This window comes from Pseudogemmobacter sonorensis (assembly GCF_042762395.1).
GTDB classification, from domain to species: domain Bacteria; phylum Pseudomonadota; class Alphaproteobacteria; order Rhodobacterales; family Rhodobacteraceae; genus Pseudogemmobacter; species Pseudogemmobacter sonorensis.
Genome location: NZ_JBEFZE010000008.1, coordinates 111,728 through 154,288 on the forward strand (window position 1 = coordinate 111,728; position 42,561 = coordinate 154,288).

General features: G+C 69.5%; 36 protein-coding genes, 1 tRNA gene and 1 pseudogene (1 of these 38 running past the window's edge). 24 read left to right on the forward strand and 14 right to left on the reverse strand.

What is annotated here, in order from left to right; genetic code table 11:
* The 8 genes from ABNX41_RS08685 to ABNX41_RS08720 all read left to right on the forward strand — a co-directional run.
* A protein-coding gene (locus ABNX41_RS08685; protein WP_438669325.1) for an urea ABC transporter substrate-binding protein crosses the window boundary here: on the forward strand, positions 1-385 show its final stretch. The gene continues 836 nt to the left of window position 1, outside the view; the window shows 385 of its 1,221 coding nt (coding positions 837-1,221); the start codon falls outside the window, past its left edge; its stop codon occupies positions 383-385.
* A 259-nt stretch (positions 386-644) separates the two neighbouring features.
* A complete protein-coding gene (locus tag ABNX41_RS08690) occupies positions 645-1,511 on the forward strand; it encodes a branched-chain amino acid ABC transporter permease (protein ID WP_438669326.1) in 867 nt (288 codons plus the stop codon).
* Positions 1,511-2,524 carry an ABC transporter permease subunit gene (locus ABNX41_RS08695; protein ID WP_438669327.1) on the forward strand — a complete coding sequence of 338 codons (1,014 nt, stop codon included), beginning with the start codon at positions 1,511-1,513 and terminating at the stop codon, positions 2,522-2,524. The genes ABNX41_RS08690 and ABNX41_RS08695 overlap by 1 nt, the downstream gene beginning before the upstream one ends.
* Positions 2,521-3,237, forward strand: a complete 717-nt coding sequence (locus ABNX41_RS08700; RefSeq protein ID WP_438669328.1) for an ATP-binding cassette domain-containing protein — start codon at positions 2,521-2,523, stop codon at positions 3,235-3,237. Before ABNX41_RS08695 ends, ABNX41_RS08700 begins: the two co-directional genes overlap by 4 nt.
* A complete protein-coding gene (locus ABNX41_RS08705) occupies positions 3,230-3,955 on the forward strand; it encodes an ABC transporter ATP-binding protein (RefSeq protein WP_438669329.1) in 726 nt (241 codons plus the stop codon). Before ABNX41_RS08700 ends, ABNX41_RS08705 begins: the two co-directional genes overlap by 8 nt.
* Before the next feature lie 23 nt (positions 3,956-3,978).
* Positions 3,979-4,278, forward strand: coding sequence for a putative quinol monooxygenase (locus ABNX41_RS08710; protein WP_438669330.1), 300 nt, complete (start codon positions 3,979-3,981; stop codon positions 4,276-4,278).
* A gap of 8 nt (positions 4,279-4,286) precedes the next feature.
* The gene (locus ABNX41_RS08715) at positions 4,287-5,786 is read left to right on the forward strand and encodes an aldehyde dehydrogenase family protein (protein ID WP_438669331.1); all 1,500 of its coding nucleotides are present in this window, start codon (positions 4,287-4,289) and stop codon (positions 5,784-5,786) included.
* Positions 5,783-7,036, forward strand: a complete 1,254-nt coding sequence (locus ABNX41_RS08720) for a Zn-dependent hydrolase (RefSeq protein WP_438669332.1) — start codon at positions 5,783-5,785, stop codon at positions 7,034-7,036. Before ABNX41_RS08715 ends, ABNX41_RS08720 begins: the two co-directional genes overlap by 4 nt.
* Before the next feature lie 17 nt (positions 7,037-7,053).
* Here ABNX41_RS08720 and ABNX41_RS08725 read toward each other — a convergent pair whose 3' ends face one another.
* Entirely contained in the window at positions 7,054-8,235 is a 1,182-nt protein-coding gene (locus ABNX41_RS08725; protein WP_438669333.1) for a substrate-binding domain-containing protein, read from the reverse strand.
* Positions 8,236-8,331: 96 nt separating this feature from the next.
* Between ABNX41_RS08725 and ABNX41_RS08730 the strand changes: the two genes are divergently transcribed.
* The 3 genes from ABNX41_RS08730 to ABNX41_RS08740 all read left to right on the forward strand — a co-directional run bounded on the left by ABNX41_RS08730 (position 8,332) and on the right by ABNX41_RS08740 (position 10,723).
* Positions 8,332-8,751, forward strand: a complete 420-nt coding sequence (locus ABNX41_RS08730; RefSeq protein WP_438669334.1) for a MarR family winged helix-turn-helix transcriptional regulator — start codon at positions 8,332-8,334, stop codon at positions 8,749-8,751.
* A 134-nt stretch (positions 8,752-8,885) separates the two neighbouring features.
* Positions 8,886-9,833 (forward strand): DNA cytosine methyltransferase, encoded by a 948-nt coding sequence (locus ABNX41_RS08735; RefSeq protein ID WP_438669335.1) that lies wholly within the window; start codon positions 8,886-8,888, stop codon positions 9,831-9,833.
* On the forward strand, positions 9,830-10,723 hold the full coding sequence (locus tag ABNX41_RS08740) for a NaeI family type II restriction endonuclease (RefSeq protein WP_438669336.1): 894 nt from the start codon (positions 9,830-9,832) through the stop codon (positions 10,721-10,723). Before ABNX41_RS08735 ends, ABNX41_RS08740 begins: the two co-directional genes overlap by 4 nt.
* A 57-nt stretch (positions 10,724-10,780) precedes the next feature.
* Here the strand turns inward: ABNX41_RS08740 and ABNX41_RS08745 are convergent.
* Positions 10,781-11,408 (reverse strand): annotated as a pseudogene (locus ABNX41_RS08745) (helix-turn-helix domain-containing protein).
* A 38-nt stretch (positions 11,409-11,446) separates the two neighbouring features.
* On the opposite strand from ABNX41_RS08745, the gene ABNX41_RS08750 reads away from it, so the two are divergent.
* From ABNX41_RS08750 to ABNX41_RS08775, 6 genes are all read left to right on the forward strand, one after another.
* Positions 11,447-11,950 carry a citrate/2-methylcitrate synthase gene (locus tag ABNX41_RS08750; RefSeq protein WP_438669365.1) on the forward strand — a complete coding sequence of 168 codons (504 nt, stop codon included), beginning with the start codon at positions 11,447-11,449 and terminating at the stop codon, positions 11,948-11,950.
* 1 nt (position 11,951) lies between these two features.
* Positions 11,952-12,914 carry a methylisocitrate lyase gene (gene prpB, locus ABNX41_RS08755; protein WP_438669337.1) on the forward strand — a complete coding sequence of 321 codons (963 nt, stop codon included), beginning with the start codon at positions 11,952-11,954 and terminating at the stop codon, positions 12,912-12,914.
* Positions 12,915-13,116: 202 nt separating this feature from the next.
* On the forward strand, positions 13,117-14,286 hold the full coding sequence (locus ABNX41_RS08760) for a class I SAM-dependent methyltransferase (RefSeq protein ID WP_438669338.1): 1,170 nt from the start codon (positions 13,117-13,119) through the stop codon (positions 14,284-14,286).
* A gap of 325 nt (positions 14,287-14,611) precedes the next feature.
* Positions 14,612-15,517: a cation diffusion facilitator family transporter gene (locus ABNX41_RS08765; protein ID WP_438669339.1), complete on the forward strand. Its 906-nt coding sequence runs from the start codon at positions 14,612-14,614 to the stop codon at positions 15,515-15,517.
* A gap of 133 nt (positions 15,518-15,650) precedes the next feature.
* Positions 15,651-16,397, forward strand: coding sequence for a TetR/AcrR family transcriptional regulator (locus tag ABNX41_RS08770; RefSeq protein WP_438669340.1), 747 nt, complete (start codon positions 15,651-15,653; stop codon positions 16,395-16,397).
* Between the two features lie 41 nt (positions 16,398-16,438).
* Positions 16,439-17,638, forward strand: coding sequence for a pyridoxal phosphate-dependent aminotransferase (locus ABNX41_RS08775; protein ID WP_438669366.1), 1,200 nt, complete (start codon positions 16,439-16,441; stop codon positions 17,636-17,638).
* A gap of 495 nt (positions 17,639-18,133) precedes the next feature.
* Here the strand turns inward: ABNX41_RS08775 and ABNX41_RS08780 are convergent, their stop codons facing one another.
* On the reverse strand, positions 18,134-18,685 hold the full coding sequence (locus ABNX41_RS08780) for an SH3 domain-containing protein (protein ID WP_438669367.1): 552 nt from the start codon (positions 18,683-18,685) through the stop codon (positions 18,134-18,136).
* 253 nt (positions 18,686-18,938) lie between these two features.
* Between ABNX41_RS08780 and ABNX41_RS08785 the strand changes: the two genes are divergently transcribed.
* Positions 18,939-19,925 carry a 2-hydroxyacid dehydrogenase gene (locus ABNX41_RS08785; RefSeq protein WP_438669341.1) on the forward strand — a complete coding sequence of 329 codons (987 nt, stop codon included), beginning with the start codon at positions 18,939-18,941 and terminating at the stop codon, positions 19,923-19,925.
* Between the two features lie 786 nt (positions 19,926-20,711).
* On the opposite strand, the gene ABNX41_RS08790 is transcribed toward ABNX41_RS08785, so the two are convergent.
* From ABNX41_RS08790 to ABNX41_RS08820, 7 genes are all read right to left on the reverse strand, one after another.
* Complete coding sequence (locus ABNX41_RS08790; RefSeq protein ID WP_438669342.1) at positions 20,712-21,602, reverse strand: endonuclease/exonuclease/phosphatase family protein; 891 nt, start codon at positions 21,600-21,602, stop codon at positions 20,712-20,714.
* Between the two features lie 1,092 nt (positions 21,603-22,694).
* Positions 22,695-23,855 (reverse strand): iron-containing alcohol dehydrogenase, encoded by a 1,161-nt coding sequence (locus ABNX41_RS08795; protein ID WP_438669343.1) that lies wholly within the window; start codon positions 23,853-23,855, stop codon positions 22,695-22,697.
* Position 23,856: 1 nt separating this feature from the next.
* Positions 23,857-25,239, reverse strand: coding sequence for an aldehyde dehydrogenase family protein (locus ABNX41_RS08800; protein ID WP_438669344.1), 1,383 nt, complete (start codon positions 25,237-25,239; stop codon positions 23,857-23,859).
* A gap of 249 nt (positions 25,240-25,488) precedes the next feature.
* Positions 25,489-26,856 (reverse strand): glutamine synthetase family protein, encoded by a 1,368-nt coding sequence (locus tag ABNX41_RS08805; protein WP_438669345.1) that lies wholly within the window; start codon positions 26,854-26,856, stop codon positions 25,489-25,491.
* A gap of 580 nt (positions 26,857-27,436) precedes the next feature.
* Complete coding sequence (locus ABNX41_RS08810) at positions 27,437-28,480, reverse strand: TRAP transporter substrate-binding protein (protein WP_438669346.1); 1,044 nt, start codon at positions 28,478-28,480, stop codon at positions 27,437-27,439.
* A gap of 59 nt (positions 28,481-28,539) precedes the next feature.
* The gene (locus tag ABNX41_RS08815) at positions 28,540-29,865 is read right to left on the reverse strand and encodes a TRAP transporter large permease (RefSeq protein ID WP_438669347.1); all 1,326 of its coding nucleotides are present in this window, start codon (positions 29,863-29,865) and stop codon (positions 28,540-28,542) included.
* Positions 29,862-30,395 (reverse strand): TRAP transporter small permease subunit, encoded by a 534-nt coding sequence (locus ABNX41_RS08820; RefSeq protein ID WP_438669348.1) that lies wholly within the window; start codon positions 30,393-30,395, stop codon positions 29,862-29,864. Before ABNX41_RS08820 ends, ABNX41_RS08815 begins: the two co-directional genes overlap by 4 nt.
* A 404-nt stretch (positions 30,396-30,799) precedes the next feature.
* On the opposite strand from ABNX41_RS08820, the gene ABNX41_RS08825 reads away from it, so the two are divergent.
* Positions 30,800-31,678: a MurR/RpiR family transcriptional regulator gene (locus tag ABNX41_RS08825; RefSeq protein ID WP_438669349.1), complete on the forward strand. Its 879-nt coding sequence runs from the start codon at positions 30,800-30,802 to the stop codon at positions 31,676-31,678.
* A gap of 46 nt (positions 31,679-31,724) precedes the next feature.
* Here the strand turns inward: ABNX41_RS08825 and ABNX41_RS08830 are convergent, their stop codons facing one another.
* The 3 genes from ABNX41_RS08830 to ABNX41_RS08840 all read right to left on the reverse strand — a co-directional run bounded on the left by ABNX41_RS08830 (position 31,725) and on the right by ABNX41_RS08840 (position 34,375).
* Complete coding sequence (locus tag ABNX41_RS08830; protein ID WP_438669350.1) at positions 31,725-32,222, reverse strand: hypothetical protein; 498 nt, start codon at positions 32,220-32,222, stop codon at positions 31,725-31,727.
* Positions 32,223-32,405: 183 nt separating this feature from the next.
* Positions 32,406-33,395, reverse strand: a complete 990-nt coding sequence (locus ABNX41_RS08835; RefSeq protein WP_438669351.1) for a DMT family transporter — start codon at positions 33,393-33,395, stop codon at positions 32,406-32,408.
* A gap of 47 nt (positions 33,396-33,442) precedes the next feature.
* Positions 33,443-34,375: a 2-hydroxyacid dehydrogenase gene (locus ABNX41_RS08840; RefSeq protein ID WP_438669352.1), complete on the reverse strand. Its 933-nt coding sequence runs from the start codon at positions 34,373-34,375 to the stop codon at positions 33,443-33,445.
* Between the two features lie 315 nt (positions 34,376-34,690).
* On the opposite strand from ABNX41_RS08840, the gene ABNX41_RS08845 reads away from it, so the two are divergent.
* Positions 34,691-36,088, forward strand: a complete 1,398-nt coding sequence (locus tag ABNX41_RS08845; protein WP_438669353.1) for an aspartate aminotransferase family protein — start codon at positions 34,691-34,693, stop codon at positions 36,086-36,088.
* 247 nt (positions 36,089-36,335) lie between these two features.
* Here ABNX41_RS08845 and ABNX41_RS08850 read toward each other — a convergent pair whose 3' ends face one another.
* The gene (locus ABNX41_RS08850; RefSeq protein WP_438669354.1) at positions 36,336-37,385 is read right to left on the reverse strand and encodes a Hint domain-containing protein; all 1,050 of its coding nucleotides are present in this window, start codon (positions 37,383-37,385) and stop codon (positions 36,336-36,338) included.
* 319 nt (positions 37,386-37,704) lie between these two features.
* Here ABNX41_RS08850 and ABNX41_RS08855 point away from each other — a divergent pair, with 319 nt between their 5' ends.
* The 4 genes from ABNX41_RS08855 (at position 37,705) to ABNX41_RS08870 (ending at position 42,441) form a co-directional block, all read left to right on the forward strand.
* Entirely contained in the window at positions 37,705-38,739 is a 1,035-nt protein-coding gene (locus ABNX41_RS08855; protein ID WP_438669355.1) for a cysteine synthase A, read from the forward strand.
* Positions 38,726-41,233 carry a DUF3772 domain-containing protein gene (locus ABNX41_RS08860; RefSeq protein WP_438669356.1) on the forward strand — a complete coding sequence of 836 codons (2,508 nt, stop codon included), beginning with the start codon at positions 38,726-38,728 and terminating at the stop codon, positions 41,231-41,233. The genes ABNX41_RS08855 and ABNX41_RS08860 overlap by 14 nt, the downstream gene beginning before the upstream one ends.
* Entirely contained in the window at positions 41,230-41,952 is a 723-nt protein-coding gene (locus tag ABNX41_RS08865) for an alanyl-tRNA editing protein (RefSeq protein ID WP_438669357.1), read from the forward strand. Before ABNX41_RS08860 ends, ABNX41_RS08865 begins: the two co-directional genes overlap by 4 nt.
* 399 nt (positions 41,953-42,351) lie before the next feature.
* A tRNA-Ser gene (locus ABNX41_RS08870) sits at positions 42,352-42,441 on the forward strand.
* The last annotated feature ends 120 nt before the right edge of the window (positions 42,442-42,561 follow it).

Below are 42,561 nucleotides of genomic sequence, written 5' to 3' on the forward strand. Positions count from 1 at the left end.
AGAGGTCGACAGCCCGGTCAACAAGGCCTTCGTCGAACGCTATCACGGCAAGTTCGGCCCCGACGCGCCCTATGTGACCGAACATGCCTCGGCGACCTACAATGCCGTGCACCACTGGGCCAATGCCGTGCGCGCGGCCGGAACGGTCGAGCGGGCGGCGGTGATCGAGGCGCTGGAATCCGGCATCGTCTTCGAGGGACCCGGCGGGCCCTCGGTGATCGACAGGGCGACGCATCACTGCGCCACCGATGTTCATATCGGCCGGGTGAAGGACCACGGGTTCGAGATCCTGCAGACCTTCGCCAGCCAGCAGCCCGCCGATACCGCCGCCGTCTGCGATCTGGTCGCGAACCCGGACGAGACCCGCCAGTTCGAGATCGAGTAACCCCCGCGAAAGGCAGGCCCCATGCCGTCGCCGCAGGAGATCCCTGCGGCGAAGCGGGGGAACGCCATCGCCCTGCGGCCTGGGCCAGCGCCACCGGCCTGCGCTACCGGCCGCGGGTCGGGCCCGCAGTCGGGGCCGCAGGGGGCGGTTTCCCGAGCGGCATCTTTTCGACCGGCGGCGCCTTCGCGCCCGGATCTTCTCGACCAGGGGCGCTTTCGCACCCCGGGGGGGGCGGGCGCCATCGCAACAAGGACCCTTCATGGACTATCTCATCGTCACGCTGCTTCAGCTTCTGACCACCATCGGAAATCTGGCGCTGATCAGCCTGGGGCTGGCGGTCATCTTCGGCATGATGCGGGTGATCAACCTGGCGCATGGCGAGTTCATCATGCTGGGCGGCTTCACCGCCGTCTTCGCCACCCAGGCCGGGGTGAACATCTGGATCTCGATGCTGGTGATCGCGCCGGTCGCGGTCGGGCTTCTGGGCCTGGTGATCGAGCGGCTGGTGATCCGCCACCTCTACGGCCGTATGATCGACACCATGCTGGCGACCTGGGGGCTGTCGCTGCTGCTGATCGGGCTGGCCACCACCTTCTTCGGCAATCGCGTGGTGGGGATCGCGGCGCCCACGGGCGGGCTGCGGATCGGCGAATATGCGATGGGCAGCTACGACCTCGTGCTGCTGGCCATCGCGGTCGCGCTTTACGCCGGGGCGGCGGTGTTCCTGATGCGGACCCGGGCCGGGCTGAAGGCGCGCGCCACCATGCAGAACCGCGAGATGGCGGCCGGCCTGGGGATCGAGCCCGCGCGGGTCTATGCCGTGACCTTCTCGGTGGGCGCCGCGCTCAGCGGGCTGGCGGGCGCGCTGCTGGCGCCGGTCTCGGGCGTGCTGCCGACCATGGGCGTCGCCTATGTCGCCAAGGCCTTCATCACCGTCATCACCGGCGGCGCGAGCCCGATCCTGGGCGCGGGCCTGGCCTCGGGGCTGCTTGGCACCATCAATGCGGCGATGAACATCCTCGCCTCGCCGGTGATCGGCGATATCGCGCTGCTCCTGGCGGCGACCATCTTCCTGCGCCTTCTGCCCACCGGGATCACCGGGCGCTTCTTCAAGGGGAAAGCCTGATGCGGCGACCGGAACCGAACAGCCTTGCGGTGCAACTGGGCCTTGCGGCGCTGGCCGGGCCCGCGGCCCTGTGGCTGGTGGCCGAGGGCGCGGCCTTCCACACCATGCTGAACGCGACGACCTGGATGGTCATGGCGATCTTCACGCTGAGCCTGTGCCTGACCTGGGGCGTCGGCGGCATCCTGTGCTTTGGCCAGGGCGCGTTCCTGGGGCTGGGCGCCTATGCCTATGCGATCGCGGCGATCAACCTGGGCGACAGCGGGCTTGCGGCGCTGATCGGCCTTGCGGTTCCGGCGCTGTTCGCGGCGATGCTTGGCTATTTCCTGTTCTACGGGCGGCTGAGCGACGTCTATCTGGGCGTGATCACGCTGACGGTGACGCTGATCCTTTTCAAGTTCATGAACGCGACCGGCGGCGACGGCTGGCGGATCGGCGCCGCGCGGCTTGGCGGCTTCAACGGCATCCCGGCCACGCCGCCCCTGCAGGACCCGTTCTCGGGCCGCGCGCTCAGCCCGCAGGCGATGTTCTGGCTGACCGGGGGCCTCTTGATCCTGAGCTATATCCTCGTGCGGCTGTTCGCGGTGTCGAAACTGGGCCGCGAGGTGATCGCGGTGCGCGAGAACGAGGTGCGGGCCGAACTGCTGGGCTACAATTCGCGGGCGCTGAAGCTGGTGGTCTGGGTGATCGGCGCCATGCTGGCGGGGCTGGCGGGGGTGCTCTTCGCGACCACCGTCTTCGTCAGCCCGACGCTGTTTTCGCTGGCGACCTCGGCCCAGGTGCTGATCTGGGTGGTGGTGGGCGGCATCGGCTGTTTCCTGGGCCCGGTCGTCGCCTGCATCGCCTTGCAGGTGCTGACGGCCTGGCTGGGGAAGGCCGGGCTGATCGACCCGAATATCGCGCTTGGCGCGCTGCTGGTGCTGATGGTGCTGCTGCTGCCCAACGGCCTTCAGCCGCTGGTCGCCCGGCTTCTGGCCCGCATCGCGCATCGCCCCGCCCCGGAGGCCGCGAGATGAGCGGCGTCCTGCTTCAAGCCCGCGACGTGGCGATGCATTTCGGCGGCGTGAAGGCGCTGGACGGGGTGGATTTCACCCTGACCAAGGGCGAATTGCGCTGCCTGATCGGCCCGAACGGCGCCGGGAAGACCACATTCTTCCGCTGCCTGACCGGCACCTACCAGCCCACGCGGGGCGAGATCGTCCTGGACGGCGCGCGGGTCCCGGGGCGCGAGCGCCATGAGATCGCCCGGATGGGCATCGGCATCAAGACCCAGGTGCCCAGCCTGTTCGACGGGCTGTCGGTTGCGGAAAACCTCTGGCTGTCCCTGCGCCACCTGCCGGTGCGCGCCCGCGACCGCCGCATCGGCGAGGTGCTGGAGCGGGTGGGGATCGGGGCGCTGCGCGCACGCATCCTCGGCCATCTCGCCCATGGCCAGCGCCAGATGGTGGAGCTGGCGATGATCGTCGCCTCGGACCCGCGGCTTGTCCTGCTCGACGAGCCCGCCGCCGGGATGAACAAGACCGAGGTCAACCGGCTGGCCGACATCATCCGCGAGATCAACACCACCCATACCGTGGTGGTGGTCGAACACGACATGACCTTCATCCGCTCGATCGCCAGCACCGTCACCGTCTTCAACCAGGGCCGCATCCTGACCGAGGGGCCGGTGCAGGCGGTGCTGGGCGATCCGGTCGTGCGCGATGTCTATCTGGGGAAGGGCAATGGCTGAAACGCTTCTCGACATCGCCGGGCTCAGGGCGGGCTACGGCCGCATCCCGATCCTGCATGGCGCGGATCTGTCGCTGCGAACCGGGGAATGCCTGGGCATCCTGGGCCACAACGGCATGGGCAAGACCACGCTCTTGCGCACCATCGCCGGGCATCTGCCGGTCACGGGCGGAACCCTGCGCTTCCGGGGCCAGGGCATCGCGCGCCAGAGCGCCGCGCGGCGGGCCCGGCTGGGGCTGGGCCTGATCCCGCAGGGCCGCCAGATCTTCGCCCAGCTTTCGGTGATGGAAAACCTTGAGGTCGGCGCCAGCCACGCGACCCGGCGCGAGGCGGCGCTGATCGTCGAGGAGGTGGTGGAGGATCTGCCCCGCCTCAAGCCGATCCTGAACCGGCCGGGCGGCGTCCTTTCGGGTGGCGAGCAGCAGATCCTCGCGCTGGCCCGCTGCCTTTGCGCCAGGCCCGCGCTGATGCTGATGGACGAGCCGACCGAAGGCATCCAGCCCTCGATCATCGAAGAGATCCGCGAGACGCTTTCCCGCCTTGCCAGGGCGCGCGGCCTCTCGGTGCTGCTGGTCGAGCAGAACCTGGATTTCCTGCTGGGCCTGGCCGACCGCGTCCAGATCATCCGGCGCGGCGAACTGACCCATGCGGTTCCCGCCGCCGCCTTCCGCGACAGCGGGCTGGCCGATGAATTCGACCTGCAAGCCGCAGGCTACTGACACCCAGAAGAAGGAGAGCTGCCATGCAAACCATTTCCGCGATCATCCGCGTGCGCCCGGGCTATGAGGACACGCTGGCCCATGCCCTGGCCGAGGTGGCCCGCCATGTCGAGGCGAACGAGCCCGACACGCTGGGCTTTTTCGTCAGCCGCTCGGACAGCGACCCCTGCGTGATGACCACCTACGAGCGGTTCCGCGACAGGGACGCCATGGACCGGCACAACAATTCCGCCGCCTGCGCGCGGTTTTTCGAGATCGTGAAGCCGATCCTCGACGGCGAGGTGGTGCTGGTCACCGCGACCGAACTCTCGGCCCGGGCCTGAGGTGCGACATGTCTGTGCATGAGACTCTGGCCCTTCTGGGCGCCGATGCCACCGCCTTTCTGGCGCGGGCGGGCAGGCTGCATATCGACGGCGAATGGGTGGATGCGGCCTCGGGCCGGACGTTGCCGGTGATCGACCCCTCGACCGGCGAGGTCTTCGCCCATGTCGCCGAGGGCGATGCGGCCGATATCGACCGCGCGGTGGCGGCGGCGCGGGCGGCCTTCGACCATGGTCCCTGGTCGGAACTGTCGCCGATGGCGCGTTCGAAACTGGTGTGGCGGCTTGGCGATCTGATCGAGGAGCATGCCGACGAATTCGCCCAGTTGGAGGCCTTGGACAACGGCAAGCCCGTGACGGACGCGCGGATGGGCGATGTGGCTTTTTCCTATGAGCTGTTTCGCTACATGGCGGGCTGGGCGACCAAGATCCATGGCGAGACGATCCCGCTGACCTCGGGCGCGCCGGTCCATGCCTATACTTTGCGCGAGCCCGTGGGCGTCTGCGGCCAGATCGTGCCGTGGAACTTCTCTTTCATGATGATGTGCTGGAAGGTGGCGCCCGCGCTGGCCGCCGGTTGCACCATCGTGCTGAAACCGGCCGAACAGACCCCCTTGACCGCGCTGCGCCTGGCCGAGCTGGTGGTCGAGGCCGGTTTCCCGCCCGGCGTCTTCAACGTGGTGAACGGCAGGGGAGAGACGGCGGGCGCCGCGCTTGCCGCGCACCCTTCGGTGGACAAGATCGCCTTCACCGGCTCGACCGAGGTGGGGCGGCTGATCCTCGACGCCGCGAAGGGCAACCTCAAGAAGGTCTCGCTGGAGCTTGGCGGCAAAAGCCCGATGATCGTCTTCGACGATGCCGATGTCGAGGCCGCGATCCCCGCCCTGGCCTATGGTTGCTTCTACAACATGGGCCAGACCTGCACCGCCGGCACCCGGCTTTACGTGCATGAGAAGGTGGCCGAGCGCGTGCTTGCGGGCGTGGCGGAATTCGCGCGCGGGATGAAGATCGGCAAGGGGCTCGACCCCGCGACCCAGATCGGGCCGCTGGTCTCGGAAGAGCAGTTCGCCCGCGTCACCGCCTATGTCGCCGAAGGCCAGCGCGAGGGCGCAAGGCTTTATTCCGGGGGCAACCGGGTGGGCGAGAGCGGCTATTTCCTGGAACCCACCATCCTGAGCGAGACCACCGCCGCGATGCGCGTTGTGCGCGAGGAGATCTTCGGCCCGGTCCTGGTGGCACGCAGCTTCGGCGATGACGAGGCCGAGAGCATCGTCGACGAGGCCAATGCCTCGATCTACGGCCTTGCGGCCTCGGTCTTCACCCGCGACGTCGGGCGGGCGCATCGGGTGGCGCGGCGGCTCAAGGCCGGGACCATCGGCGTCAACACCCATCACGTCATCGACCCGGCCTTGCCCTTCGGCGGCTTCCGCCAGTCGGGCTGGGGGCGCGAGCAGGGCTATGAGGCGATCCTGCTATACACCGAGGTGAAATCGGTGGGGATCCAGTTGTGAGCGTCTCGCCCGCGCGGTCCCGGATCGACGGCGCGCGGCTGCTGCGCGACCTGCGCGAGACCGCGCGGATCGGCGCGACGGCGGAGGGCGGCATCCGCCGCCTGACGCTGAGCCCCGAGGATGCCCGGGTGCGCGACTGGCTGTCGCGGGCGGTCGAAGGCCTTGGCGGACGGGTGGAGCGCGACCGGATCGGCAATGTCTTCGCCCATTTCCCGGGCGGCGATCCGGCGCTGCCGCCCATCGGCTTCGGCTCTCATCTGGACACGCAGCCCACCGGCGGGCGGTTCGACGGCATTCTGGGGGTGCTGGGCGGGCTGGCCGTGATCCGGGCGCTGCGCGCAGAGGGGGTGGAGACGCGCCACCCCCTCTGCCTCGTGAACTGGACCAATGAGGAGGGCGCGCGCTTCGCCCCGACCATGCTGGGCTCGGGCATCCATGCCGGGATCCATGACCTGGCGGCGATGCGGGCGGTTGCCGACCGCGACGGCGTGACGCTGGGCGCGGCGCTGGATGCGATCGGGGCGGCGGGGCCGCTTGTGCCCGGCGCGACGCGGCTGGCGGCCTGGCTGGAGCTGCATATCGAGCAGGGCCCGGTCCTGGAGCGCAGGGGGCTGCGGGCGGCGGCGGTCACCGGCGTCCAGGGGCTGCGCTGGTATGACCTGCGGATCGCCGGGCGCGCCGCCCATGCCGGGACCACGCCCTTCGACGACCGCCGCGACGCCTTTCTTGCCGCCGCGCGGCTGGCGCTGGCGCTTTCGGAGGCGGCGGCGGAAGAGGGCGGGCTCGCGACCTTCGGCGAGGTCGACCTCGACCGGCCGTCCCGCAATGTGGTGCCCGGCGCGCTGCGGATGAGCGTGGATCTGCGCCATGCCGAGCCCGAGGGGCTGGACCGGCTGGAGGCGCGGCTGAAGGCGCTGGTGGCGGGGATCGAGACCGATGGGATCGCCGCTGGCGGGATCGGGGCCCGGCTGACCCCGGTCTCGGCCAGCCCGCCGGTCCGTTTCGCGCCGGTCGCGATCGCGGCGGTGCGGGCCGCGATGGCGGATCTGGGGCTTGAGGCCTTCTCGATGCTCTCGGGCGCGGGCCATGACGCGGTCAATCTGGCCGGGCTGGTGCCGACGGCGATGATCTTCGTGCCGTCCAAGGACGGGCTGAGCCACAATCCGGCGGAATATACCGCCGATGCCGATTGCCTCTTGGGGGCGGAGCTGCTTCTGGGCGCGGTCCTGCATCTGGATCGCATGCTCTGATCCCGTTCAGGGCCCGCTCAGGGATCGAACCGCCCGACGATCTCGAACCCGGTCGCGCCGGCCTTCGCCAGATAGCTGGGCGCGACCACCATGCCGTTCCTCAGCCGCACCGGCCCGCGCGCCGCCTCGAACCACAGCCCGCCGCGAAAGGCGTCCTCCAGCCGGGGCAGGCGCAGGCTTCCGGCCTGGCCTGCCAGCGCGGCAAGGAAATGCAGCCCCTCGTAGCACGAGATGCTCAGCACGCTCTGCACCGGGGCGTTCTTGCCGAAGACCGCGTAATAGCGCCCCTGGAACGAACGGTTGCCGGGCGTGTCGAGCGAGGAAAAATAGCTCGACGCGCAATAGAGGTTCTCGCGTGCCGAGGGCTCCAGCGCCATCAGCGTGTTTTCCTCAAGCGCGCCGCTCAGCCGCAGGATCTTGCGGCTCAGGCCGCGTCGGGCAAAGGCGCGGTTGAACTCCAGACAGGCCGAGCCGACCAGGGATTGCATCACCATATCGGGCCGGGCGGCCTCGATCCGGTCCAGGACCGGGGCGAAATCCTCTTCCGACAGGGCATGATATTCCTCGCCCACCACCTCGGCGCCGCGCTGCGCCAGATGCCGGGCCAGCCAGGCATGGGTCTTGCGCGGCCAGATGTAGTCATGGCCCAGAAGATACCAGCGCCGCGCCGGGGCGGTGCGGATCAGGTGATCCACCGGCCCGGCAAGCTGCGCGCGCGGGGTCTCGCCGATGGCGAAGGTGCCGCCGCCGCTGATCCCGCCCTCGTAGAGCGGGGTGAAGATATAGGGCAGCCGCCCGCCGAAGGCTTTCGACAGCCGCTCGCGCACCGAGGAGAGGTGGACGCCGATCAGCACCTCGGGCGCGTCGCTGTCGAGAAGCGCGCGGACCCGCGCCTCGACCGCGACGGGATCGCCCCCGGCATCGGCGGCCAGCAATTCGATCTGCCGCCCCAGGATGCCGCCCTTCGCGTTCAGCTCGGCCGCGGCCATGACGGCGCTGTATTGGCAGGACGGCCCCCAGATCGCATCGGCGCCGTGGAAGGGCACCAGCAGCGCGATCTTCAGGGGCGGCCGCACCCGCTCGGCCGCCTGGCTCGGCCGGTCGAAGCGCAGGGGGAACGCCGGGCGTCCGAAGCGCGCGTCCGCGCGTTCGAACAGGCCCGCGGCGTCTTTCAGCGAGATATTGGCTGACGACATCATCGCCCCCTTTTTCATCCCCGTGTCGCGGAAGTTTCAAATTGCCGTTGCCGAGATTGCCACTATTATGTTTCCAGGCGCAACAATTTGATCCGTGAAATGTCCTCCAAGAGCCTAGACGACAGTCTTCTTCACCTGGTCATGCAGCTCAATCGCCAATTGGTTAAGCAATTGGCGGTCGAGGGGCTTCCGGTCGATCAATGGCGCTTGCTCTCGATGCTCGATTCGGCGCCCGACGGGCTGAGCATGGGCAATATCTGCGAGGGGCTGGGGATGCAGCCGCCAAGCGCCACCAAGCTGGTCGACAAGATGGTCGTCGATGCGCTGGTCTACCGGGTTCCCAATCCGAACGACCGGCGCAACGTGATCATCCTGGCCTCGGAAAAGGGGCGCGGGTTGTTCGAGCAGACCACCGGGCGGGTCGGCCGCTACGAAGACCGGCTGAGCGAAGAATTCGAGCCCAAGGATGTCGCCAAGCTTCAGCACATGCTGGGGGCGCTGCTTTCCGGGCGGAAGTGACCGCAGGGGCGCGAGCGGGGCGGTTCTTCCGGTCCGGGCCGCGCGCCCCGATATTTCCGCCCCCTTCGCCTTGCCGCTTCAAATTCCCCGGTCGCGCCGGTAAGGTGCGGCCAGATCCGGGAAGGGGTGTGTCGATGCGTTCGGTTGAGCTTTGCGCGGGTGCCGGTGGCCAGGCCCTGGGCCTGGAACGCGCCGGTTTCGGGCATGAGGCCCTGGTCGAGATCGACCCGCATGCCTGCCAGACGCTGCGCCTGAACCGTCCGGCCTGGGATGTCAGGGAAGGCGACCTGCGCGCCTTCGACGGCCGCCCCTTCGCCGGGGTCGAGCTTCTGGCCGGGGGCGTGCCCTGTCCGCCGTTCTCGGTGGCGGGAAAGCAGTTGGGCAAGAACGACGAGCGCGACCTTTTCCCCGAGGCGCTGCGCCTGGTGGACGAGATCCGGCCCCAGGCGGTCATGCTTGAAAACGTTCGCGGATTTCTCGATGCGGTTTTCGTCGATTACCGCCAGTCGCTGAAGAAGAAGCTGACGAAACTGGGCTATGTGGCGGATTGGCGGCTGTTGAACGCCTCGCATTTCGGGGTGCCGCAACTGCGCCCGCGCGTGGTCATCGTGGCGATCCGCAAGGCGTTTTCGGACCGTTTCGAATGGCCCGACGAGCAGCATCACAACCCGCCGACCGTGGGCGCGGTGCTGCAAGACCTGATGGCCGCCCGGGGCTGGCCGGGGGCCGCCCCCTGGGCCGAGCGCGCCGACGAGATCGCGCCGACCATCGTCGGCGGGTCGAAAAAGCATGGCGGGCCCGACCTTGGCCCGACGCGCGCCCGCGCGGCCTGGGCCACGCTTGGCGTGAACGGCAAGACCCTGGCCGAAGAGGCGCCCGAGCCGGATTTCGTCGGCATGCCGCGGCTGACCGTGCGCATGGTGGCGCGGCTGCAGGGCTTTCCCGACGACTGGCATTTCCACGGCCGCAAGACCGCCGCCTATCGCCAGGTCGGCAACGCCTTCCCGCCCCCGGTGGCCGAGGCGGTGGGGCGCCAGATCGCGGCCGCGATCCGCTCCAGCCGGATCCATGCCGTGGCATGAGGTCTCCGCCCCCCAGCCTGATCCTGCCCGGCCATCCGCGGCATGCCGAACTCTCGCGCCTCGCGCGTGAGGTGGAGCGGCTCTCGGGCGGCCCGACGACGCTGGAGGAGCGTTTCCCGGGCATGCTGCGCCGGGTGGTCGACGATGTGGTCGACACCGTCAATACCCGGCGCAGGTCCTACGGCCAGTTGGAAAAGACCGAGAAGACCTATCTGGGAACGCGGGTCGAGATCCTGATGCGGGCGATGATGCGGGTGCCGAAGGGGCGGCTCGACTTCATCATCGGCGGCGCGGATGTGGACATGAAGTTCACCATCACCGGCAACTGGATGATCCCGCAGGAGGCGGTCGGCCACGCCTGCCTTCTGGCCGCGCTGGACGAGCAGAAATCCCGGTGCTTCCTTGGCCTCTTCCAGGCCGATCCGGCCAATCTGACCGGGGGCGCGAATCGCGACGGCAAGAGGGGTGTCTCGGCCTTCGGGACGACGCAGATCCTGTGGCTCTTGCGCGACCTGCCGGTCGAGCCGAATTTCTGGCGCACCATCCCCGAGCCGCTTGTCGAGCGGATCTTCTCGGCCCCGACCGGAAACGACAAGATCGTGGCGCTGTTCCGGGGCGTCACCGGCCGTCCGATCTCGCGCCGGATCGTCGAGGAGACGGCGGCGCAGAAGGATTTCATGCGCCGGATCCGGTCGGACGGCCCGTCGGGCAGCCGCAACCGGCTGGCGGCCGAGGGGATCGTGCTGCTGAGCGGCACCTATGACGCGGTGCTGATCCGGGCCCTGGGGCTGCCGCGCTGCGGGCCGGGCGATTTCATCTCGCATCGGGTCCGGCCCGAGGAGGAAGAGCTTTGCGCCACCTGCGGATGGCGGATCCGGTCGGCGCTCTAGGCCCTCCCAAGGTCCGCACGCCCGGCGGTTCGCGAAACGCGGGCGGCGGCGGTTCGCTCAGCCCGCGCCGGAATAGGGGGCGAAGCGGGCCTCGGCGGGGCTGGCGGCCAGCGGGCGCCCGGCCATCGGAAAGGCGCGCTGCGGGCAGGTGGGGCGTTCGCAGACCTTGCAGCCGGGGCCGATCCTTGTGGTCGTATCCGGGTTGCGAAGGTCGAGGCCGCGGGCATGGACCAGCCGCTCCGCATGGGCGAGGTCGCAGCCAAGCGCGATGGCAAAGGTCTTGACCGGCGCGCCGAAACCGCCCCGGCCGCTTTGCACCTGCCGCGCGATCCACAGATAGCTGCGCCCGTCGGGCATCTGCGCCACCTGGCGGATGATCTCGCCCGGGCGGGCGAGGCCTCGTAGATGTTCGCAGCGGGCAGGAGCCGCCGATGCGCGAGAAGTGGAAATCGGTCGCGGACTGGCGTTTCGAGATGTTCCCGGCCCGGTTTCCTCGGATGAAGAAGAAGGGCACGCCGCGCGCCTCGGGGCGTTGCGGGGTGGAAAGGCGGTGGCAGGTCGTCTCGAACCCCTGGCCGAAGCGCCGCGCGATCAGGTCGATGTCGTAGCGCGCGGCCTCGGCCGTGCCGAGGAAGGCGCGACAGGGCAGGACCAGCGCCCCGGCGAAGTAATTCGCCAGCCCGATCCGCTATCTATTCCGCCATCGCGGGCGCCATCGGCGCGCTGCGCGGGCCGAAACACGGCGGCGCCAACGAGGTCGCCTTCGAGATCCAGAAACGCTACGAGACCCCGGACGAGGCCGGGGCCGACATCCGCACGAGGATGGCGCGCAAAGAGGTCGTCATCGGCTTCGGCCATCCGGTCTATACCGTTTCGGACCCGCGCAACTTGGTGCTCAAGCGGGTGGCGAAGCAATTGTCGGTTGCCGCCGGTTCCACCAGGATGTTCGACATCGCCGAACGGGTCGAGGCGGTGATGATGGCGGAAAAGCGGATGTTCCCGAACCTCGACCGGTATTCTGCCGTTTCCTGCCATCTTCTCGGCGTGCCGACCGCGATGTTCACGCCGATCTTCGTGATCTCGCGCACCTCCGGCAGGGGCGCGCATGTGGTCGAGCAGCGGCAGGGCAACAAGATCATCCGCCCCTCGGCCAATTACATCGGGCCGGACAGCCGCGCCTTCACCCCCATCGAAAAGCGCGGCCTGCTGGCCGCACCGAAGGCCTGACATGCCCTACCTGATCGCCGACGACCTGCCGCTCGCGCCCGCGGGCCAGCGGGTCAAAATCTTTTCCCTCCCTCTTTCACCCGGCCTGCCGCTTGCGCCCGCAGGCCAGCGTTTCCGCGCCGCGCTCTCGCACCCCGGCATCCTGCGCCTTCCGGGCGCGCATAACGGCCAGGCAGCCCTTCAGGGCAAGGCCGCGGGGTTCGACGCGCTTTACCTTTCCGGCGCGGCGATGACCGCCTCGATGGGCCTGCCGGATCTGGGCATCATCACCGTCGATGAGGTGGCCTTCTTCATCCGCCAGATCGCCCGCGCCTTGGGCCTGCCCTTGCTGGTCGACGGCGACACCGGCTATGACGAGGCGCTGAACGTCATGCATATGGTGCGCGGCTTTGAAGAGGCGGGCGCCGGGGCGGTGCATCTCGAAGACCAGCTCCTGCCCAAGAAATGCGGCCATCTGAACGACAAGAAGCTGGCCTCGGCCCAGGACATGGCCGCCACGGTCGCCGCCGCCGACCGGGCGCGGCGCGATCTGGTGATCATCGCCCGCATCGATGCGGCGGCCTCCGATGGGATCGAGGGCGCCGCCGCCCGCGCGAAGCTTTATGTCGAGGCCGGGGCCGATGCGATCTTCCCCGAGGCGCTGACCTCCGTCGAGATGTTCAGGGAGGTCCGCGCCCGCCTGCCCGGGGTCAAGCTGCTGGCGAACATGACAGAATCCGGCCGCACCCCCGCCCTGACCGCGCAGGAGTTCCAGGATCTGGGCTTCGATATGGTGATCTGGCCGGTCCCCTTCCTGCGCGTGGCCAACAAGGCGCAGGCGAAACTCTACGCCGCACTGACCCGCGACGGCGCCACCACCGCCATGCTTCCCGAGATGCAGGCGAGGGCCGAGCTTTACGACGCCATCGGCCTCAACGCTTTCGAGGCGCTGGACGCCAGCATCGCCCTGTCGGTCGCGCCCTGAACCCCGCGCCGCCCCCCGGTTTCCGCCGGGCGGGGGGCCAAGCCCCGGGGCCCGCTGGACATGCGGGCGGCGCGCATTTAGGGGAAGGGCGATGCGCCGGGCGAATCACAGGGGCCGGGAACTTGCAGATGCGCCAGAACATGAACGCCCTTTCCCCGGCCGGGGCGCCGGAACCGCGCCCCGGCCATGTGGACGGATCCCCATGCTGACCCAGCCGCCCAAGATGTCGGCCCGGCCGAAACTGGCCTTCGCCAAGGCGCCGCTCGAGCTTCTCACGCTGGCGCAATGCAGGCAGGCCCTCGCCGCCATCCGCAGCGAGCGGATCTTCGGCACGCTGGACGAGGATACGGTCTGGAAGCGCCATGTCGAGGGCGGCCAGAAGCCCTTGGCCGACGCGATCTTCGCGCGCGACGCCGCCCGGGTGCATGAGATCCTCGCCACCCTCCACCACGGCCATGTCACCGAAGGGTTCGACCAGCACCAGCGGCACACCCGGATCATCTCGGAAAGCGCCACCCAGCAGGATTACCACGCCAGGGTGATCTATGCGACGCTTCTGCGCTGCGCGATGGCGCTCGGCGTGGTGCGCGCCTTCAATCCCGAACAGGACGAGAACTACCCCTATCTGGTCGAGGATCAGGCCGACCGTATCCTCAAGGACGTGCGCGCCGCCCTCGGGTTCAAGGCGCCCTTGCCGCGCAGCGTGGCGGGGGCGGTCGGCCTCGACACCCCGCATGGCCTGCTCGGCCACCGCCAGGCCATCAGCTTGGGCTATTTGCGCGAATATCGCGACCATCTCGCCCGCTCGCAAAGGCGCCACAGTGCGATCGTCGAGATCGGCGGCGGGATCGGCCGCACCGCCTACAACATATCCTGCGACGGCAGCACTCCCTATGTCATCGTCGACCTGCCGGTGGTGGGCTTCGTGCAATATGCCTTCCTGGTCGCCAACGGCATCCGCTGCTCGCTCTGGCCCGAGCGGATCGTCACCGACCCCGGCCATGTCAACATCGTCAGCGCCTTCTCGCTTGAACCGCTCCAGGGGCTCCGGGGCGCGCTCTACATGAATTTCGACGCTTTCGTCGAGATGTCGCGCAAGGCGGTGGACGGCTATTTCCGCATCATCGCCGAGACCGGCTCGGACCTGCTTTCGGTGAACCACGAGGCCGCGCGCATGATGCTGGGCCGGGCCGAGCAGAACTGGGACATCGCGCGGATCGCCGGGCTGGGCCTTCGGGCCTCGCCGCGCGGCTTCTTCTGGGAAAGGACGGGCTATGTCGCCCAATCCTTCCTCTCCCCCCGCTCCCCCTCTCCCCAGGAAAACCAGCCCGCCCCGGCCAGGCGCAACCGCTTCTTCCCCTGGCGGCGCTGAACCCGGGCCGGAAAGCCACCCGCCGTCCCGGGCCCGCCCCGCCACCCGCCTCGCTCCCGAAACCCCGCGAAAACCGGACGCAGCCCCCTCGAACGAAAACCGCCCCAAGCCCGCTCCGGCCCTCATTCCTTTCTTCTTTGCAAAAATATCCCGGGGGTGAGGCCCGGAACGGGCCGAGGGGGCAGCGCCCCCTTCCCATATCCGCCCGCCGCTGTAAGCTCCGCCCGCAACGCGCGGCCGCCGGGCAGGCGCCATCCGACGACACCGAAGGACCGGCCCCGCCCCAGAGGCGGCCGCCCATCGGTTTGCAAGGCAGGGACCAGCCATGGCGACACCCACCCGATCCACATCCGCCCGGCTCGGCCTCTCGGCGGGGATCGCCTCGGTTGTCGTGGCGCTGGCGCTGGTCGCGCTGAAACTCTGGGCGCTCTACGCCACCGGGGCGCTGTCGATCGCCGCCTCGCTCGCGGACAGCGCGGTGGATCTGCTGATGTCGGCGGGGGCGGCGCTGGCGATCCTCTACGCCGCCCGCCCCGCGGACGAGGACCACGCCTTCGGCCATACCTCGGTCGAGGATCTGGCGGCGCTCGGCCAGTCGCTGCTGATCGCGCTCTCCGCCCTCCTGATCGGGTGGAGCGCGGTGGCGCGGCTGCTGTCGGGGGTGCCCGCGGCACTTGCCGCGCAATCCGAGGGCATCGTGGTCATGGTGATCTCGATGCTGTTGACGCTCGTGCTGGTCTGGTGGCAGGGCCGGGTCGCGCGGCTGACCGGAAACCGCGTCGTCGCCGCCGACCGGCTGCATTACCTGGGCGACCTGCTGCCCTCGGCGGGGGCGGTGCTGGCGCTCTGGCTTTCGGGGCGGTTCGGTCTGGGCGGGGTGGATGCGGTCGTGGCGCTGGCGGCGGCGGGCTACATGCTGGTCAATGCCGGGCGGATCGGCCGCGCCGCCTGGGACGCGCTGATGGACCGCCGCGCCGATCCCGCGATCATCGCCCGGATCGGCGAGCTGGCCTCGGGCTGGCCGGGGGTGCAGGGGTTCCACGATCTCAAGACCCGCACTGCGGGCAGCCGGATCTTCGTCAACCTGCATGTCGAGCTGGACGGCGCGCTGCCCCTGCGCGAGGCTCATGACATCGGCGCGGGCCTGCGCCGGGCGATCATGGCGGAATTTCCCCAAAGCGACGTGATCATCCACCAGGATGTGGCCGGGGATTGCGATCCCCCGGCCTGATCGCCTGTCCCGGCTCCAGTCCCTGGCCCAGTCCCGCCCCAATCCCGGCCCCAGTCCCGGTCCGGCGTCCGTCCGCCCCTTGCGGGCGTCGCGGCGCTGCGGGATTATACGCCCGTATAGCATGGGCCCGAGCATGATTCCCCCCGACCAGGACCCCCATCTGCGCGAGGGCGTCGAAAACCGCCGCGAGGCCCTGATCCTCGCCGCCCGCAGCCTCGTGTCCGAGGGCGGCGTGCAGGCCGCGACCGTGCGCGCCATCGCGGCGCGGGCGGGCGTCACCCAGGGGCTGATCCGGCATTACTTCGGCACCAAGGAGGACCTGCTGCGCGAGGCCTATGGCACGATGATGGATGCGATGACCGACAAGGGGCTCGACGCGCTCGAAGGCGTCGGGGCCGAGCCGGGCGAGCGTCTGGCCGCCTTCGTCGCCGCCGCGCTGCGCCCTCCGGTGCTGGATATTGCGGCGGTCGGCCTCTGGGCGGGCTATCTGCACCGGGTCCAGGCCGATGCCGCGCTCCGCGCCCGGCATGAGCGCGGCTACCTGCGCTTCCGCGACCGGCTTCAGGGCCTGGTCGCCGATCTGGACCGCCCCGATCTGGAACACCCGGCCGGGGGCGCCAGGGTCCCGCCCGCGCGGCTGCGCCAAGAGGCCATCGCCTGCACGGCGGTGATCGACGGGCTGTGGCTCGAGGGCTCGGTCCTGCCCGCGGGCTTCGCCCCGGGCGAGGTGGTGCGGATCGGCCTGCGCGCGGTCGGCGCCATCCTGGGGGTCGATCTGATGCGCTTCGACACTTTCGTTCCCGAATTGCGCGTCCCGCGCCCCGAAGACGAGGGCGAGTGGCACCCGAAGCCCGCCCGTCCCGACACGGGGCGGATGTGAAGACCTGGGGGCGAGGCATCATCCGGCATGAGGCGACCAAGATGAAATATGCGGGCGTGAGCGAAAGGCTCTCGGGTCTGGGATCGGCGAAATGGCGGCTGCACATGCGGGCCCGGGCGCTGAAGGCCGAGGGGCGCGAGGTGATCGAACTGACCATCGGCGAGCCCGATGTCCCCACGCCGCCCGAACTGGTCGAGGCCGCGGCCGATGCGATGCGCCGGGGCCGCACCGGCTATTCCAACGGGCGGGGCGAGCCGGGGCTGCTGGCCGCGCTGGCCGCGCGCTACAGCGCGCGACGGGGGCGTCCCTTCGGCACCGATCAGGTGATCTGCCTGCCCGGCACCCAGACCGCGCTTTACGCCACCTTCCGCACCCTGGTCGAGGCGGGGGACGAGGTGCTTCTGGGCGATCCGATGTATGCGACCTATGAGGGGCTGATCGCCCAGACCGGCGCCCGGGCGGTGCCGGTCCGGCTGCGCCCCGACAGCGGCTTTCGCCTGCAGGCCGCCGATCTGGCCGAGCGGATCACCCCCCGGACCCGGGTCATCTTCCTCAACACTCCGCACAATCCCACCGGCGCGGTGCTGCGCCGCGACGAGATCGCGGCGATCGGGCGGCTTGCCCTGGCGCATGACCTGTGGATCCTCTCGGACGAGGTCTATGAGGATCTGGTGTTCCCGGGGGTCGATTTCGTTTCGCCGCTCGACCTGCCGGAGCTGGCCGGGCGGTCGATCGCGGTGGCCTCGATCTCGAAATCCCATGCCGCGCCGGGGTTCCGCTCGGGCTGGGTGGTGGGGCCCGCGGAATTCGCCGCCCGCCTGCTGCCTTTGTCCGAGACCATGCTTTTCGGCAGCCAGCCCTTCATCGCCGACATGACCGCGCGGGCGGTCTCGGCCCCCTCGGCGGTGGCGGCGGGGATGGTATCGCGGTTCGCGCGGCGGGCCGAGGCGCTGGCATCGGCGCTGGAGGGCGTGGCGGGGTTGCGCCTTCACCGCCCCGAGGCGGGGATGTTCTGCCTGCTGGACGTGCGGGCGACCGGGCTTTCGGGCGAGGCATTCGCGCTTGGCCTGCTGGAAGAGCGCGGCGTTGCCGCCATGCCGGGCGAGAGTTTCGGCGCGGGCCTTGCGGGCTGGCTGCGGCTTTCGCTGACCGCATCGGACGAGGCCACGGCCGAGGCCGCGCGGCGGATCGCGCGGCATGCCCGGGATCTGGCCCGGGATCTGGCGGCGTCCCGGGGCTAGGGCCGGGGGCTGGGATCGCGGCTCGTGATGTCCGTCCCGGGGGGGCGGGATCGGCTCTTGCGCGGGGAAGGTCGGGCGGGTGGGGAGGGGGGGGGGGGGGGGGGGGGGGGGGGGGGGGGGGCGCTGCCCCCTCGGCGCCTTTGGCGCCTCACCCCCGGGATATTTCTGCAAAGAAGAAAGGGGAAAGCGGCGCGTCCTTTTGTCGGGTCCGGGTCTTGCGGTGTTCTCCGGGGCGTCGGGGTGCTGGATCTGGGGGGCGGTTGGAGGCGGCGGCGCGTGGAATGCGGAGAAGACCGGAGTTTCGGGAAGACCGGAGTTTCGGGAAGACTGGGGTTTCGGGAAGACTGGGGTTCGGTGCGAAGACCGCTAATGCGACGAAGGGCCCGGGATAGGGTGGGAAGGCAGGGATGCCGGAGCGTCGGGGTTGCGAGGCGCGGGATGCGGAGCGGGGGGAGAGCGATTGTGGCGCTGCGAGGAATCGGGGTGTGGTGGGGCCTATTCCAGGATCTCGTCCGCGCTCACGCCCCAGAGCGCGGTCTTCTCGACCCAGCCGCGCTCGCCCCCGGCCGAGACGCGGCACCAGTCGCGGCGGCATTCCAGCAGCCGCGCCACCACCCCGAGCTCGGCCTGGGCGATCACCCGCGCCCCCGGATCGGCCGAGGCGCGCAGCTCGGCCATGTCGAGCGCCACGACCACATTGCGCACGCCCGAAAGCAGCGCGTAATGGACCCAGCCGCCCGCGCCCTCCTGATCCTCGACCCGGCGCCAGTTCTCGTATTCGGCGGTGATCATCAGGGGCATGCCGGGCCGGGTGAAGACCCAGTCGATGCGGTGGGTCAACCCCGGGCCGCGCCGCGCATTGCCCTCGTCGCCCTTGAGCGAGACGAAACGCGGCAGGGGCAGGTTCGTCACACAGCCATGGCCGGGGCGGCATTCGCCCGCGCCGCCTTGCGCCGAGGCCCGCTGGGCCGCGGCCTGGGGGGCAGGTTCGGGCGCAGGTTCGGGGGGGGCTGCCGCGGGTTCGGCACCGGCCGCCTCCTGCGCCATAAGCGCCGATCCGGCGACAACGGAGGCCCCGCCCGCGACCATCCCGAAGAAGCCCAGATGAAGGGCACTCAGCCCCGCCAGAAATCCGATCCGCATCCGTCTCTGCCCGATTTCGCGAAGGGGGGCGCATGTTCGCACCCGCGCCTTGCCCGTTTCACTGCCTGACGTTTCGTTCCGGGGGCTTGCGATCCGCCCCGCTTCGTCCCACTCTGCCCGAGGAGAGCCTTCAATGGAAGTGCCGGGAGAGTAGAGAATGCCATCACCGCGCCTGAGTGTTGTCGTGACGCGACGCCTGCCCGAAGCCGTCGAGACCCGGATGAAAGAGCTGTTCGACGTTGAATTGCGCGACCCGGACACCAGGATGAGCCGCGAGGAACTGGCCGCCGCCATGGCGCGGGCCGATGTGCTGGTGCCGACGATCACCGACCAGATCGACGCGGGCCTGATCGCCCAGGCGGGCGCGCGGCTGAGGCTGATCGCCAATTACGGAGCGGGGGTCGATCATATCGACGTGGCCACCTGCCGCAGCCGGGGGATCCTGGTGTCGAACACGCCCGGCGTGGTGACCGAGGATACCGCCGACATGGTCATGGCGCTGATCATGGCGGTGACCCGCCGCATCCCCGAGGGGCTGGCGGTGATGCAGGCGGGGGGCTGGCAGGGCTGGTCCCCGACCGCCTTCCTGGGCGCGCGGCTGTCGGGCAAGCGGCTTGGCATCCTGGGCATGGGGCGGATCGGCCAGGCGGTGGCGCGGCGCGCGCGCGCCTTCGGGCTTCAGGTCCATTACAACAACCGCCGCCGCCTGCGCCCCGAGGAAGAGGCCGAATTCGAGGCGACTTGGTGGGAAAGCCTGGACCAGATGATCTCGCGCATGGACATCCTGTCGGTGAACTGCCCGCATACGCCCTCGACCTTCCATCTGGTCAATGCGCGCAGGCTGAAGCTGATGAAGCCCTCGGCGGTGATCGTGAACACCTCGCGCGGCGAGGTGATCGACGAAAACGCGCTGACGCGCGCCTTGCGGGCGGGCGAGATCGCGGGGGCGGGGCTCGACGTGTTCGAACATGGTTCCGAGATCAACCCGCGCCTGCGCGAGGTGCCCAATGTGGTCCTGCTGCCGCATATGGGATCGGCGACGCTGGAGGGACGGCTGGAGATGGGCGAGAAGGTGATCATCAATATCAAGACCTTCGCCGACGGCCACCGCCCGCCCGACCAGGTGGTGCCCGGGAGGCTCTGAGGCCTCCCCGGAGGCGGACGCTCGACCTGGCGACAGGGGCGGGCGAGCGGCGGCGGTCCGCTGGCCCGGCCCCGGGCGGATCGGATCGCGCGGACTTGAAGCACGGGGGCATTGAGCCGCCCGCTTTCGGGGTAAGGCCATGGAGATGGGTGCGGCAATCGCAAGGGGGGCGAATGGCCCGCAGCATTGCGCGGCGGTCCTCCCGGGCGGGCTGGGGTGGAGGTTCGGGCCGATCCGGGGGTCAGCTCAGGGTTGCCACGGCACGAACGAGGAGGCGCGAGAGCGGGGTGACAGCGCCGACCGGCGGGGCGGAAGGTCAGCGCAGCGGCGGCAGCCCGGGAGATCCGAGCCGTTTGGGGGTCACCCTGGCAAGGCTGCCGAAAAGTATTCCGGGGCAAGTTCGGGACGGAAATTTTCCCCGCATCGTCAATCATCACTCCGGAAACCGCATATTTAGGCCCGGGATCGGGCCAGTTCACTGATCATCCGCGCAAGCTGAGGTCGCTGCATGAGGTTTCCAGCAGCCTGTCAGGGGCGGCGGAGGGCGGACGCGCGGCCGGAAGCGGCGGGTGACAGGTCCTGGCGGCGGTGGCACGCGTGCGGGGGGCTTGCGGGGGGCTGCCTTGGCGAGGGTCACACCCTCGGCGGCCGGGGGCGCTTGCGGCCTTTCGCGGCCCTGCTTTTCCAGACCCTGCTTTTTCCCGGCTTTGTTCTTCCGGTCTCGCTCCTTTGGGGCTGGGCCTTCTGATCGCCGCCTTCGGGCCTCCACCCTTGGTTGGCGCCGATTCAGCGCGGGTCCCGTTCAGCCCCATCGCTTTCGGGGCCCGCCGTCCCGCCTTCGCCCGGAGTTCCGGTCGCCGCCTGCGCCAGGGCCGCGCGCAGCCGCAGCTCGGCCACCAGCGGCAGGTGGTCCGAGGCCAGGCGGGCCTCGGGGCTGCGGAAGGCCTCGATGCGTTCGGGGTGGAACTCCTCGGTCATGGCGATGCGGTCCAGCGCGAACAGCGGGAAGCGGCTGTGATAGGTGGCGCCGCCGTCAAGGATGCGGAACCGACGCGCCAGCCGTCCCAGCCCGACCTCGAGCGAGCGTTCGTTGAAATCGCCCGCGATCAGCGTGGGCACCGAAAGCCGGTCCTGCGGGCCGAGAAGGCCGTTCAGCGCGGTCAACTGGTTGCGGCGCGAGGACCGCAGGAGCCCCAGATGCACCCCCATGACGCGCAGGCGCTGGCCCGCGCGCTCAAGCTCGGCCTCGACGAAGCCGCGCGGCTCCAGCCCCGGCAGGTCGTGATGGCCCGCGCGGATCAGCCGCATCCCGGGCCGGATCAGCAGGGCATTGCCGTGCCAGCCCAGGCTTGCGCGGCCATGGCCGAAGGCGACCGGGACGAGGCCGGTGCGGCGCTCGATCTCGGAGGGGTCGATGGCGGGCGGGCGCGGGGGCAGGCGGAAATCGGCCTCTTGCAGCAGGACGACATCGGCGCCGAGCCCGGCGATGACCTGAAGGATCCGGGCGGGATCGCGCCTGCGGTCGGTGCCCATGGCCTTGCGGATGTTGTAGGTGGCGATGCGCAGGGGCGAGGCCGTGCCGTCGGGGATAGGCGCGACGGCGGCCCGGCTGGCGGGGCCGGGTCCGGTCCGGTCGGGGCGGGCAGGATCGGGATGGGGCAGGATCGGGGCGGTCAAGTCTGGCTCGGATAGGGTTGCGTGTCGTTCGGGCGGCCGGGGCTGTGGAAGCCGAAGCGGCAGGGGCAGCGGTGGGGGACCTTGGCCGGGGATCCGGGTCGGGTCAGGCTCCGTTTCGGGTCAGTCCCTGTCTAGGTCAGGCTTTGGGCCATGCTAGCCCCGCGGGCGCGCCGCGCCAAGCCCGGACGGGGCGGGCGGGCCGCTGTCCGCCGCCTTCGAAGCGGGCGCGGCTTTGGGGAAGCCGTCGCGATGCCCCCGTCCGACCCTCTCCCGCCCGCCCACCCGACGGCCGGAAGGGGGGCGGGGGAGCGTCTGATACCGTGACTCTGGCCCGTTATGGGCGGGGGCTGCGGCATGGCGATGGCCCGGATGGGGGGAGTCTGACCTCGGGCTTCCCGGCGCACGGCCCTCGGGCGGATGCGGGATACGGGCTGACGAAGGGCCCGAGACGGGCCGGGATTGCATGGTGTTCCGGGTGTGGTCGAGGGGGCTCGGAGCGGTCGGGGCTGGGGTTGGGGCGGGGCCGGGGCTGAGCCGTCGGGGCCGGGGGCAGGGATGAGAGGCGGTGTCCGGCACGGGAAACTGCTGGGACAGGAAACCGCTGGGACGGGGAACTGCCAGGATGGGGAGCCGCGGGCGCCGTAGCCCGGCCGAAGAGACGGTGGTGTGGTCGGTTTGCCGCATCCGTGCCGACATCGCGGCGAGTTGCGGATTTCACGGGGGCTTCCCAGGGCTTCCCGGGGATGGGGCTTTCAGGGGATCCATCCGCGCCGTCACCGGATCCGCGCTTGTCGAGACCGTTATCATCGTGTTCGGCGTCAAACGGGGCGCGCGAAGCCCTCAGATCGAAGCCTTGAGTTCGAACCCTGAACCCTGAACCTCGGAGCCCGGAAGCGCCGTCCGGGCTTGGTATGGCGCGGGCGCGCTGTCGCAGGGCAAGGCCCCGCCGCCGCCCCATGCAAATGGGCGGCGGCGGCCCGTCACAGGCGGCCCGTCACAGGCGGCCCGTCACAGGCGGCCCGTCACAGGCGGCCCGTCACAGGCGGCCCGTCACAGGCGGCCCGTCACAGGCGGCCCGTCACAGGCGGCCCGTCACATGCAGGCCTCGAACAGCGCGCGGGTGTTCTCGCGCGTCATCTCGACGGGGTTGCCGCCGCAGGAGGGGTCCTCCAGCGCCATCTCGGTCAGCTCGTCCAGCCGGGCCGCCTCGACGCCGAGCGCGGTCAGGTTCGGCGGGATGGCGAGTTCGGCGCGCAGTTCCATCACCCGCGCCCTGAAGCCGTCGAACCCGCCCGCAATGCCCAGATAGGCGGCGGCGGCGGCGATGCGGTCCTCGATGGCGGCGCGGTTGAAATCCAGCACCATCGGCATCACCACCGCATTGGTGGTGCCGTGATGGGTGCCGTAGACCGCGCCCACCGGATGCGACAGCGAATGGATCGCGCCCAACCCCTTCTGGAAGGCCACGGCGCCCATGGCGGCCGCGCTCATCATATGGCCGCGCGCGGGCAGGTTCTCGGGCGCGTGATGGACGAGGGGGAGGTTCTCGAAGACCAGCCGCATCCCCTCCAGCGCGATGCCCTGGCTCATCGGGTGGTAGATCGGCGAGGAATAGGCCTCAAGGCAATGCGCCAGCGCATCCATCCCGGTGCCCGCGGTGATGAAACGCGGCATGCCCACGGTCAGCGCGGGGTCGCAGATGGTGACCACGGGCATCAGCTTCGGATGGAAGATGATCTTCTTCTTGTGGGTGGCGGAATTGGTCAGGACGCCCGCGCGCCCGACCTCGGATCCGGTCCCCGCGGTGGTCGGCACCGCCAGGATCGGCGCGATGGCGCCCGCATCGGCGCGGGTCCACCAGTCGCCCACATCCTCAAGGTCCCAGACCGACAGATCGGCGCGCTGACCGGCCATCAGCGCGATCATCTTGCCCAGATCCAGCGCCGATCCGCCGCCGAAGCAGATCACCCCGTCGTGGCCGCCCGCGCGATAGGCGGCGATGCCCGCGGCCATATTGGCCTCGTTCGGGTTGGGATCGACCTCGGAGAACACCGCCCGGCCCAGGCCCGCGGCCTCCAGCACGTCGAGCGCCCGGCCCGTGACCGGCAGCGCGGCCAGGGCCTTGTCGGTGACCAGAAGCGGGGCCTTCAGCCCGGCCTCTTTCGCGTGAACCGCCAGTTCCGCGATCCGGCCGACGCCGAACTTGATCGCGGTGGGATAGGACCAGTTGCGGTCGGGAACGCCGTGAGACATCTCACACCTTCTTCAAATGATAGGATTTGGGACGGGTGACCGAAAGGTAACCCAGGTAGGAAAGCGAGCCCCCGCGCCCGGTGTCCTTGCAGCCGGTCCAGCACAGGGCGGGGTCGAGGTAGTCGGCGCGGTTCATGAAGACCGTGCCGGTCTGGATCCGGGCGCCGATCTGTTGCGCGGTGTCGTAATCCCGGGTCCAGATCGAGGCGGTGAGCCCATAGGGGCTGTCGTTCATCAGTTCGACCGCCTGATCGTCGCCCGAGACCTTCATGATCCCCACCACCGGGCCGAAGCTTTCCTCGCGCATCACCGCCATCGTGTGGTCGACATCGACCAGCACCTGCGGCGCGAGATAGGCGCCGCCGTCGTCGGCGGGGAACAGCGCGGGGTCGATGAGCGGTCTGGCGCCCCGGGCCACGGCCTCGGCGATCTGCTCGCGCACCAGGCGGGCGAAACGGACATTGGCCATCGGGCCCAGCGTGGTCTCGGGGTCGAGCGGGCTGCCAAGCCGCAGCGCCTTGACCCAGGCCACCGCCTTTTCGACGAAGGCGTCGTAGAGCGATTCATGGACATAGATCCGCTCGATCCCGCAGCAGCACTGGCCCGAGTTGAACATCGCCCCGTCCATCAGCGTGTCGACGGCGGCGTCCAGATCGGCATCGGCGCGGACATAGCCCGGGTCCTTGCCGCCAAGCTCCAGCCCCAGGGGCGTGAAGGTGCCCGCCGCCGCGCGTTCGATCGCCCGCCCGCCCGCGACCGAGCCGGTGAAATTCACGAAATCGAAACTGCGCGCGGCGATCAGCTCCTCGGTGGTGGCGTGATCGAGGACGAGGTTCTGGAACACATCCCCGGGGATGCCCGCGGCGTGGAAGGCCTCGGCCAGGCGCTCGCCCGCCAGAAGGGTCTGGCTGGCATGTTTCAGGACCAGCGTGTTCCCGGCGATCAGGGCGGGGACGATGGTATTGATCGCGGTCAGGAACGGATAGTTCCAGGGCGCGACGACGAAGACGGTGCCAAGCGCCTCGCGCGCGATCAGGCGGCGGAAGGCGGGGCCGTCCTCGATCACCTTGGGGGCCAGCGTCTCGGCGGCGATCTCGGCCATGTAATCGGCGCGCGCCTGCACGCCGCCGAATTCGCCCGCGCCGAAGCGGATCGGGCGCCCCATCTGATGGGCGAGCTCGGGGGCGATCTGGTCCTTTTTCGCGATCAGCGCCGCCACGCCCGCGCGCACCAGCGCGAGGCGTTCGTCAAGCGGGCGCGCGGCCCATGGACCCTGCGCCGCGCGGGCGCGGGCGACGGCGGCGCGGGCCGCCTCGGGGGCAAGCGGAAGACGCTCGGCATGGACCGTGCCGTCGACCGGGGAAACAAGCTGGATCGGTTTCATTCTTCACCTTGAGGGATGCGGCGGGGCAGGGGCCCCGCCGGTCGGGATGGGGCCGGGCGGGGTTCGGCCCGCGCGGCCCGATGTCGTAAGGCGCCATAGGGGGGCCATGCGGCGGGGCGGGGCCGGGTCGGGGGGCGAGGCCGCTGTGGGCATTGCGTCCCCCGTCCTCGCATCCCGTCTCATCGCGCGCGCCATGCGCCCCATCTCATCGCCCTCCATATCGGCCCGTCTTTGTCCACGCCTTCGGGATCAGGCGCGCTCAAGCAGGCGCTGGAGTTCGAAATCGGTGACCACGCGGTCGGTCTCGGCGATCTCCCATTCCGCGGCATGGTGGTAGTGATCCACCACATCGTCGCCGAAGGCCCGGCGCAGCATCGACGAGCCATGGAGCAGCCGCGCCGCGTCGCGCAGGTTGCGCGGGATCTCGGGCACGCCCTCGGCGCCATACATGTCGCCCTTCATCTCGGGCTCCAGCTCCAGCTTGCGCTCGATCCCGTCGAGCCCCGCCGCCAGCAGCGCGGCGCAGGCCAGATAGGGGTTCACATCGGCGCCCGGGATGCGGCATTCCACCCGGACGCCCTTGGTATGTTCCCCGCAGATCCGAAAGCCCGCCGTGCGGTTGTCCGAGGACCAGACGATCTTGGTCGGCGCGAACATGCCCACGGTGAAACGCTTGTAGCTGTTGACATAGGGGGCGAGGAAGACGGTCATCTCCCTGGCCGCCGCAAGCTGTCCGGCGACGAAATGCTTCATCAGATCCGACATGCCATGCGGGTCGCCCGCGTCGTGGAAGGCGGGCTTTCCGTCCAGCGTCCACAGCGACTGGTGCACATGGCTGGAGGATCCGGCGCGGCGGTGGTCGTATTTGGCCATGAAGGTGACCGACTTGCCCTTGGACCAGGCGATCTCCTTCACCGCCTGTTTGACGATCGTGTGGTTGTCGGCGGTGTCGAGCGCGTCGGAATAGCGGTAGTTCACCTCTTCCTGGCCCGCCTCGGCCTCGCCTTTCGAGTTCTCGACGGGGATCCCGGCACCGTAAAGCCCGTTGCGGACGGCGCGCATCACATCCTCTTCCTTGGTGGTCTGGAAGATGTGGTAATCCTCGTTATAGCCCGAGACCGGGGCCAACCCGGCGAAACCCTTGTCGCGGAAGCTTTCATAGCTGTTCTCGAACAGGAAGAATTCCAGCTCGGTCGCCATCATCGGCTCAAGCCCGAGCGCGCGGGCGCGGGCGACCTGGCGCTTGAGGATGGCGCGCGGGCTGATCGCGATTTCCTCATGCGTGTGATGGTCAAGCAGGTCGCAAAGCACCATGGCGGTGCCCGGCAGCCAGGGCAGGCGGCGCAGGGTGGAAAGGTCGGGCTTCATGACGTAATCGCCATAGCCCTGTTCCCAGCTTGAGCTGCGATAGCCCGGGACGGTGTTCATCTCCATGTCGAGGGCAAGGAGATAGTTGCAGCAATGCGTTTCCTCATGCCCGCCGTTCAGGAAGAAGGCGGCATGGAAACGCTTGCCCATCAGGCGGCCCTGCATGTCGGGGGCGACGACCAGGACGGTGTCGATCTCTCCGGCGTCGAAGGCGGCTTTCAGGGTGTCGAGGGTCAGGTTCGCGGGCATCTTGGCCTCATTTCGTTCATCTGGCGAAGGGGGTGGGGGCGAAGCGGGGCGCGTGCACGGGCGTGCGGCCCCGCCCTCCACCGAATTCGGGCTTGCGCGGCCAGCAGTCCGGCCGGGCGGGGCGGGGGAGGTGCGCGGCCAGAGCATGCGCGGCCAGAGCATGCGAGGCGGGGGCATGCGAGGCGGGGGCATGCGAAGGCAGGGGCATGCGGCCCCTTCCGGGCCGCCGCCCCGCGATCTCCTGCCGCCGTTCCGGCCTTGCCGTCATGCTTGCCAACACTCCGCTTTCCACTGGTCGCAGGTTTCGCCGGACCCGGTTCTCTTCCGTTTGCCCCGGGTTCCGTCGCCTCGGGGCGCGCGCGCACACGCGCTTCATGGGCTCGGCCCCTCCGGGATCCTGATTGTCCGGGATCCTGATTCCGGGCCCCGGACAGAGATCGCCCCGAAGTCTTCGAAGGCTCCGGCCCCTCAAGGGGAAGGGCAGGCGCGGCGGTCGGGGGGGCGCCTGCCGGGGGGGGGGCACCCGGCGGCTTGGCCCCGGGCCGGGCGGCGGGGATCCCGCGCCCGGCCGCTTCGCCCCTCAGCCGTAGCGATAGGGGCGGCCCGCTTTCGACATCACCTCGTTATAGGCCTTGAAGATCTCGACCACCCTGGCCTTGGTCTCGGATTCGGCGGCGACCTCGTCCCAGAAGACGCGCGCGGCCTCTTCCACCGTGGCCCATTCCTCGTCCGGGATCGAGGTCAGTTCCAGCTTCGGCCCGTTCACCCGCAGGTCGGCCTCGCCGCCCCAATACCACCACTGGCGGTAGTAATGCGATTGTTCGAACACGGTCTGCATCAGCAGCTTCAGATGGTCCGGCACCTCGGCCCAGCGTTCGGCATTGGCGAAGAAATGCCCGATCCAGGCGCCCGAGATGTTGTTGGTCAGGAAGTATTTCGTCACATCGGCCCAGCCGACGGTGTAATCCTCGGTGATGCCCGACCAGCCCACGCCGTCGATCTCGCCGGTCTGAAGCGCGACCTGCACATCCTCGAACGGAAGCTGCACCGGCACCACGCCGAATTGCGCCAGGAACCGCCCGGCGGTGGGGAAGGTGAACAGCCGCTTGCCGTTCAGGTCGGCCAGGCTGCGGATCGGATCCTTGGTGGCGAAATGGCACGGGTCCCAGGCCCCGGCCGAGATGTGCTGGATGCCGACCTTGGCATATTCCTCTTCCCAGATCTGCTTCAGCCCGTATTGGTTGAACAGGACCGGCACATCCAGCGAATAGCGCGAGGCGAAGGGGAAATAGCCGCCGAAGACGGTGACCTCGGTGGGCGAGGCCATGGAATCGTCGTCCGACTGCACGGCGTCGATGGTGCCCGACTGCATGGCGCGGAACAGTTCCGAGGTGGGGACGAGCTGGTCGGCGTAGTAAAGCTCGATCTCCATCTGGCCGTCGGCGATGGTGTTGAAGGCGTCGATGGCCGGCTTGACCACATGTTCGCCAAGCGCCGCCCCGGCATAGGTCTGAAGCCGCCATCTGATCGGTGCGGATTGCGCGCGCACGGCGGGGGCTGCAAGCGCGGCGGCCCCGGCGGCCAGCGCGCCGGTCGAAAGGAATTTCCGTCTGGACGTCGTCATGGTGTTACCTCCGTTGGTTGCGGTTCGGTTCGGCGGGGGCGGGCCCCCGTCTTCTTGGTTCAGTTGTAGACCTGCCCGGGCAGCCAGAGCGCGATCTGCGGAAAGATCATGATGATCACCAGGGTCAGCAGCATGATCGCCACGATCGGCACGATCGAGCGGTAGATGTCGGTCAGCCCCACCTGATCGGGCGCCATGGCACGCATCAGGAACAGGTTATAGCCGAAGGGGGGCGTGATATAGGCGATCTGGCAGGTGATTGTGTAAAGCACGCCATACCAGATCAGGTCGAATTCCAGCGCCCGCACCAGGGGGATGTAAAGCGGCGCCACGATCACCAGCATGGCGGTGTCGTCGAGGAACATCCCCAGCACCAGGAACGAGACCTGCATCAGGATAATGATCTCCCACCGCGAAAGGCCGAGTTCGTCGAGGAAGAAGGACTCGATGGCCTTGACCGCGCCCAGCCCGTCGAAGACCGCCCCGAAGGCCAGCGCCGCCAGCAGGATCCACATGAACATGCACGAGACGCCCAGTGTGCTGACCAGGCATTTCTCCCAGACCGCGCGGGTCAGCCGCCCCTTAAGCGCCGCGACCAGCGTCGCGATGGCCGCGCCGATGACCGAGCTTTCGACCAGGCTGACATAGCCCATCACGAAAGGCCCCATCATCGAGGCGAAGATCACCACCGGCAGCACGCCCGAGCGCAGGAGCCGCAGCTTCTCGGCCCGGGGGATGCCCGCCAGTTCCTCGCGCGGCAGCGCGGGGCCGAGCGCGGGGTTCAACCGGCAGCGGATCACGACGTAAAGCAGGAAGAACCCCGCCATCAACAGGCCCGGGAAGATCCCCGCCAGCCACAATTGCCCGACCGGCTGGCGCGCGATCATCGCATAAAGCACAAGCACGATCGAGGGCGGCACCAGGATCCCCAGGCTCGACCCGCCCTGGATGATGCCGGTCACCATGCGCTTGTCGTAGCCGCGTTTCAAAAGCTCGGGCAGGGCGATGGTGGCGCCGATGGCGAGGCCTGCCACCGAAAGCCCGTTCATCGCCGAGACCAGCACCATCAGAAGGATGGTGCCGATCGCCAGCCCGCCCGGGATCGGGCCGAACCAGACGTGGAACATCTTGTAGAGATCGTCGGCCAGCCGCGATTCCGACATGACATAGCCCATCCAGACGAACATCGGCAGCGTCAGCATCGGATACCAGTTCATCAGCTTGATGGCGCTGGTGAAGGCGAAATCATGCCCGCCCCGGTCGCCCCAGAGCAGGAAGGCCGCGATCACCGCGACAAAGCCGATGCCCGCGAAGACCCTTTGCCCGGTCAAAAGCATGGCCATCATGCCAAGGAACATGGTGATGGCGATGGCCTCGTAGCTCATTGGGGGTCGGCTCCGCGCGGGGGGGCGATCTCGACGCCGCGCAGGGTGGCGATGTCGCGGATAAGGAAGGCGATGCTTTGCAAGAGCATCAGGAAGGCGCCCGTGCAGATCACGATCTTGACCGGCGCCATATAGGGCCTGCAGGCCGAGCGCGACCGCTCGGACACCTCAAGCGCGTAGAGCGTGCTGTCGATCCCGCCCCAGAGCATGAAGACGAAGAAGGTGATCATCGCAAAGACCGTGACGCAATCGACGGCGGCGCGGGTGCGGATGGACCAGCGGGCGTAAAGCAGGTCCATGCGCACATTCGCCCCCAGCATCAAGGACCAGGCGCCGCCCAGCATGAAATAGCCGACCATGGTGAACTGGGCATATTCCTGGGTGCAGAGCGAGGGGCGGAAGAATCCTTTGGCGATCACCGACCACATCAGGATCCCCGCCAGCACAAGGATCAGATACATCGCCATCCGGCCGATGCGGTGGTTCACCGCCTCGACGGCGCGCACGAAAAGGAGGGCGGCCTGAGGCACCTTCCTCAACCCCTTTGCGCGGCCCGGCCCGGGCGGGGCAGGGTCGCGCCGGTTGTGGCATCGGGCTTGGCAGGACGGGTGAAAACCCGTTGCGGCGCGGGGGCGGCAAAGGCCATGCTGCGACTCGGGCTCCCTGTGGTCGGTTGCGCGGTTTTTCCCCGATCCTTTCGCCCCGGCCGGGATCTGTCAAGAATATTCCAGATCGGATTTCTTTGTTACAATCGTTCCGACGCCGAGTCTTGCCTGCGAGTCTTGCCTGTCGGCCGCATCGCTTGGATGCGCGGCCCGCGGGTGGCAAATCGGCTCTGGCGCGGGCGGCGCGGGCGGGCAATTCTGGCCCGGCCGCCCGCGGGCGCGGCGCAACGCGGGCAGGCCGGGGAACGGCGGCGGAAAGGGCTTGGGCGATGGACAGGGTCCTGAGGATCGAGGAACGGATGCGCGCCGCGCTTGGCGACCTGACCCGGGCCGAGCGCCAGGCCGCGACCCATATCCTGTCGCATTTCCCGATGTCGGCGCTCGGCTCGATCACCACGCTGGCGCGGGCGGCCGAGGTCTCGTCCCCGACCATCGTGCGGCTGGTGCAGAAACTGGGCTTCCGGGGCTATTCCGACTACCAGACCGCGCTGCGCGCCGAGGTGGAGCGGCTTCTGGTCGCGCCCTTGTCGCTGCCCGAGGGCGGGCGCGAGCCGCAGGCCCATCCGCTGCAATCCTATGCCGTGCAGGTCGTGGCCAATGTCGAGGCCACGCTGGGGCGGATCCCGGCGCTGGATTTCGACGGCGCGGCGGCGCTTCTGGCCGATCCCGCGCGCAAGGTGGCGGTGATGGGGGGGCGGCTGACCCATGCCCATGCCGATTACATGGCGACGCTGCTGCGGGTGATCCGGCCCGAGGTGACCTATCTGGCCGACCATCTGACCGACTGGCAGCAGGCGCTGCTGGACCTGCGGGCGGGTGATGTGGCGGTGATCTTCGACATCCGCCGCTACGAATCGAATGCGGTGCATTTCGCCGAGCTCGCCGCCGAACAGGGGGCCGAGGTGGTGCTGATCACCGACCGCTGGCTGTCCCCCGCCGCCGCCTTCGCCCGCCATTCGCTGCCCTGCCATATCGAGATGCCCGCCGCCTGGGATTCGACGGCGGCGATCCTCGTCGTGGTCGAGGCGCTGCTGGCGCAGGTCCAGGGCCGGGTGCCCGACCAGGTGCAGGCCCGGCTCAACCGGCTGGAGGATTGCTTCGCGCGCACCCGCACCTTCCGCGCGCCGAAGGTGGGCGGCAAGGGCTGAGGGCGCGGGCCGGGGGTTCGGGCCGGGGGGGGGCTGGGGCGCGGACCTAGCCGCAGTCGCTCCGCCGCCAGCCGAAATCTTCGGTGTTCCAGCAATAGCCCGCCGCCGCCATCGCATCCTCCAGCGTGAAGACCGGCGCGATCTCGCCGCCCTGGCATTCGAAATGGGCCAGCAGCGTGCCGTTTCGCAGCACGCTCACCCCGGCCTGAAGCCCGGCCTCCTGTTCCAGCCGGTCGAAGCTGTTCCAGGCCTCGTATTCGTAATCCGCGTTGAAGAAGCGGACCGAGGACCAGATCGCCCGGCCCACGCCCGACCATGGCGTGACCGAGCCCGCCGACATCGGCACCGAAAGGCTCAGGTCGGGGCGGCCGGGGGGGCCGAAGCTGTAGCTGAAACTGCCCTCGCCCGCGAAATCGCCGTGCCGGATCAGGACCTCCAGATGCCGACCGCCCCCGACCGGGCAGGAGATGAAGGTCTCGACCGCAGGTTCGGCCCGCAGCGGCGCGGCCGCCAGCATCAGTCCGGCAAGGAAAACCAAACGCATCCGTCTCTCGCTTTCTTCCGGGGCCGCAGGGGGCCGGTGGCGTCGCATCCATGGGGCCGATCAACCGCAATACGGAGGTCGCGGAGGCCCCCGGACGGGATACGCAGGGGACGGTCCGCGCGCAAGCCGTGACAGGGCACCCCCGCGCGACGGGATGCCCCGGCGATGCGGCCCCGCCCGACCTCAGCCCAGGGGCGCGACGCCCGGCCCGTGGCGCAGCCGCCGCATCCCGGCCAGGGCGTTCATCAGGATCGCCGTCACGATCACCGCCCCGCCGGTCAGGGTCGAGGCGCTCGCCGTCTCGCCCAGGAACAGCCAGACCCAGAGCGGTGCGAGGATCACCTCCACCTGGCCGACCAGCGTCGCCTCGGCGGCGGAAAGCACCCGGCTTCCCAGCGTGTAAAGGATCATCCCGCCCGCCAGCAGCACCGCGCCCATGGCGACGGCGATGGCGATCCCGGGCAGGGGCGCCAATGCGCTCTGGCCGGTCGCGGCCATCAGCGCCGCCCCCGCCGTCGCCGCGAAGACCGCGCCAAGGAACGAGACCGGCATCGCCTCGCGCAGCCCTCCCGCCCTGAGCGCGACGCTGAACCCCGCAAAGCCCGCCGCCGAGATCAGCGCGGCGATATTCCCGGCCATGGCGCCGGCCTCCAGCCCGTCGCGCACCATCATGAAAACGCCCAGGGCCGCCAGCGCGATGGCAAGCCCGGTCGCGGGCCGCACCGGCTCGGCCAGAAGAACCCGCCCCAGCACGGCGGCGATCAGCGGCGTGGCCGAGAACAGGAAGACGGCATTGGCGATCAAGGTGGCCTGGAAGGCGAAGATCGCGCCCCCGAACGCCGCCACGAGGCATAGCCCGCCCGCGACCCCCGCGATCCCCGTCGCTCGGATCTGGCGCCAGGGTCGGCCGCCGGATCGGATCGCGATCCACAGCCCCAGCACCGGCACCGCGCCGAGCGAGCGCCAGAACAGCACCGCCCATGTCCCCACGCCCTCGATCTGGCGCACAGCCAGCCCGGTCAGCGACCACAGGATCGCGGCAAGGATGCAAAGAAGGGCGCCGGTTCGGTAGCTTATGGCGCGGCAGGCTAGCCGGGTCCGCCCGCCGCCTCTGTCCCGAAAGCGACATCGTGCCGCCGCCGCCGGTGCATTCCGGCGCGCGGCAGGGGCCACCGGCGGCCCCGGGCAAGGACGCATCCCGTCCAGGCGGCCATGCGCGCTCAATACCCCCGGGCGCGGTCCACCACATGCAGGAACCGCTCCCCCGCCTCGCCGCGCCGGATGTTCTCGGCCAGCGCCCGCGCCGCCGTGGAGGGCCGTGTCTCGGCCGCGACATGGGGGGTGACGGTCACGCGCGGATGGTGCCAGAACGGGTGGTCGGGGGGCAGGGGCTCGGTGCGGAAGGTGTCGAGCGTGGCATGGCCGACCTGCCCGCGGTCGAGCGCGGCGAGCAGCGCCGCCTCGTCGATCAGCGCGCCGCGCCCGGGGTTCAGGATCACCGCCCCCCGGGGCAGCAGCCCAAGGCTGCGCGCATTCAGGATGTTCTCGGTCCCGGCGGTGCGCGGCAACAGGGCGACGACGATCTGCGCCTCGCGCAGCGCCTCGGCAAGCCCGTCCTCGCCATGGAAGGTGGCAAGTCCGGGGATCTCCTTCGCGGTGCGGCTCCAGCCCCGCAGCGGAAAGTTCAGCGCCTGCAGGGCCCGCGCCGCCGCCAGGCCAAGCGCCCCCAGCCCCAGCATCGCCACCGGCCGCGCGCGGGCAAGCGGCGGGCCGACCGGATCCCAGATCCGGTCGGGATTGACGATATGGCGGTCGATCCCCAGGTGATGGCGCAGCACATGGCCGGTCACCCATTCGACCATGCCCTCGGTCAGCCCGGGATCGACCATGCGCAGAAGCGGCTGGGTCAGGGTCGGGTTGGCGACCACCCGCTCCACCCCGGCCCAAAGCGAAAGCACCGCCTTCGCACGGGTGAAGGGACGGAAATCCGACAGCGGCGCCGAGGGGGCATGCAGGATGTAATCCACCTCCTCCGGCCGGTCGGTCGCGGTGACGAGACGCGCGCCACGCACCCCCGCCTCGGCCAGCGCGGCGGGCAGCACCCCGGCATAATCCGGCCAAAGCTCGGGCGCGGCGAACAGGATCAGCGGCATGGTCTCTCCCGGGTTCCGTCGGCGGATGGTGCGGCTCTCCGCAAAGCCCGGGCATGGCACGCCACCACCCCCCTTGTCCACCTCGCCCACTCCCCCCGCCTCTCCCCCATTCTTCTTTGCAAAAATATCCCGGGGGTGAAGGCGCCAAAGGCGCCGAGGGGGCAGCGCCCCCTGCCTCCCTCAAAATTTGATCAAATTCCTTGAAGCCAATCCGTTTTGATCATATTCTCTCCGGCAGAGGGGCCGCAAAGACGCCATCCGGCACCGCCCAGGGCCCCGATCCGTTTCCCGCAAGCTCAAGCGAGGTGGCTTTCCATGTCTTCGATCACCAACAACACCCCCACCGCCGAGTTGCAGCGGCTTGACGCGGCGCATCACTTCCACCCCTTCACCGACAAGGCCGGGCTCGACCGCAAGGGCGCGCGGGTGATCCTGCGGGGCGAGGGCTGCTGGCTGACCGACAGCGAGGGCCACCGCATCCTCGACGCCATGGCCGGGCTGTGGTGCGTCAACATCGGCTACGGCCGCAAGGAACTGGCCGAGACCGCCGCGCGGCAGATGCAGGAACTGCCCTATTACAACACCTTCTTCCAGACCACCCATGTCCCCGCCATCGCACTGGCCGCGAAACTGGCCGAACTCGCCCCCGGCGATCTGAACCATGTGTTCTTCGCAGGCTCCGGCTCCGAGGCTAACGACACAAACATCCGCCTGGTGCGGCGCTACTGGCAGGTCAAGGGCCAGCCCGAGCGGCGCACCATCATCGCGCGCTGGAACGGCTATCACGGCTCGACCCTGGGCGGGGGCAGCCTGGGCGGCATGAAGGGCATCCATGCCCATGGCGGCAAGATCGACGGCATCGAACATATCGGCCAGCCCTATTGGTGGGGCGAGGGCGGCGAGATGGACGAGGACGCCTTCGGCCTGATGCGCGCGCAGGAGCTTGAGGCGAAGATCCTCGAAATCGGCGCCGACAAGGTCGCGGCCTTCATCGGCGAGGCGGTCCAGGGCGCGGGCGGCGTCATCGTGCCGCCCAAGACCTACTGGCCGGAAATCCAGCGGATCTGCCGCAAATACGGCATCCTGCTGATCCTGGACGAAGTCATCACCGGCTTCGGCCGCACCGGCAACTGGTTCGCGGCCCAGACCTTCGATCTGCAACCCGACATCATCACCATCGCCAAGGGGCTGTCCTCGGGCTACCAGCCGATCGGCGGCTCGATCCTGTCGGACGATGTGGCCGAGGTCGTGGGCTCGGGCGGCGAATTCGCCCATGGCTATACCTATTCCGGCCATCCGGTCGCCGCCGCCGTGGCGCTGGAGAACCTGCGCATCATGCAAGACGAGGGCGTGGTCGAACATGTGCGCGACACCGCCCATCCCTATCTGGCCGAACGCTGGGCCCGGCTGGCCGACCACCCGCTGGTGGGCGAGGCCAAGCTCGTCGGCCTCATGGGGTCGATCGCGCTGACGCCCGACAAGGCGCGGCGTGCGAAATTCGCCTCGGACGAGGGCACGGTCGGCCTGCGCACGCGCGAGCGGTGCTTCGCCAACGACCTGATCATGCGCCATGTCGGTGACCGCATGATCATCTCGCCGCCGCTGGTGATCACGCCCGAAGAGATCGACATCCTGATCGAGCGCGCGACCCGCAGCCTGGACGAAAGCCATGCCGGGCTGAAGGCCGACGGGCTTCTGGTGGCGAAAGCCTGAATCCGGCCCCGCCCGGCCAGGGGCGCGGCGCGGCAGGATGCGGGCGGGGCGGGACCCTGCCTGCGGCCTATCTCCTCCCGAGGTTTTCTCTGAGGTCTCCGCTGAGGTCTCCTCCGGGATCCCGTCTGGTTTTCCCCGCGGGGCGGGCTCGTCCCGCTCTGAAGGCATGGCACCCTCCCGGCTTCAACGCTGCCGGTAGGAAACCCTCCGGGATGCGCGCCAGGGGCGCGGCGCGAGGGGCAGGGGCTCAGGCGGCCAGCAGCAGCGCGGCCTCATGCGCGCGCAGGCACAGCCGGGCGGTTTGCGCGGCCTGCGGTGCGTAGGTCCGGGGCTGGTCCTGCGTGAAAGTCCCGTCCTGCGTCGTGGCGTTTTTGCCTCTCCGCGCGGCCTGCGCCGGGAACAGGGCGTCGAATTCGGCCCGGGCCCCGGCGGGCAGGGCGGCGATGTCGCGCAGCAGGAAGCTTTCGGTCGGCGCGCCCTCGGCGAAGATGATCTCGTGGCGGTCGAAGACCAGGTGGAAATAGGTCACCTCGCCGCCCTCGCGCCGCCGCCCCAGCCCGGCCGCCGCAAGATGCGTCGCCGCCACCAGCACCTCGGGTTCCGAGAACAGCAGGTCCGCCCGTGCATTGCCGATCAGCATCCGGTGCTGGGGAGAGACCACGAGGTCGCGCAGGTTGCCGCAGCTTCCCGCCGCCAGCACCACCGGCGCGAAGGCGCCGCGCGCGGGCACGGTGGTCGAAAGCACGGCGCGCAGGCTCTGGAACCCGTGGTCGCGTGTGGCGATCTGAATGCCTGCGCGCAGATCCTCGACCGCGACCTCGCCCTTCACGGTGGCGATGCGGGTGCCCGCGGCGAAACAGGCGATCTGGTCATAGGGGATCGGCGTCGAATTCGAGGTCGTCGTCTGGGTGAAGGTATAGGACTGGCCCGCCTCCAGCGGCTGGGTGGCGACAAGGCCGTGAACCGCCCCGAAGGTCAGAAAGCCGTTGCCGCCGAAATGCAGCGTGATGACCCGCAGGGAATCGCCCGGGTTGTAGAGGTCGTAGGCCGAATGCACCGTGGTTCCGGCGGCATAGGCGGTGCCGTCCAGCACGATGGCCTCGGTCAGCACCTGCTGGCTGAGGTCGATCTCGTCGAAATTGGCATCGTCGTCGGTCACCGCGACACGGGTCGGCGTGGCGTCGGGACGCAGCGTCAGGGTCACCGGCAGACTGCCGGACATGCCGCCCCAGATGGTTTCCGACGGCAGCGCGGTGGTGAAATCCGAAGGGCTGTAGATGAAAAGGTAATAGGGCATCGCAGGCTTGCCTCGGGGATCAGGTTCGGCGGACGGCGGGTTTCGGCATCGGGGCCGGGCACTGTCCACGTTTTGACGACAATCCCGCCAAATTGTGGCGAAATTGCGGTAAACCGGCCAGGTTTCGCCCCGGCAAGCCGCGATCCGTGGCCGGGGCGTAGAATATTCCCCCTTCCCCGGGGGCGGCGCGGAACGGTGCGGCTGCGAACCCGCCCTTTCGCGCGCCGGGTTTTCCTGGCGGCGCCCGCCGCGCTGCCGCCGCTTGAGTTTGCCCCCCGGCTTGCCTACACCTGATCCAAACGGCAACCGGACGAACATCATGCGAATTCACAGCGATCTGGCCGACACCATCGGCAATACGCCGCTTCTGAAGCTGAAGAAGGCCAGCGAGGCGACCGGCTGCACCATCCTGGGCAAATGCGAATTCATGAACCCCGGCCAGTCGGTCAAGGACCGCGCGGCCCTGTTCATCATCCGCGACGCCGTGGCGCGCGGCCTGCTCGCCCCCGGCGGCACCATCGTCGAGGGCACGGCCGGGAACACCGGGATCGGGCTGGCGCTGGTCGGAAACTCGCTGGGCTTCCGCACCGTGATCGTCATCCCCGAGACCCAGAGCCAGGAAAAGAAGGACATGATCCGGCTCGCGGGGGCCGAACTGGTGCAGGTCGCCGCCGCGCCCTATCGCAACCCCAACAACTACGTCCGCTATTCCGGTCGCCTGGCCGAGGCGCTGGCGCGGACCGAGCCCAACGGCGCGATCTGGGCCAACCAGTTCGACAACACCGCCAACCGCCAGGCCCATGTCGAGACCACCGGCCCCGAGATCTGGGAGCAGACCGGCGGCAAGGTCGATGCCTTCGTGGCCGCCGTCGGTTCGGGCGGCACGCTGGCGGGCGTGGCCGAGGCGCTGCAACCCCGGGGCGTGAAGATCGGCCTTGCCGATCCCGAGGGCGCGGCGCTTTACAGCTATTACACCGAAGGAACCTTCGAGGCGCCCGGAAGCTCGATCACCGAAGGCATCGGCCAGGGCCGGATCACCGCCAATCTCGAAGGCTTCCGCCCCGATTTCGCCTGGCGCATCCCGGATGCCGAGGCGCTGCCGCTGGCGTTCGACCTGCTGACCGACGAAGGGCTGTGCGTCGGCGGTTCTTCCGCGATCAACATCGCGGGCGCGATCCGCATGGCGCGCGAACTGGGGCCGGGCCATACCATCGTCACCATGCTGTGCGACTACGGCAACCGCTATCAGTCGAAGATGTTCAACCCGGTCTTCCTGCGCGAAAAGGGCCTGCCGGTCCCGGAATGGCTGGCGCGCGGCGCGCGGGCGCTGCCTTCGGTCTATGAAGACGTCTAGGCGCGCGGCCGCGCTTCGGCTGCGCCTGGGGGCGGGGCTGCGGATCCTGGGCCTGGCCTTCTGGCTGGGCCTATTGGGCCTCATGCCGGGGCCGATGCTGCCCGGGGGCTCTGGCGCCGCGCTGGCGCAATCGGGGGCCGAGACCGCGGCCGAGAGCCCCGCTCCGGTGGATTACCAGGTCTGGGAGGACACCGCCGCCCGGGCCGAGGCCGCGCTGGCCGACAACCGCATCACCAGCGCCCAACTGGATGCGCTGCGGGCCGAAATCGCGCTGTGGCGGACCGAGCTTTCCAGCGCGTTGAGCGCCAATTCCGCCCGCATCGCCACCGTGCGCGAACAGATCGCGGCGCTTGGTCCCGCCCCGGAAGAAGGCCAGACCGAGGCCGCCGAGATCGCGACGAAGCGTCTGGAACTCGCCGATCTGCTGGGCAGGCTGCAAGCCCCCGGACTTGCCGCCGACGAGGCCTATCGCCGCGCCGACGGCTTGATCCGCGAGATCGACCGCATCCTGCGCGAACGCCAGGCCGACCGGCTGCTGCAACTCTGGCCCTCGCCCCTCAACCCGGCGAACTGGGACGATGCGGCGGTGGCGGTCGGGGATACCGCGATACGGATCTGGGACGAGGCCTCGGGGGCCTGGGCGGACGACCGCACCCGCCAGACCTTCCTGGGCAACCTGCCGCTGATTCTTCTGCTGCTGGCCCTGGCCGGGTCGAGCACGATCCTGGGCCGCCGCTGGATCGAGATCCTGGCCGACCGGCTGCATGCGCGTGGCTCCGAGGCGCGGCAGCGGGTGTTCTCCTTCCTCGCCTCGATCGGGCAGGTGGTGGTGCCCACGCTTGGCGCCGTGGCGCTTTCGACCGCGCTGATCCTGACCGGGATCCCGGGCGACATCATTGGCGCCATCGCGCGGGCGCTGCCCTTCCTGGGGCTGACGCTGTTCCTGTCGATCTGGCTGGGCGGCCGGGCCTTTCCCCGCGTCGAGGAGGATGCGCCGATCCTGCCCCTGCCGGTGGAGCGCCGGGCCGAGGGCCGTTTCCTGGCCGCGATGATGGGCCTTGTGGTGGTGTGGGAGGCCTTGCGCGCCATCTCCATGGGGTCGCAGGCCTATGCCAATGCGGTGACCTCGGTCGCAAGCTTTCCGATCCTGTGCGCGGGAGGGCTTTTGCTTTGGCGCACGGGGCGGCTGCTGAAGCTGGCGTCGCAATCGGGGGGGGCGGGGCAGGCGGCCTCCTACGCGCTCAAGCTCACCGGGCTTCTGGGGCAGGGCTGCGTCGTGCTGGGCATCGTCGGCCCGCTGCTGGCGGCCTTCGGCTATGTCGCCGCCGCCAAGGCGCTGGTGTTCCCGGCCATGCTGTCCCTGGGCCTTCTGATGCTGCTTCTGGTCCTGCAGGAGCTGCTGTCGGACCTGTGGGCCATGGTCGCGCGGCTGAGCGATGCAGAAAGCGGCGAGGGGCTGGTTCCGGTCCTGATCGGCCTGGTGCTGACCCTGCTGTCGCTGCCGCTCTTCGCCCTGATCTGGGGCGCGCGGCTGTCGGACCTGACCGAGCTGTGGACCCGCTTCCGCGAGGGGTTCCAGATGGGCGAGACCCGGATCTCGCCCACGGATTTCATCGTCTTCGCGGTGATCTTCGTCGCGGGCTACATGGTGACGCGGCTGCTTCAGGGCACGTTGCGCAGCACCATCCTGCCGCGCACCCGAATGGAGCGCGGCGGCCAGAACGCGCTGGTCTCGGGCATGGGCTATGTCGGTATCTTCCTGTCGGCGCTGCTGGCGTTCAACGCGACCGGGATCGACCTTTCGGGCCTTGCCATCTTTGCCTCGGCGCTGTCGGTGGGGATCGGCTTCGGGCTTCAGAACATCGTGCAGAACTTCGTCTCTGGCATCATCCTGATGATCGAGCGCCCGGTCTCCGAGGGCGACTGGATCGAGGTCGGCACCACCCAGGGCATCGTCAAGGTGATCTCGGTGCGCTCGACCCGGATCCAGACCTTCGACCGCAACGTTGTGCTGGTGCCGAATTCCGACCTGATCAGCCAGCGCGTGACGAACTGGACCCGGTTCAGCCTGGCCGGGCGGCTGATCGTGCCGGTCGCGGTCGCGCTCGGCCAGGATAGCCGCCGGGTCGAGGCCATCCTGCGCGAGATCGCCGAGGCCCAGCCGATGGTGGTGCTGAACCCGCCCCCGGCCATCCTGCTGCAAAGCTTCGGCAGCGGCGCGCTGAATTTCGAGATGCGGCTGATCCTGCGCGACGTGAATTTCTCGGGCGGGGTCCGCAACGACATCAACCACCTGATCGTGCAGCGTTTCGCCGAGGAGGGGATCGAAATGCCCTCGACCTCGGCCGAGATCACCCTGGGCAATCCCGATGACCTGGGCCGGGCCTTCGCCGCGCCGGGGCTTTCGGGGGGGCTTTCGGGGGGCCTTGCCGAAGCGCGGCCGACGGGCGCCGCCTCCTCCCCCTCGAAACCCGCCGACGGAGCGCCGACATGACCACCGAACCGCTGTTCCGCACCGACCCATATCTGCAAGAGGCCCCCGCCCGCGTCGCCGCCCTGACCGACGAGGGCGGCGTGGTCCTCGACCGGACGGTGTTCTACCCGACCGGCGGCGGCCAGCCCGGTGACAGCGGCTGGCTGATCTGGGAAGGGGGGCGGCTTCCGGTCGCGACCGCGGTGAAGCGCCCGGACGGCGGCGTGGCGCTGGTCCCGGCCGAGCCGCTGGCCCTGCCGCCGGTGGGGGCGGAGCTGCGCCAGGTGCTCGACTGGGACCGCCGCCACCGCCATATGCGCGTCCATACCGCGCTGCATCTGCTGTCGGTGGTGATCCCGCTGCCGGTCACCGGCGGCCAGATCGGGGCCGGGCGCGGGCGGCTCGATTTCGACATGCCCGAGCCGCCGGAGAACCTGGCCCTGCTGGAAGAGCGGCTGAACGAGCTGATCGGCCTCGACCTGAAGGTCAGCGAAAGCTGGATCACCGACGCGGAACTCGCCGCGAGCCCCGGGCTGGTCAAGACGCTCTCGGTGCGTCCGCCGGTGGGGCAGGGCCGGGTGAGGCTGGTCCGCATCGGGACCGAGGCGCGCCAGGTCGATCTGCAGCCCTGCGGCGGCACCCATGTCGCCCGCACCGCCGAGATCGGCCGGGTCGTGCTGGAGAAGGTCGAGAAAAAGGGCCGGGTGAACCGCCGCGTCTCGCTGGCCCTGGCCGAGTGACCGGCGCTTGGGCGGTCGCCCGGACGGACGCGATCGGCCGCTATCCGGGCGCCGGTGATGCGGATCCGCGCCGCTCCGACAGCCCGGGCCCTGACCGGCTTCGACCCAAGCTCCCGCCCGGCCCCGGGTGACCGCCCCGAGCCCTGCGCCGCCCCGCCAGCCGACAGGGCGCTAGCGATGTGTGTTTGCCGGTGAGATCCTTTGGCAGGATCGCAGGATCGCAGGATGGCCCATGGGACAAGCCCGTCACGCAAGCGCCACGACCACGCAGGCCACCCCGCGCCGCGACAGGGCGATCAGACGCCCCGTCCTGCGCCTGATGCCGCCGCCCCGCATCGGAAAAGCCATCGCCAAAGACCGCTTGCCCCCGCCCTTGCGATAGGTATAAGGGCCCCCGATGGACAGTTGGCCGAGTGGTCGAAGGCGCACGCCTGGAAAGTGTGTAGGCGGGGAACCGTCTCGAGGGTTCGAATCCCTCACTGTCCGCCATATTTCATGTCATATTGATACTTAAGTCATTGATTTAAAAGGATTTTTTCCTTCTCGTTCCGTCAGGGCGGCTTATTTTGCTGCACAATAGTCTGCACATGTTGCGCCACTGACTGCTTG

What these genes read in the sequence shown, in the direction of transcription:
- ABNX41_RS08850 (WP_438669354.1), bottom strand. Translation starts at nt 37,385, where the DNA reads ATGCCCTATTACCTTTTCATCTACAGCCCTTCGGATTTCACCACCGCG.
- ABNX41_RS08740 (WP_438669336.1), top strand. Translation starts at nt 9,830, where the DNA reads ATGAGGTCTCCGCCCCCCAGCCTGATCCTGCCCGGCCATCCGCGGCAT.
- ABNX41_RS08710 (WP_438669330.1), top strand. Translation starts at nt 3,979, where the DNA reads ATGCAAACCATTTCCGCGATCATCCGCGTGCGCCCGGGCTATGAGGAC.
- ABNX41_RS08825 (WP_438669349.1), top strand. Translation starts at nt 30,800, where the DNA reads ATGGACAGGGTCCTGAGGATCGAGGAACGGATGCGCGCCGCGCTTGGC.
- ABNX41_RS08730 (WP_438669334.1), top strand. Translation starts at nt 8,332, where the DNA reads ATGTCCTCCAAGAGCCTAGACGACAGTCTTCTTCACCTGGTCATGCAG.
- ABNX41_RS08860 (WP_438669356.1), top strand. Translation starts at nt 38,726, where the DNA reads ATGAAGACGTCTAGGCGCGCGGCCGCGCTTCGGCTGCGCCTGGGGGCG.
- ABNX41_RS08845 (WP_438669353.1), top strand. Translation starts at nt 34,691, where the DNA reads ATGTCTTCGATCACCAACAACACCCCCACCGCCGAGTTGCAGCGGCTT.
- ABNX41_RS08840 (WP_438669352.1), bottom strand. Translation starts at nt 34,375, where the DNA reads ATGCCGCTGATCCTGTTCGCCGCGCCCGAGCTTTGGCCGGATTATGCC.
- ABNX41_RS08760 (WP_438669338.1), top strand. Translation starts at nt 13,117, where the DNA reads ATGCTGACCCAGCCGCCCAAGATGTCGGCCCGGCCGAAACTGGCCTTC.
- ABNX41_RS08700 (WP_438669328.1), top strand. Translation starts at nt 2,521, where the DNA reads ATGAGCGGCGTCCTGCTTCAAGCCCGCGACGTGGCGATGCATTTCGGC.
- ABNX41_RS08765 (WP_438669339.1), top strand. Translation starts at nt 14,612, where the DNA reads ATGGCGACACCCACCCGATCCACATCCGCCCGGCTCGGCCTCTCGGCG.
- ABNX41_RS08815 (WP_438669347.1), bottom strand. Translation starts at nt 29,865, where the DNA reads ATGAGCTACGAGGCCATCGCCATCACCATGTTCCTTGGCATGATGGCC.
- ABNX41_RS08695 (WP_438669327.1), top strand. Translation starts at nt 1,511, where the DNA reads ATGCGGCGACCGGAACCGAACAGCCTTGCGGTGCAACTGGGCCTTGCG.
- ABNX41_RS08735 (WP_438669335.1), top strand. Translation starts at nt 8,886, where the DNA reads ATGCGTTCGGTTGAGCTTTGCGCGGGTGCCGGTGGCCAGGCCCTGGGC.
- ABNX41_RS08775 (WP_438669366.1), top strand. Translation starts at nt 16,439, where the DNA reads ATGAAATATGCGGGCGTGAGCGAAAGGCTCTCGGGTCTGGGATCGGCG.
- ABNX41_RS08865 (WP_438669357.1), top strand. Translation starts at nt 41,230, where the DNA reads ATGACCACCGAACCGCTGTTCCGCACCGACCCATATCTGCAAGAGGCC.
- ABNX41_RS08715 (WP_438669331.1), top strand. Translation starts at nt 4,287, where the DNA reads ATGTCTGTGCATGAGACTCTGGCCCTTCTGGGCGCCGATGCCACCGCC.
- ABNX41_RS08785 (WP_438669341.1), top strand. Translation starts at nt 18,939, where the DNA reads ATGCCATCACCGCGCCTGAGTGTTGTCGTGACGCGACGCCTGCCCGAA.
- ABNX41_RS08805 (WP_438669345.1), bottom strand. Translation starts at nt 26,856, where the DNA reads ATGCCCGCGAACCTGACCCTCGACACCCTGAAAGCCGCCTTCGACGCC.
- ABNX41_RS08795 (WP_438669343.1), bottom strand. Translation starts at nt 23,855, where the DNA reads ATGTCTCACGGCGTTCCCGACCGCAACTGGTCCTATCCCACCGCGATC.
- ABNX41_RS08690 (WP_438669326.1), top strand. Translation starts at nt 645, where the DNA reads ATGGACTATCTCATCGTCACGCTGCTTCAGCTTCTGACCACCATCGGA.
- ABNX41_RS08830 (WP_438669350.1), bottom strand. Translation starts at nt 32,222, where the DNA reads ATGCGTTTGGTTTTCCTTGCCGGACTGATGCTGGCGGCCGCGCCGCTG.
- ABNX41_RS08780 (WP_438669367.1), bottom strand. Translation starts at nt 18,685, where the DNA reads ATGGCGCAGGAGGCGGCCGGTGCCGAACCCGCGGCAGCCCCCCCCGAA.
- ABNX41_RS08705 (WP_438669329.1), top strand. Translation starts at nt 3,230, where the DNA reads ATGGCTGAAACGCTTCTCGACATCGCCGGGCTCAGGGCGGGCTACGGC.
- ABNX41_RS08810 (WP_438669346.1), bottom strand. Translation starts at nt 28,480, where the DNA reads ATGACGACGTCCAGACGGAAATTCCTTTCGACCGGCGCGCTGGCCGCC.
- prpB (WP_438669337.1), top strand. Translation starts at nt 11,952, where the DNA reads ATGCCCTACCTGATCGCCGACGACCTGCCGCTCGCGCCCGCGGGCCAG.
- ABNX41_RS08725 (WP_438669333.1), bottom strand. Translation starts at nt 8,235, where the DNA reads ATGATGTCGTCAGCCAATATCTCGCTGAAAGACGCCGCGGGCCTGTTC.
- ABNX41_RS08855 (WP_438669355.1), top strand. Translation starts at nt 37,705, where the DNA reads ATGCGAATTCACAGCGATCTGGCCGACACCATCGGCAATACGCCGCTT.
- ABNX41_RS08770 (WP_438669340.1), top strand. Translation starts at nt 15,651, where the DNA reads ATGATTCCCCCCGACCAGGACCCCCATCTGCGCGAGGGCGTCGAAAAC.
- ABNX41_RS08800 (WP_438669344.1), bottom strand. Translation starts at nt 25,239, where the DNA reads ATGAAACCGATCCAGCTTGTTTCCCCGGTCGACGGCACGGTCCATGCC.